48 protein-coding genes, 1 pseudogene and 1 riboswitch (1 of these 50 running past the window's edge) are annotated in these 57,671 nt (G+C 59.6%); of the genes and pseudogenes, 30 read left to right on the plus strand and 19 right to left on the minus strand.

All coding sequences use genetic code 11. The features are described 5' to 3' along the window. The 3 genes and pseudogenes from hisH to hisB all read right to left on the minus strand — a co-directional run. Positions 1 to 530, minus strand: a pseudogene (gene hisH / locus P792_RS21145) (imidazole glycerol phosphate synthase subunit HisH); the annotation flags it as partial. Continuing rightward, complete coding sequence (locus P792_RS21150; protein ID WP_023977241.1) at positions 527 to 874, minus strand: hypothetical protein; 348 nt, start codon at positions 872 to 874, stop codon at positions 527 to 529. The pseudogene hisH and the gene P792_RS21150, both read right to left, overlap by 4 nt. Continuing rightward, the gene (gene hisB / locus P792_RS21155; RefSeq protein ID WP_023977242.1) at positions 871 to 1,467 is read right to left on the minus strand and encodes an imidazoleglycerol-phosphate dehydratase HisB; all 597 of its coding nucleotides are present in this window, start codon (positions 1,465 to 1,467) and stop codon (positions 871 to 873) included. The genes P792_RS21150 and hisB overlap by 4 nt, the downstream gene beginning before the upstream one ends. A 78-nt stretch (positions 1,468 to 1,545) precedes the next feature. Between hisB and P792_RS21160 the strand changes: the two genes are divergently transcribed. Continuing rightward, on the plus strand, positions 1,546 to 2,154 hold the full coding sequence (locus P792_RS21160) for a nitroreductase (RefSeq protein WP_023977243.1): 609 nt from the start codon (positions 1,546 to 1,548) through the stop codon (positions 2,152 to 2,154). Further along, positions 2,151 to 3,389 (plus strand): 5-demethoxyubiquinol-8 5-hydroxylase UbiM, encoded by a 1,239-nt coding sequence (gene ubiM, locus P792_RS21165; RefSeq protein WP_031239846.1) that lies wholly within the window; start codon positions 2,151 to 2,153, stop codon positions 3,387 to 3,389. Before P792_RS21160 ends, ubiM begins: the two co-directional genes overlap by 4 nt. 97 nt (positions 3,390 to 3,486) lie before the next feature. Here the strand turns inward: ubiM and P792_RS21170 are convergent, their stop codons facing one another. Together P792_RS21170 and P792_RS21175 are read right to left on the minus strand one after the other, a co-directional pair. Further along, positions 3,487 to 5,853, minus strand: a complete 2,367-nt coding sequence (locus tag P792_RS21170) for a mechanosensitive ion channel domain-containing protein (RefSeq protein WP_152530100.1) — start codon at positions 5,851 to 5,853, stop codon at positions 3,487 to 3,489. 90 nt (positions 5,854 to 5,943) lie between these two features. Next, positions 5,944 to 7,017 carry a quinone-dependent dihydroorotate dehydrogenase gene (locus P792_RS21175; RefSeq protein ID WP_023977246.1) on the minus strand — a complete coding sequence of 358 codons (1,074 nt, stop codon included), beginning with the start codon at positions 7,015 to 7,017 and terminating at the stop codon, positions 5,944 to 5,946. Between the two features lie 277 nt (positions 7,018 to 7,294). On the opposite strand from P792_RS21175, the gene P792_RS21180 reads away from it, so the two are divergent. The 6 genes from P792_RS21180 to purF all read left to right on the plus strand — a co-directional run bounded on the left by P792_RS21180 (position 7,295) and on the right by purF (position 13,005). Further along, entirely contained in the window at positions 7,295 to 7,543 is a 249-nt protein-coding gene (locus P792_RS21180) for a hypothetical protein (protein ID WP_023977247.1), read from the plus strand. Positions 7,544 to 7,647: 104 nt separating this feature from the next. Beyond that, positions 7,648 to 7,789: riboswitch (TPP riboswitch) on the plus strand. A 72-nt stretch (positions 7,790 to 7,861) separates the two neighbouring features. After that, complete coding sequence (gene thiC, locus P792_RS21185; protein WP_235075357.1) at positions 7,862 to 9,733, plus strand: phosphomethylpyrimidine synthase ThiC; 1,872 nt, start codon at positions 7,862 to 7,864, stop codon at positions 9,731 to 9,733. 283 nt (positions 9,734 to 10,016) lie between these two features. Next, a complete protein-coding gene (locus tag P792_RS21190; RefSeq protein WP_023977249.1) occupies positions 10,017 to 10,346 on the plus strand; it encodes a multidrug efflux SMR transporter in 330 nt (109 codons plus the stop codon). A 90-nt stretch (positions 10,347 to 10,436) separates the two neighbouring features. Beyond that, complete coding sequence (locus P792_RS35715; protein ID WP_023977250.1) at positions 10,437 to 10,919, plus strand: hypothetical protein; 483 nt, start codon at positions 10,437 to 10,439, stop codon at positions 10,917 to 10,919. Positions 10,920 to 10,941: 22 nt separating this feature from the next. Then, complete coding sequence (locus P792_RS21195) at positions 10,942 to 11,469, plus strand: CvpA family protein (RefSeq protein WP_023977251.1); 528 nt, start codon at positions 10,942 to 10,944, stop codon at positions 11,467 to 11,469. A 105-nt stretch (positions 11,470 to 11,574) separates the two neighbouring features. Then, complete coding sequence (gene purF, locus P792_RS21200; protein WP_023977252.1) at positions 11,575 to 13,005, plus strand: amidophosphoribosyltransferase; 1,431 nt, start codon at positions 11,575 to 11,577, stop codon at positions 13,003 to 13,005. 18 nt (positions 13,006 to 13,023) lie between these two features. Here the strand turns inward: purF and P792_RS21205 are convergent, their stop codons facing one another. Then, entirely contained in the window at positions 13,024 to 13,716 is a 693-nt protein-coding gene (locus tag P792_RS21205) for a TetR/AcrR family transcriptional regulator (RefSeq protein ID WP_023977253.1), read from the minus strand. Between the two features lie 170 nt (positions 13,717 to 13,886). Between P792_RS21205 and P792_RS21210 the strand changes: the two genes are divergently transcribed. The 8 genes from P792_RS21210 to P792_RS21240 all read left to right on the plus strand — a co-directional run bounded on the left by P792_RS21210 (position 13,887) and on the right by P792_RS21240 (position 27,229). Continuing rightward, complete coding sequence (locus P792_RS21210; protein WP_031239853.1) at positions 13,887 to 15,122, plus strand: efflux RND transporter periplasmic adaptor subunit; 1,236 nt, start codon at positions 13,887 to 13,889, stop codon at positions 15,120 to 15,122. Between the two features lie 9 nt (positions 15,123 to 15,131). Then, positions 15,132 to 18,287, plus strand: coding sequence for an efflux RND transporter permease subunit (locus tag P792_RS21215; RefSeq protein ID WP_023977255.1), 3,156 nt, complete (start codon positions 15,132 to 15,134; stop codon positions 18,285 to 18,287). Continuing rightward, positions 18,284 to 19,768 (plus strand): efflux transporter outer membrane subunit, encoded by a 1,485-nt coding sequence (locus P792_RS21220; protein ID WP_023977256.1) that lies wholly within the window; start codon positions 18,284 to 18,286, stop codon positions 19,766 to 19,768. The genes P792_RS21215 and P792_RS21220 overlap by 4 nt, the downstream gene beginning before the upstream one ends. A gap of 76 nt (positions 19,769 to 19,844) precedes the next feature. Next, positions 19,845 to 20,126, plus strand: a complete 282-nt coding sequence (locus P792_RS0117580) for a hypothetical protein (protein ID WP_051395777.1) — start codon at positions 19,845 to 19,847, stop codon at positions 20,124 to 20,126. A gap of 185 nt (positions 20,127 to 20,311) precedes the next feature. Next, positions 20,312 to 21,592 carry a TolC family protein gene (locus P792_RS21225; protein ID WP_152530101.1) on the plus strand — a complete coding sequence of 427 codons (1,281 nt, stop codon included), beginning with the start codon at positions 20,312 to 20,314 and terminating at the stop codon, positions 21,590 to 21,592. Further along, on the plus strand, positions 21,589 to 22,878 hold the full coding sequence (locus tag P792_RS21230) for an efflux RND transporter periplasmic adaptor subunit (RefSeq protein WP_023977259.1): 1,290 nt from the start codon (positions 21,589 to 21,591) through the stop codon (positions 22,876 to 22,878). Before P792_RS21225 ends, P792_RS21230 begins: the two co-directional genes overlap by 4 nt. A 2-nt stretch (positions 22,879 to 22,880) precedes the next feature. Then, positions 22,881 to 26,033 carry an efflux RND transporter permease subunit gene (locus P792_RS21235; protein ID WP_023977260.1) on the plus strand — a complete coding sequence of 1,051 codons (3,153 nt, stop codon included), beginning with the start codon at positions 22,881 to 22,883 and terminating at the stop codon, positions 26,031 to 26,033. 143 nt (positions 26,034 to 26,176) lie between these two features. Beyond that, positions 26,177 to 27,229, plus strand: coding sequence for an NAD(P)-dependent alcohol dehydrogenase (locus P792_RS21240; protein WP_023977261.1), 1,053 nt, complete (start codon positions 26,177 to 26,179; stop codon positions 27,227 to 27,229). A gap of 92 nt (positions 27,230 to 27,321) precedes the next feature. On the opposite strand, the gene P792_RS21245 is transcribed toward P792_RS21240, so the two are convergent. Next, on the minus strand, positions 27,322 to 28,137 hold the full coding sequence (locus tag P792_RS21245) for a DeoR/GlpR family DNA-binding transcription regulator (protein WP_051395762.1): 816 nt from the start codon (positions 28,135 to 28,137) through the stop codon (positions 27,322 to 27,324). 294 nt (positions 28,138 to 28,431) lie between these two features. On the opposite strand from P792_RS21245, the gene P792_RS21250 reads away from it, so the two are divergent. The 10 genes from P792_RS21250 (at position 28,432) to P792_RS21290 (ending at position 40,449) form a co-directional block, all read left to right on the plus strand. Beyond that, positions 28,432 to 30,153 (plus strand): FGGY-family carbohydrate kinase, encoded by a 1,722-nt coding sequence (locus P792_RS21250; protein ID WP_023977263.1) that lies wholly within the window; start codon positions 28,432 to 28,434, stop codon positions 30,151 to 30,153. Positions 30,154 to 30,226: 73 nt separating this feature from the next. Further along, positions 30,227 to 31,918 carry a glycerol-3-phosphate dehydrogenase/oxidase gene (locus tag P792_RS21255; RefSeq protein ID WP_023977264.1) on the plus strand — a complete coding sequence of 564 codons (1,692 nt, stop codon included), beginning with the start codon at positions 30,227 to 30,229 and terminating at the stop codon, positions 31,916 to 31,918. A gap of 29 nt (positions 31,919 to 31,947) precedes the next feature. Beyond that, positions 31,948 to 32,904, plus strand: coding sequence for a hypothetical protein (locus P792_RS21260; RefSeq protein ID WP_023977265.1), 957 nt, complete (start codon positions 31,948 to 31,950; stop codon positions 32,902 to 32,904). Positions 32,905 to 33,093: 189 nt separating this feature from the next. Then, positions 33,094 to 33,858, plus strand: a complete 765-nt coding sequence (locus P792_RS0117585; protein ID WP_031239858.1) for a triose-phosphate isomerase — start codon at positions 33,094 to 33,096, stop codon at positions 33,856 to 33,858. Beyond that, positions 33,855 to 34,682 carry a DeoR/GlpR family DNA-binding transcription regulator gene (locus P792_RS21265; RefSeq protein WP_031239859.1) on the plus strand — a complete coding sequence of 276 codons (828 nt, stop codon included), beginning with the start codon at positions 33,855 to 33,857 and terminating at the stop codon, positions 34,680 to 34,682. The genes P792_RS0117585 and P792_RS21265 overlap by 4 nt, the downstream gene beginning before the upstream one ends. Before the next feature lie 22 nt (positions 34,683 to 34,704). Continuing rightward, positions 34,705 to 35,172, plus strand: a complete 468-nt coding sequence (locus P792_RS21270; RefSeq protein ID WP_023977267.1) for an RpiB/LacA/LacB family sugar-phosphate isomerase — start codon at positions 34,705 to 34,707, stop codon at positions 35,170 to 35,172. A 32-nt stretch (positions 35,173 to 35,204) separates the two neighbouring features. Then, complete coding sequence (locus tag P792_RS21275) at positions 35,205 to 36,131, plus strand: substrate-binding domain-containing protein (RefSeq protein ID WP_031239860.1); 927 nt, start codon at positions 35,205 to 35,207, stop codon at positions 36,129 to 36,131. A gap of 17 nt (positions 36,132 to 36,148) precedes the next feature. Beyond that, the gene (locus P792_RS21280) at positions 36,149 to 37,654 is read left to right on the plus strand and encodes a sugar ABC transporter ATP-binding protein (RefSeq protein ID WP_023977269.1); all 1,506 of its coding nucleotides are present in this window, start codon (positions 36,149 to 36,151) and stop codon (positions 37,652 to 37,654) included. Continuing rightward, positions 37,644 to 38,666, plus strand: coding sequence for an ABC transporter permease (locus P792_RS21285; RefSeq protein ID WP_023977270.1), 1,023 nt, complete (start codon positions 37,644 to 37,646; stop codon positions 38,664 to 38,666). The genes P792_RS21280 and P792_RS21285 overlap by 11 nt, the downstream gene beginning before the upstream one ends. Positions 38,667 to 38,727: 61 nt before the next feature. Then, positions 38,728 to 40,449 carry a dihydroxyacetone kinase family protein gene (locus tag P792_RS21290; protein WP_023977271.1) on the plus strand — a complete coding sequence of 574 codons (1,722 nt, stop codon included), beginning with the start codon at positions 38,728 to 38,730 and terminating at the stop codon, positions 40,447 to 40,449. Positions 40,450 to 40,660: 211 nt separating this feature from the next. Here the strand turns inward: P792_RS21290 and P792_RS21295 are convergent, their stop codons facing one another. Further along, entirely contained in the window at positions 40,661 to 42,079 is a 1,419-nt protein-coding gene (locus tag P792_RS21295) for an amino acid permease (protein ID WP_152530102.1), read from the minus strand. Positions 42,080 to 42,278: 199 nt separating this feature from the next. Then, positions 42,279 to 43,124, minus strand: a complete 846-nt coding sequence (locus P792_RS21300) for an undecaprenyl-diphosphate phosphatase (protein WP_023977273.1) — start codon at positions 43,122 to 43,124, stop codon at positions 42,279 to 42,281. A 128-nt stretch (positions 43,125 to 43,252) separates the two neighbouring features. On the opposite strand from P792_RS21300, the gene P792_RS21305 reads away from it, so the two are divergent. Beyond that, positions 43,253 to 43,705 carry an MlaD family protein gene (locus P792_RS21305; protein ID WP_023977274.1) on the plus strand — a complete coding sequence of 151 codons (453 nt, stop codon included), beginning with the start codon at positions 43,253 to 43,255 and terminating at the stop codon, positions 43,703 to 43,705. Between the two features lie 205 nt (positions 43,706 to 43,910). Here P792_RS21305 and P792_RS21310 read toward each other — a convergent pair whose 3' ends face one another. The 10 genes from P792_RS21310 to P792_RS0117590 form a co-directional block, all read right to left on the minus strand. Further along, positions 43,911 to 45,011, minus strand: coding sequence for a hypothetical protein (locus P792_RS21310; protein ID WP_023977275.1), 1,101 nt, complete (start codon positions 45,009 to 45,011; stop codon positions 43,911 to 43,913). Between the two features lie 61 nt (positions 45,012 to 45,072). Next, positions 45,073 to 45,669, minus strand: a complete 597-nt coding sequence (locus P792_RS21315) for a DedA family protein (protein ID WP_023977276.1) — start codon at positions 45,667 to 45,669, stop codon at positions 45,073 to 45,075. A gap of 112 nt (positions 45,670 to 45,781) precedes the next feature. After that, positions 45,782 to 46,543: an SDR family NAD(P)-dependent oxidoreductase gene (locus P792_RS21320; RefSeq protein ID WP_023977277.1), complete on the minus strand. Its 762-nt coding sequence runs from the start codon at positions 46,541 to 46,543 to the stop codon at positions 45,782 to 45,784. A 333-nt stretch (positions 46,544 to 46,876) separates the two neighbouring features. Then, positions 46,877 to 47,866, minus strand: a complete 990-nt coding sequence (locus P792_RS21325; RefSeq protein ID WP_023977278.1) for a sugar phosphate isomerase/epimerase — start codon at positions 47,864 to 47,866, stop codon at positions 46,877 to 46,879. 94 nt (positions 47,867 to 47,960) lie between these two features. After that, the gene (locus tag P792_RS21330) at positions 47,961 to 48,902 is read right to left on the minus strand and encodes a LysR family transcriptional regulator (protein WP_023977279.1); all 942 of its coding nucleotides are present in this window, start codon (positions 48,900 to 48,902) and stop codon (positions 47,961 to 47,963) included. A 50-nt stretch (positions 48,903 to 48,952) separates the two neighbouring features. Then, entirely contained in the window at positions 48,953 to 50,422 is a 1,470-nt protein-coding gene (locus tag P792_RS21335; protein WP_235075359.1) for a carbohydrate porin, read from the minus strand. A 113-nt stretch (positions 50,423 to 50,535) separates the two neighbouring features. Then, on the minus strand, positions 50,536 to 51,516 hold the full coding sequence (locus P792_RS21340; RefSeq protein WP_023977281.1) for a 2-hydroxyacid dehydrogenase: 981 nt from the start codon (positions 51,514 to 51,516) through the stop codon (positions 50,536 to 50,538). 87 nt (positions 51,517 to 51,603) lie between these two features. Next, entirely contained in the window at positions 51,604 to 52,410 is an 807-nt protein-coding gene (locus P792_RS21345; protein WP_235075360.1) for a 2-keto-4-pentenoate hydratase, read from the minus strand. 103 nt (positions 52,411 to 52,513) lie between these two features. After that, positions 52,514 to 53,887, minus strand: a complete 1,374-nt coding sequence (locus tag P792_RS21350; protein WP_023977283.1) for an MFS transporter — start codon at positions 53,885 to 53,887, stop codon at positions 52,514 to 52,516. Between the two features lie 371 nt (positions 53,888 to 54,258). Further along, complete coding sequence (locus tag P792_RS0117590; RefSeq protein WP_031239868.1) at positions 54,259 to 55,281, minus strand: LacI family DNA-binding transcriptional regulator; 1,023 nt, start codon at positions 55,279 to 55,281, stop codon at positions 54,259 to 54,261. Between the two features lie 466 nt (positions 55,282 to 55,747). Between P792_RS0117590 and P792_RS37905 the strand changes: the two genes are divergently transcribed. The 3 genes in view from P792_RS37905 to P792_RS21360 are tightly spaced (at most 43 nt apart) and all read left to right on the plus strand, a layout consistent with a single transcriptional unit that may run on beyond the window. Then, the gene (locus tag P792_RS37905; RefSeq protein WP_023977284.1) at positions 55,748 to 56,203 is read left to right on the plus strand and encodes a hypothetical protein; all 456 of its coding nucleotides are present in this window, start codon (positions 55,748 to 55,750) and stop codon (positions 56,201 to 56,203) included. A gap of 43 nt (positions 56,204 to 56,246) precedes the next feature. Next, complete coding sequence (locus P792_RS21355) at positions 56,247 to 57,284, plus strand: lytic transglycosylase domain-containing protein (protein ID WP_023977285.1); 1,038 nt, start codon at positions 56,247 to 56,249, stop codon at positions 57,282 to 57,284. After that, positions 57,271 to 57,671: the start of an SPOR domain-containing protein gene (locus tag P792_RS21360; protein ID WP_031239871.1), read on the plus strand. 466 nt of this gene lie beyond the right edge of the window; the window shows 401 of its 867 coding nt (coding positions 1-401); the start codon lies at positions 57,271 to 57,273; its stop codon lies off the right edge, out of view. Before P792_RS21355 ends, P792_RS21360 begins: the two co-directional genes overlap by 14 nt.

Below are 57,671 nucleotides of genomic sequence, written 5' to 3' on the forward strand. Positions count from 1 at the left end.
GCCCCGCCGTAGCTTGCAGTGGCGACGATGTCAGTGGGGTTCCACCCTGTCAGGGCGTAGGAGTGCACGAAATAACCGTGATCGCCCTGTTCCAGCCCTGCAGTCAGCCTGTGTGCGCCGGGTTCGAACTCCAGAACGTTCCAGCCCATGTGAGGCAGGCAAAGCCCCGCCTCAAGCGCGAACTCCATCTTGGCGATACTGCCCTCTATCCAGCCGAGCCCCGGCGTGCGTCCGTGCTCGAGGCCCCATTCTGCCATAAGCTGCATGCCCACACAGATGCCCAGGAATGGTGTGCCACGATCCGTCGCCTCAACCAGTGCTTCGCGAAGACCACCCCGCAGCCCGGAGGCGCAATGGGCAAACGCACCCTGTCCGGGAAGGATGATATGGTCAGCCTTCAGAACAGTTTCAGGGTCGGCTGATATCAGCACCTCAGCGTCGAGCCCGCGTTCTGCAACGACGTGGCGCGCCGTTTGTGCCGCTGAGGCCAGATTTCCACCATCATAATCGATGACTACAACGCGTCTCATGAGGCAGCGCGATCCTTGTCCATCAGCCTGAGGCGAGCCTCATCAGCCGAGCGCCCCATCCAGAGCCCGTTGCTGGCATAGCCCTCGAGCCGGGCATCCCAACCAATCACTTCGGCCCCGAATACGGCCAACACGACGTTGAAGGTCCACGAAAGCACCAGCCCGGCGCCCCCGCCACAACGCAGGAGGAGTACGCTAACCAACGCTGTCAGAGCGAACGCAATCCAGCGCCCACTGGCCAGCAATGCGAGCGGACCGAAAACGAGCAGGGACCAGTAAAAACCCAGCTTGACCATAATCGGCTCAACATTGCCGTCGGCGCGATAGGCAAGATAGTCGTTCACAAGACCCCCTTCGTCGATGGAATCATGCCAAGCGCTCGCGGATCATGCGCGACCGCCATTCGCAGGGCGCGGGCAAATGCCTTGAAGCCGCTCTCTGCAATATGATGCGCGTTGCGCCCGGCCTTGCAGGTCACATGAAGCGCAATCGACGATGCCATGGCAAAGGCGCGATAGAATTCCTCGATCAGATCCGTATCCATCTCGCCGATACGCTCGCGCTCGAACGTCACGTTCCAGGCGAGGTAGGGCCGGCCCGAGATATCCACGACCACCTCACACAGCGCCTCATCCAGCGGCACCAGCGCATGCCCGAAGCGGGTGATGCCCTTCTTGTCACCCAGCGCCTGGGCAAAAGCCTTGCCGAGAGCGATACCGATATCCTCGACTGTGTGATGGCCATCCACATGAAGGTCACCGTGACAGCGCACATCGAGATCGAATCCGCCATGCTTGGCAAGCGCGGTCAACATATGGTCGAAAAACCCTATGCCGCTATCGAGTTCGGCCTGCCCGCTGCCATCAAGATTGATCGCAACGGAGATATCGGTCTCACCGGTCTTGCGGTGGATGCGGGACTGTCGGGCGTCTGTCATGTTTCCTTCCATAAACTATTCGTCGCGAATACGCGATGGCCTCTTGGCGAGCACGCGGGAACTTGCCATCTATCCGGCATGAGCAGCTCTCCCGCATCATCCCCCGCCCTCGATGTCCTGCTAACCAGGGCCTCGACCGATCATCTGAGCGCGCCCGCTCCTGACAAGGAGCAGATCGCCCGCATACTCTCTGCCGGGCTGCGAGCGCCGGATCACGGGAAGATGCGGCCCTGGCGATACATCGTGATCAAGGGCAAGCATCGCGCAGAATTTGCCGAGCAGGTCGTCAAGGCCATGAGCGCGGCCGACCCTGAGGTGCCGCAAAAGAAGATCGACAAGCGCCGCCAGCGTTTTGGTGAGATGCCCATGACCATAGCCCTCGTCATGGACATCGACTCCCGAGGCAAGATTCCCGTCTCGGAGCAGGAACTGTCGATCGGTGCGGGGGCCATGAACGTCCTGAATGCGCTTCATGCCGAGGGTTTTGGCGGCTTCTGGGTATCGAGCGACTTCGCGGAGCAGCCTTGTTTCCGTGAGGCTTTGGGGCTTCGGGATTCCCAGCGCCTCGCAGGGTTCCTTTTTGTGGGCACGCCGGACAAACCCGTCCATGGCAGCAAACGCCCCGACATTGCCGAGTATATGGCATTCTGGAAGGGCGAACCTGTCAGCTTCGAGGCCGACAAGTGACGCGCACAGGCTCAACGCTCAGTTTCGATATCACGATTGCCGGGGCAGGGCCGGCAGGGCTGGCCTGCGCGCTTTCTCTTGCCGAGAGTGGATGGCGCGTCGGCGTCATCGATCCGGCACCCGATGCGGCCCTCAGCGCACCTTCGTTCGATGGTCGTGAGATCGCCCTGACCCATCACTCGCGCAGCTGGCTGCAGACGCATGATGTCTGGCGTCACATCCCGTCCGAGTGTGTTTCGCCCCTGAAAACTGCCCGCATTGAAACCGGCCAGGAAGCGCCGGATCATCCCTCGGGGGCTTTGCTGTTTCGGGCACCGGCGGGGCATGAATACGGCGACGCGACTGAGGCGCTGGGTTATCTCGTTCCCAATCACCTGATCCGCACCGCGCTGCATCGCGCGGTTCAGGAGCAGGGCAAGGTATCGATCCTGTCGGGCCGCTCTGTGGCCAGAAGCTCCGGCACCAGCAATGTCGCGACCGTCTTGCTCGATGATGGCAGGCTCGTCGAGAGTGCTCTTCTGGTCGCAGCGGATGGACGGTTCTCACGTATCAGACAGTCTCGCGGAATTGGCGCAATCGTGCATGATTTCGGCAAGGTCATCATGGTCTGCCGCATGCGCCACCCCGAGCCGCATGACGGCGTGGCGCTGCAGTGGTTCGATGAAGGGCAGACAATTGCCCTCCTTCCGGTAGCAGATGACGATCAGCCCGGTCATTTGTCATCACTCGTGCTGACCCTCGACCCTGCCGAGATCGCAGCACTCAAGCAGCTCGATAAAGCTGCCTTCGATGAGGACATCACGCGCAGGACACAGGGGCGACTGGGCCCGATGAGCCTGGAAAGCGCGCGCTGTACCTACCCCCTCAAGACCGTCTTCGCCCATCGCTTTCAGGCCCCGCGCCTTGCCTTGATCGGCGATGCCGCCGTGGGCATGCATCCGATTACAGCTCATGGCTTCAATCTCGGGCTTAAAGGCCAGATTATCCTGAGTGAGGAAATCGCCTTGGGTGATGCCGATCCGGGTGGTGCTGATGTGCTGCGACGCTTTGAGCGCCGTCATCGCCGGGCCACGGCACCCTTGTTTGCCGCGACGAATGGTATTGCCTCGCTTTACACCCATGACGCCAAACCTGTTCTGGCATTGCGCCGGGCGGGGCTGGCGCTTGCCGAGCGTCTGACACCGTTCAAATCCCTGGTTACAGGTTTCCTGATGGACCGTGACCACGCAGCTTGATCCGTTGTTCGGAAAAAGTCAGGGCGAGAGATGAAATAAGGGGGCGGGAGATTAATCTCCCGCCCCCTTATTCATTTCAAGGCCGATCGCTATGACGTCAGGCTGGCTTGCCGAGTTCGACCCCGGCTTCCTGCAACACGCGGTAAGCATCCAGCATGATGGCATTGGTCACACCTCCAACATCGCGCACCGAGGCGACTTTCGCTGAAAGTGCGAGCGTTATACCCGTGTCGGTGATTGCCGAAATGGCCACGCCGGGTGCCGGGTTCTGAAGGATATCCTCTCGCTGGGTCATCATGCCCATCAACGCTGCCTGAGCCTTTGTCGCATCGGCACGCGGAGAAATCGTGACGGTTGCAGAAGCGGCGCTCAGCGCGGTGCCGAGCGTGGCATTGCGAACGGCAGAGGTGATGAACTGCGAGTTCGGGACAATCATGGTCGATCCGTCGCCCAGTCCGATCTCGGTCGAACGAACACTGATGCGTTTGACATCCCCCTTGATGGAACCGAGTTCAATCAGGTCACCGACGCGGATCGGCCGCTCCGCCAACAGGATCACGCCTGAAACGAAGTTCTGCACAATGGCCTGAAGGCCAAAGCCGATACCGACAGACAGGGCGCTCACGACCCAGGTCAAATTCTTGACCGTCACACCGGCTTCCGAGAGCACCATCAGGAAAACCGCGATCCATGCGACATATTTGAAGATGTTGAGGATGGACGTGCGGGCGCCGATATCGAGATTGGTCGTGGGGAAGAGCCGTGCCTCGAGCCACTGACTGAAGGCACCGATGGCGTAATAGGACACGACGAGTATGACCAGACAGAGCACGGCGGTATTCAGTGAGAACTGCACGCCGTTGATGGTCTGACCGACGAAAAGTCCGCGGACGTTATCCGCAATTACCGGCACATCGAGTTTGCCTTGCGACAGGCAGACGGCAACGAAAACGATAATCAGCCCGATATTCACCGCACCGGAAAGGATCACCCCGAACTGGGCCACCCGGTTGGAATGAACCCCAAGGCGTGAGAGACGCCGGGATATAACCGAACCCACAGAAAAGGTGCGAGCCGTGAATTCTTTCACGGCAATCGAGAGGAGAAGCAGGGTCAGCAAGCTGACCGAAAGCGTCAGCGCCCAGATCGCCACGGCGAAGGCGAAAGCCAGATAGCCGAGAGCGATGGCAGCCCAACTGACGAGAAGCACCAACCAGGCCATGCCATAAAACGCAGGCGCCATCCGCGCATCCGTACGCCCCGTGAGCTTACGGCACAGACCGACAAAAAGAAGGCTCACGACGATGGTGAACAGGGCCTCAATCAGGCGCCGGGCCGTGGTCGGGAACGCGTTTTCCTCACCAACGATGAGAAAGAGGGTCTGCAGGAGCACGAGGACTGCAGCACCCCAATCCACACCCCATAAGGCGCGAGTTACGTGCTGCGAGACACCGTCGACTGCTGTAGCGCGGCTGAGTGCGGGCAGACCAGCCCCGAGGATAAAGCCACAGAGGGGCATGATACCAGCAAGACCGGCGACAAAAAGTGGACTCCGCCCGGCCCCCAGAGCGAGAACACCCGAGGTGATCTCCCAAAGCACAAACATAAGAAGTCCGCAGGCCAGCCCGCTCAACGCAACCGGAATGAAGGATTGATGACTCTCTGGAAGCGGCTCGCCGGTAAAGCGCTGGGCGATGTTGCTCTCGACGCCACGAAACAGTCGATAGATCGGGCGCGAAAGCAGGGCCGTCAGGACGAAGACCCCGACCAGGGCGCCCAGCATCCAGGGCCAGTTATATAGCACCCCGGCATAACCGTTATTGAGCGGCGGTGCGAAAGTCAGTTTGAGTTCCGGCCCCTCATCGCGCAGGTCACGCCAGAACGAGAGAGTAAGCGGAGACGCGATACGCTCGGACAGGAGCGCTTGCTGGCTCACACTGCCGCGACGTTGAACCTCCAGCTGCACCTGTTTCGCCTGCAAACCCAGCAGCTTGCCCTGAGTAACGGTGGATTTGATATCCTGCAGCACGGATTGGAGATGCGCGCGCTGCGCAACGATTGCCTGACTCTCACCATCCGCTTTCGCGCCGATGATCTCAAGGTAGCTCTGATAGACTGTCTGATAGGAGGTTGCCTGAGTCTGGATGGACTGGGCGACAGTCGTGATGTCGTCAATCTGGTCGGACAGATCCGAGAGCGTCTCGCTGCCAAGCACGATATCGGTGCGGTTCAGCTGACCGTATATATATTTGAGCCGACCCTGCGCCGTCGTGATTTGCCGGTTGAGCGTAGCGGATACGGTCGTCCAGCCATAGCCATCAGCGGCCGAGGGGACCAGCGGCGACGCAACCGGCACGCTATCCCCCGGTGCAGCCAGAGCTGGAAAAGTCGATACCGAAAGGGCAAAGACAAGGAAGAGCCCGTATAGGAGTTGCAGGGCCGACCGCCTTTTCAAAGCAGACATTTCGATGATCGCCTCCAGTGTTTGTTCGGAATGATGAGGATGCAAACGGTCGGGGGGGCATTACGTTCGCATCCAGAGTTTACCGGCGGCTCAGCCTCGTGATGACTTCAGGTCGCCAACCGACTCAAAGCCCTCACGAGAGAGCTCGCGCAGCAGCTCTTTCTTGATGCGCTGCACCAGATAGGGACCGTGATAGATCAGGGCGCTATATACCTGCACCATATCGGCGCCAGCCCGCAAACGTTCGAAAACGTCAAAACCACTTTCGATGCCGCCGCAGGAGATCACGGCGATACGCCCCTGAACGAGCGGCACGATCCGATGGAGCATCCCCACCGCCAGCTGCGCCAGAGGACGGCCCGACAACCCGCCTGTCTCATGCGCAAGAGCGGAGCGCAGGGAAGGGGGGCGACTGATCGTGGTGTTATTCACGATGATACCCGCAGCCCCGCCCTCAATGGCCGCCTCGACAATTTCTGGCAACGCGTCAGGTTCGAGATCAGGCGCCAGCTTGACAACAAGGGGCGGGTGCTCGGCGTTATGGCGCTTCACGGCATTGAGGATGTCAAGAAGCGCGCCTGCGCTCTGCAGATCACGCAGTCCCGGCGTATTGGGCGATGAAAGATTGATGGTAATGTAATCAGCCAGAGGAGCGACGCGCGAGACGAGATAAGGATAATCTTCCAGAGGGCGGGCACCGAGCTTGTTGATGCCTAGATTGGCCCCGACCGGCACCGCCCGGAGAGCCGCATTGCGCCCAGCCTGAAGGGAGCGGAACCGCTCGAGCCGCTGGACAAAGGCATCGATACCATCGCCGTTGAATCCCATGCGGTTGATGATCGCCCTGTCTTCGGTCAGACGGAAAAGGCGCGGCTTAGGGTTGCCCTCCTGCGGGCGTGGCGTCACGGTCCCGCATTCGACATGACCAAAACCCATGCGGGCCAAAGCAAGCGGGGCGCGTGCATTCTTGTCGAACCCCGCTGCAAGGCCGATCGGATTGGGAAAACGCAGCCCCATACAGCGCGTAGCCAGCGCCGGCTCGTCCTTCGCGGCGCTCGGCCCGAGACCCAGAGCGAGCGCCTCAATGGCGGCCTCGTGTGCTGTCTCCGGGTCAAGGCCATGAAACATCCGGGTTGAAAGTGTGGATAGAAACGCGCGCGCCATGACATATCCTGCAGGTAATTTCTGTCGGCCTCTCTATAACGTGGTGACAGGACGGGTCGACCCCTTTCCAGGTCGATTTGCCCAGCCACTCACAAAACTCGATGTCGCCACCCGACCCGTTTCCTGCTCTGGCACAGTACCCGAACAAGGGTGCCTCTTACTGCCTGAAAACGAGCAAAACGTGACCAGAAGATGCGATGGACCGTGGAAAGGCCGGGCACAACCTGTTATGCGAAGCGCCACGCCACCCAATCGGGCGCAATATGGAGACAGCATTATGTGGGATGAACCCTATCTCGAAACGTGCTGTCGCTCGACGCTGCATCGTGTACTTCTCTGCGAGGGCATAGGCCGTCCGCAGGATCTGCGCGACCAGCCCTGTCTGGAACGCCTGCAGGAAATGGGCTTTGTGACTCTCGGCGATGACGGGCGCTTTCACATCACGCCTGCGGGCATGAATCGCCATGATCAGGAAATAGGGCAGCTCAAGCCAATGAGCGCCCGGGCTTCCCATGTGCGTGCCTGACAGGCCACGCACGGGTTATCAACCCAACCGGGCAATCTTGCAGAGGCCGTGATCCTGCATCGTTAATTCGATTGACAGTACGCGCCTAACCACGCAATGCTCCCGTCCATACCAGGGGGGGCCTCGACAAGAGGCTGAGAGGCTGATCGCGGGATTTCCGTAGCGCAGCGACCCTTTCGCCCCGGCATGTGGGCGAAGAACCTGATCCGGTTCGTACCGGCGTAGGGATTGGTGTGAGCGGCCCGGTCTCTCTGCACGCGACTTCCGTTCACTCTGCTCTTGCGCTGTCGGACATAACTCCACGCCGCAAGGGGAGACATGATGGACGACTCAACGCTTCATTCCACCAAGATCAATACGCTCGATCGCGCGCCCGCGCATGGCACGGTAACAACCGGCCCCATTTCGGGCTCGCGCAAGATCATCTCGAGCCCGGCTGACCGGCCCGATATCACCGTGCCATTTCGCGAGATCGATCTCGAACCTACCGCGAACGAACCCGCGGTAAGGGTTTACGATACATCCGGCCCCTATACCGCCCCTGGCTATCATGCCGATGTATCTCTCGGTCTGCCCCGATTGCGCGACCATTGGCTGTCGCGCCGTGGCCTCACGAAAGTGACCGAGACCCGCGCGATCAAACCTGAGGATAACGGCTTCGCCAAGGGCGATCATGCGGTGCCCCAGTGCCCGGCCCCCCACGGCGTTCTGTCCGGGCAGGATGGGCACCCTGTGACCCAATTCGAGTTCGCCCGTGCAGGGATCATCACGGAAGAGATGATTTTCGTCGCCCATCGTGAAAATCTAGGGCGCGCCGAAATGGTCGAGGGTGCCGAGGCACGCCGTGCCGATGGAGAGGATTTCGGGGCTGAAATCCCGAGCTTCATCACTCCTGAATTCGTACGCTCGGAAATTGCAGCCGGTCGCGCAATCATCCCTGCCAACATCAACCATCCTGAACTTGAGCCCATGATCATCGGGCGCAACTTTCTGGTGAAGATCAACGCCAATATCGGCAATTCGGCAGTGACATCCTCCGCCGCTGAGGAAGTTGAAAAACTTGTCTGGTCTATCCGCTGGGGCGCCGATACGGTAATGGACCTCTCAACCGGTCGTAACATCCACAATATCCGCGACTGGATCCTGCGCAACTCGCCCGTGCCGATCGGCACCGTGCCGCTCTATCAGGCGCTGGAGAAAGTGGGCGGCGTTGCTGAAGACCTGACCTGGGAAATCTATCGCGACACCCTGATCGAACAGGCAGAGCAGGGGGTGGATTACTTCACCATCCATGCAGGCGTCCGCATTGCCCATGTGCCGCTCACGGCGCAACGCACCACAGGTATCGTCTCACGCGGCGGGTCGATCATGGCCGCATGGTGCCTCGCACATCATCGGGAGAATTTCCTGTACGAACATTTCGACGAGATCTGCGACATCATGCGTCGCTACGACATCTCGTTCTCGCTGGGCGACGGGCTACGCCCTGGCTCGATCGCCGATGCAAACGACGCGGCCCAGTTTGCCGAGCTGGAAACGCTTGGCGAACTCGCCCGTATTGCATGGGCGAAGGGATGTCAGGTCATGATCGAAGGGCCGGGCCATGTCCCCATGCACAAGATCAAGATCAACATGACCAAGCAGCTGCGTGAATGTGGTGAAGCCCCTTTTTATACGCTTGGTCCGCTCACCACCGATATTGCCCCCGGCTATGACCACATCACATCAGGCATCGGCGCAGCGATGATTGGCTGGTATGGGTGTGCCATGCTCTGTTATGTCACGCCAAAAGAGCATCTTGGGCTGCCAGACCGATCCGACGTTAAGGTGGGGGTCATCACCTACAAGATCGCCGCCCATGCCGCAGACCTCGCAAAGGGGCATCCTGCCGCACAGGTCCGTGATGATGCCATCTCACGTGCACGTTTCGAATTCCGGTGGCAGGACCAGTTCAATCTGGCACTCGACCCGGATACAGCGCGATCCTATCACGACGAGACCCTGCCGAAAGAGGCGCACAAGACTGCCCATTTCTGCTCGATGTGCGGGCCCAAATTCTGCTCGATGAAGATCAGTCATGACATTCGGCGCAATGCTGAACGTGAGCAGGGCATGGAAGAGATGAAAGAGAGCTTCAAGGCCCATGGCGGGAAGCTTTATCTGAAGACAGATGAGGTCGAGCCGGCCTGACCTATTGTACCCGGCGGCCCCTGAAAGGTCGCCGGTGCCCAGCATTGCTCCCCCAACCTCGCAGGGCAAAGCGGGCATGGGCAGGATATTCCGGATTGGACAAATCGTTCAAGTGCGGGCGACTCACCACGTTGTGACCTTCCTAGTCAGCGCTCGGCCAGCCGCGCAAACGCCTTGTGCCGCAGGAACTCAAGCCAGTCGTCGGTATCCTTGGTCCCCCAGGTAACGTGACACCCCTGCCGGGTTGCGTTAAGAAAACCCCGGTTTCATGGTCCGGGGTCTCATGACATATTTCTATCTTCTGATCGCCATCTGCTCAGAGGTGTTTGCCACCACCATGCTCAAGATGTCGGACAGCTTCACGCGCGCAGTGCCGGGCATGCTGAGCGTTCTAGGCTATGTCATCTCGTTCTACGCGCTATCCTTCACCTTGCGTACCATGCCCACCGGTATCGCCTATGCCATCTGGTCCGGCGTCGGGATCGTGCTCATTTCCGCCATCAGCTGGATCAAGTTCCGGCAGGCCCTCGACACGCCAGCCCTGATCGGGCTCTCTCTCATCATTCTCGGGGTCATTGTCGTTAACGTGTTTTCGCGCTCGGTTGGGCATTGATCGACAAATCGCGTCAAAACATCCGAAGATACACGCATTTAATTGACGATTGCCGTGGCAAATTCATATGCGGATGAGATGAAGGTGCCTATGGACGATCCGCATATTCTTGATGTCTTGCTCGGCCGGCTTGGCCCGGCGACACCTGCCCAGCCCGAAAACCTGCCTGCCCCCCCCAAGCCCAAACGAGGCAAGAAGCGGCAGAGCGCTCCCGTCAAGATGCGTTCCAAGGCTGGCAACAGGAAGGATCCCAAGGGGGGTACGCCGCAGTCTCCGGTTATCGCCGTTCTCTCTGACGACGCGCTGCGACGTAATCTCGCGCATGCCACCGTGCGATGCGTTACCTTCTACTCGCTCGAGCAACCTCAGGATGTGGTTGAGCAAAGCGCCACCTTTCTCGAGGCGCTTCTGCGCCTGTGGGCATTGCGGGGTATTGACGCAAGAGCTGTGTGGCGCGAGATCGATCATCGTGTGCAGCTGGGAAACCTGCTGAACCAGATCAACCGCGACATCCCTGCCAGTACCGATAGCACACGCAAATACTGGCGGCCGTCCTCTACCAAGCTCCCCTGACCGGATCCGCTCCAGAACACCCATGGAAAATTCTGCTGACATCGCAGTCCTCTTCGTTCTTCTCGTTTCAGCGTTGTGGGGCAGCGTACGCGGCTTCGCACGCGAGGTGTTCAGCCTCGTTGCCTGGCTCGGCAGCTTCGTGCTGGCCGCACGGGTCGCCCCCCTCATCCTTCCCTGGATCACGCAGAAGGTTAGTGACCCGCTCGCCGCAACGGCACTTGCCTATATCGTCTCCTTCATCGTGCTGGTCCTCGTTCTGTCGACGGTCGCGCAACGCCTGGCCAGCGGGCTTCGCAGTGTGCTCGTGGGAGGGACGGACAAACTGCTTGGCTGTCTGTTCGGCGTCGCACGCGGCTATATCCTGCTGGTCGTGCTCTATCTCGTCTGCGTCTCTGTGGCAGGCGCAGATATGGCTCATTCGCTTATTGCAGGAAGCAAATCCGGACCCTACATCCTCGACGGCGTGAATTTCGTGCGGAAACTAATGCCATATTTCCCGCAACTTCATCTTGCCATGCCGCCCGCAACAGGTCATGAGGCTGCCTTCTGACAGACCCCGGTCCCGAATGGCCCATTCCAGATCGCCCGATCGCCGCATCACCGATCGCCCCATTTCCGGTCGCCCAAGCGTGACCATGCCCAGGAGCGCCGCCCGATGATTGATCCCGCCACACTCGAAACTGCGAACCGCCCCTATGAGGAATGCGGCGTAGTTGGTATCTGGGGTGCCCCCGATGCCTCCGCTCTGGCAGCGCTTGGCCTTCACGCCCTTCAGCATCGCGGGCAGGAAGCCGCCGGTATCGTCAGCCATGATGGCGAGCGTTTCTGCCAGCACAAGGGCCTTGGCCTCGTGGGCGACGTGTTCAGCGATGCACGTGTCATGAGCACGCTCAAGGGCAGCGGGGCCATTGGGCATAACCGCTATGCCACGACCGGCGGTACGCTGCTGCGCAACGTTCAGCCGCTATACGCCGATTTCGAGTTCGGCGGTCTGGCGGTGGCGCATAACGGCAATCTGACCAACGCAGCGACGTTGCGACAGGCACTCGTCAAGCGTGGCTGTCTGTTCCAGTCGACGACCGACACGGAGGTATTCGTTCATCTTATTGCCATCTCGCTCTATGCCACCGTGCTGGAGCGTCTGGTGGATGCTGCGAAGCAGGTGAAGGGTGCCTACTCGGTGGTGGCGCTGGCGCCCGACTTCCTGATCGGGCTTCGTGATCCGCTGGGCGTACGCCCGCTCATTCTCGGCCGCGTGGCTGATGGCGGCTGGATGCTGGCCAGTGAGACCTGCGCGCTGGATATTGTGGGCGCCGAATTCGTGCGCAATGTCGAACCTGGCGAGATGGTGATCATCGACAATGACGGGATACGCTCCATGCGTCCCTTCGCGCAGACAAGCCCGCGCTTCTGCGTTTTCGAATACATCTATTTCGCCCGCCCTGATTCGATCCTTGAAGATCACTCGGTCTATGAAGCGCGTAAGCAGATTGGCGTTGAGCTTGCCCGCGAGAGCGGCGTGGAAGCCGATGTGATCGTGCCCGTACCCGATTCAGGCGTGCCCTCTGCAATGGGTTTTGCCGCGGAGAGCGGTATCCCGTTCGAGATGGGCATCATCCGCAACCACTATGTCGGGCGCACTTTCATCGAACCGACGGACCAGATCCGCAATCTGGGCGTTCGCATGAAACACTCGGCCAACACGCCTGTGCTCGCGGGCAAGCGTGTCGTGCTGGTGGATGATTCGATCGTACGCGGCACAACTTCACGCAAGATCGTTGATATGGTGCGTGCTGCCGGGGCAACCGAAGTGCATATGCGTATCAGCAGCCCGCCCACGAAGCACCCGTGCTTCTATGGCATCGATACGCCCGAAGAGAGCCAGCTTCTGGCTGCGACCCACAGCATCGAAAAGATGGCCGAGGCCATTGGCGTGGATAGCCTCGCTTTCATCTCGTTCGATGGTCTTTATCGGGCGCTTGGGCATGACGGCCGTACCGGCGCACAGGGACGGTACTGCGACGCCTGTTTTACCGGTGATTACCCCATCGAACTGGTGGACAAGGAAGGCAGGCTGGTTGCCTGACGAATGAAAGGGGCCTCTTCAGGCCCCTTTTTCGTATTCGAGACCGCAGAGAAACATCCTGACGACGCGACGCAGATAACGCGGCGTTTCGTCCCAGTGCTGACGCGGCCGACAATGACTCAGCTCGCACAGCATCGACGTCGCGAGCGAAGCGCCGAAAAGCAGGTCAGACGCTTCCTCGACATCGTCAATCGCCAGGGTTCCTTCATCGACGAAGCGCTCGAGCCACACGCGTAGTGGGAACGGACCAGCCGCGCTGGAGAAGAACTCGCGGACGAAGCGACTGACCTCGGGGTTGCGAGAAACCTCAGCGATCACCACCCGAATCAGACTCAGGCGCTTTTCGGTCATCATCGCGACGGCCAGTTTTTCCAACCCATAAACGAGCTTGTCTTCCACTGTGTCCCCGCGAAGCTCAAGATCACGCAGTCCCGATAGAAGAAGGCGATCCCTGAGCAGTAACTCCACCATTTCCTGCTTGCTTGCAAACATGTGATAGAGCGTCTTCTTGGACATGTTCGAACATTGAGCAATACGATCCATAGATGCGCCGGAGTATCCATACTCCTGCAGCACGATCTCTGCCGCATCGAATATTCTATCCCGCCTCTCGGTCTCGCATAACACTGGCGGTCGGCCACAATGCTTGCGCAGCGCAGCAGGCTCCGGGTCGTGGGCGGGACTTTTGATGGTGAGGGGCACAGTTGACATCGTATTGCGAAAAACCGCTCCAGAGCTTCAAAGGGTCCGTTGACCGAGGTTCGGAAACCGTATAGTTCCCTATGCCAGAGAAACTCAAGGGTTTCCGAAACCTTTTTTGGCGCGAGCGCACGGTTTGCGGTTACCCTTCACAAACATCGGTAATTTTGGATAGCGCCAGCATGCGAGCATTTCAGTCTTACACGCCACGTTTGCCGTGGTCTCTGAAGGCCACTACCAGCCTTTCACTGCGTCTCATCCCTCTGGCTCTGCTGACGCTTGACCTCACGGGCTGCAAACACAAGGCGGACGCTCCCAAACCACCCCCGCAGACGGTAGGGATCTATACGGTCCATCCGCACCCACTCAAGACAGCGACATCGCTGCCTGGCCGTGTCGAGGCGTTCGAGCAGGCGCAGGTCCGCCCGCAGGTCGGCGGCGTGATCCTCAAGCGCGCCTTCGAGCAGGGCACTGACGTCAAGGCCGGTCAGCTCCTTTATGTGATCAACCCGGCTCCCTATAAGGCCACTTACGATCAGGCGAAGGCGCAGCTTCTGCACGCCCAGGCGGCAGCATTGAGCATTCGCGCCCAGCTGGAGCGTTATCGCCCGCTTGCTGCGGCTCATGCCGTCAGCAAACAGGACTACGACAATACCCTTTCATCCTCCCGTCAGGCGGAGGCTGATATCGCGCAGGCAAAAGCCAACGTGGACAGCGCAGCCGTTAATCTGGACTGGACCCAGGTACGCTCGCCCATCGACGGACGTATCGGGCGTATGCTCGTCACCCCCGGCACACTTGTCACCGCTGGCCAGACCACGGCTATTGCTACGGTCACGCGCATGGATCCGATCTACGTGGACGTGAACCTTGCCACCTCGGACATGCTGCGTCTGCGACGCGAATTCGCCAGCGGCAAACTGGAAAAGGTGTCGGGCAATGCTGCAGCGGTTGAGCTCACACTTGAGGATGGCAGCCACTACGACAAGGCCGGCCAGCTGCGCCTGACCGAAGTCACGGTCGACCCCGCGACGGGCACCATGGTCGTCCGCGCCGAATTCCCCAACCCTGATCGCCTGCTGATGCCTGGCATGTATGTTCATGCTGAAGTCGCCGAGGGTGTCGACCCCAAGGCCATCACCATCCCGCAGCCGGCATTGCAGCGTGACTCCAAGGGCGATCCTTTCGTTTATGCGCTCGATGGCGACAACAAGGTGACCATGCGCTTTGTACAGCTCGACCGCGCCCTTGATGGCGACTGGGTTGTGATGGGTGGCCTCAATGACGGCGACCGCATCATCGTCGAGGGATTGCAGAAGGCCCATCCGGGTGCCGTCGTAAAACCGGTCGAGAAATCGGCTGACGACAAGGCCACGGATGGCAAGGCAGCCGACGCCCAGCCCGCGCACGCAGGATAAGAGTAGTCCATGTCTCGTTTCTTCATCGACAGACCGATCTTCGCCTGGGTTATCGGGCTGATCATCATGCTGGTGGGTGGCGTCGCCATCTTCAGCATGCCGATTGCCCAGTACCCCTCCATCGCGCCACCACAGATCGCGATCACGGTTGATTATCCCGGCGCATCGGCCGAGACGGTGAACAACACCACCGTCCGGCCGATCCTGCAGCAGATGTTCGGCCTGGATCACCTCGAATATCTTTCGGCGTCATCCTATGGCAGTGGCCATATGGAAATCGACCTGACCTTCGCACAGGGGACAAACCCTGACATCGCGCAGGTGCAGGTGCAGAACAAACTGCAGCTGGCACAGCCGCGCCTGCCGACAGAAGTTGTCAATCAGGGCCTGAGCGTCACGAAGGCCGTGAAGAACTTCATGCTCGTGCTCGCCTTTATCTCGACCGACAGCAGCATGTCGGGTCAGGACATTGCCGATTACGTGGCCTCGAACGTATCCGATCCTCTGTCGCGCGTTTCCGGTGTGGGTGACCATACGCTGTTCGGTTCCGAATACGCGATGCGCGTTTGGATGGACCCAAACAAGCTATATAAATATTCGCTCAATGTCAGCGATGTTCAGACAGCCATCCAGCAGCAGAACATTCAGGTTTCCTCGGGTGAACTGGGCGGCCTGCCCTCCACCAAGGAGATCGGTTTTGACGCGACCATTATCGGTCCGACCCGACTCAGTGAGCCCGAGCAGTTCAAGAAGATCGTGCTCAAGGTACAGCAGGACGGTTCTCAGGTTCTGCTCAGCGATGTCGCCCGTGTCGAACTGGGTGCGCAGAACTACAATCTGACCTCGTTCTACAACAACCTGCCGACTGTCGGTATGGCGCTCAAGCTCGCGCCGGGTGCGAACCAGCTGACAACCGAGACGGCAGTGCGCGCCAAGGTTGCCGAGCTCGAAAAATTCTATCCGCAGGGCCTCAAGACGGTTTACCCGCTTGATACCGAGCCGTTCATCACTCTGTCGATCAAGGAAGTTGTCATTACGCTGCTCGAAGCCATTGCGCTCGTGTTCGTCGTGATGCTGATCTTCCTGCAGAATTTCCGCGCCACGCTCATTCCGACAATCGCCGTGCCGGTGGTGCTTCTGGGCACATTCGGTGTTCTCTCGGCCCTTGGCTTTTCGATCAACACACTGACCATGCTGGCCATGGTGCTCGCGGTCGGCCTTCTCGTCGATGACGCGATCGTGGTGGTTGAAAACGTCGAGCGCGTGATGAGCGAGAAGGGGCTGTCGCCCAAGGAAGCTTCGCGCCAGTCGATGGACGAAATCACCGGTGCTCTCGTGGGTATCGTGCTTGTTCTTACTGCCGTGTTCCTGCCTATGGCCGCGTTCAGCGGTTCCACCGGCGTGATCTATCGTCAGTTCTCGATCACTATTGTTGCGGCCATGTGGCTTTCGGTGCTGGTGGCCACGATCATGACCCCCGCACTGTGCGGCTCCATGCTCAAGCCGACGCACAAGGAGCACAAGACCGGACCGATTGCCTGGTTCAACCGCAATTTCGATCGCATGACCAATGGCTACCTGAACGGTGTGCGCCGCCTGGTGCGCAGCCGTCTGGTCAGCATGCTCATCTTCGCGGTATTCGCGATCGGCGCTGTGTTCCTGTTCCTTCGTGTTCCGGGCGGCTTCCTGCCGGAAGAAGATCAGGGCATCATCTTCGGTCAGGTCACCATGCGTCCGGGTGCCAATAATGCCCAGACGGCGGCGGTCAACCGCAAGATCACCGATTACGTGATGCACAAATACGGTGATATCGCGCAGTCCGTCTTTGCCATGAACGGCTTCAACTTCGCCGGTCAGGGCCAGAGTGCGGGTGCCTTCTTCATCCGTCTCAAGCCGTGGGATGAACGACCGGGTTACAAGAACACCACCATGTCGGTGGCTGGCGAAATCATGAAGCACTTCTGGATGGACCCGGAAGCGATCATTTTTGCCATCAATCCGCCTGCCGTGATGGAGCTCGGCAACGCAGCGGGCTTCGATCTCGAGCTCGAGGATAACGGGCATCTGGGTCACAAGGCCCTTCTTGCCGCCCGTAACCAGGTTCTGGGCGAAGCAGCCAAAAACCCGCGCCTGATGGCTGTGCGCCCGATGGGCCTTGAAGATCAGCCCCAGTTCCATCTGGATATCGACCGTGAGCGTGCCAACGCGCAGGGCGTGACGAATGCCGAGATCAACACCACCATCCAGGGTGCGTTTGGCTCGATTTACGTCAACCAGTTCATGCGCAGCGACCGTGTCAAACAGGTCTATATTGAAGGTGAAGCCTGGGCGCGCATGACGCCTGAAGACCTCAATAAATGGTATGTACGCAATACCGCCGGCAACATGGTGCCGTTCAACTCCTTTGCCACGGGTAACTGGATTGTCGGTCCGCAGAAGGTGGAGGACTATAACGGTCTGAACTCCTTCGAACTGCAGGGTCAGGGCGCACCTGGCACAAGCTCGGGCGATGCCATGAAGGAGATGGAAAAGATCTTGTCCCATCTGCCCAAGGGTATCGGATACGAGTGGACCGGCATTTCCTACGAACAGGTCGCATCCAGCGGTTCGACTGGCCCGCTCTACGCACTCGCGGCGATCGTCATCCTGCTTTGCCTCGCCGCGCTTTATGAAAGCTGGGCTATCCCGCTTGCAGTGCTGATGGTGCTGCCACTTGGTGTGCTCGGCGCGATTGGTGCCACGCTCTGGCGTGGTCTGGATAACGACGTGTATTTCCAGGTGGGACTGCTGACCACGGTCGGTCTTTCGGTCAAGAACGCCATTCTGATTGTCGAATTCGCCAAAGAATTCTTCGAGCAGGGTGACTCTCTTGAAGATGCCGTTCTCAAGGCGGGTCGCGAGCGTCTTCGCCCGATCCTGATGACCTCCATCGCTTTCGTCTGCGGCGTTTTCCCGCTGGCCATTGCGACGGGGGCCGGGTCGGCGGCACGTGTGGCCATCGGCACCTGCGTGGTCGGCGGCATGTTGTCCGCAACCCTGCTGGCCGTCTATTTCGTCCCGGTCTTCTTCGTGGTGATCCTGCGTCTGTTCAAGGTGACACGCATGAAGGATCGCGTCGATCCATACGAACACCGCAATGAAGCTGCGCGAGGAGAGGGCGCATGAGCCTTTTGACCAAAACCGGATCGGTGGGCGCCCTGCTGGCGTTCACCATGCTCGCCTCATGCGATCTGGCCCCGAAATACCAGCGCCCAACCCAGCCCGTGCAGAATGCCTATCCTGCCGATTCCGGGTCGACGCAGGCCCTCCGCGGTCAGGCAGCCTCGGATATCGGCTGGAAGCACTTCTTTACCGACGCAAGACTGCGCGCATTGATCGAACTTGCCCTGCGCAACAACCGCGACCTGCGTAGTCAGGCAGCAGCGATCATGGAGGCTCAGGGCAGCTACGAGGTCCAGCATGCCTCACTGTTCCCCCCCATTGGGGTCACAGGGCAGGGCCAGTATTTCGCCCCCTCGGAAACGGCAGGCTTTTCCTTCGCCCCTGGTCTGGGGCGCGGCACGTCGATGCTGCGTTATTACGGCGCCAATATCGGATTCTCGTCTTACGAGGTCGATCTGTTCGGTCGTATACGCAACCTTTCCCGCCAGCAGGCGGAAGAGCTTCTGGGCTCACGCATGAACGCGCAATCCGTGCTGATCAGCATGGTAGCGCAGGTGGCCAACACCTATCTGCAATGGCTGGCCGATCGTGAACTCGTGCGCGTGACTGACCAGACCCTGACATCGCAAAGCGACACACTTCGCCTGACGCGCATGAAATACGATCATGGCGAGGCTGACGCCCTGACGCTGGCCCAGACGCAGACCCAGGTCGAGCAGGCGGCCAGCAACAAGGCACAATATGAGCGCCAGATGGCGCAGGACGAGCATCAGCTACAACTGCTCGTTGGTGTGCCTCTGCCTGACACTTTGCCGCCGCCGCAGCGTTTCGGAACCCAGACCCTTATGGCAGATCTGCCTGCGGGCCTGCCTTCCGACCTGATCGGCCAGCGCCCCGATATCCAGTCGGCGGAACACAACCTGATCGGTGCGAACGCCAATATCGGTGCAGCACGCGCGGCGTTCTTCCCCAAGGTCACGCTCACGGCGCAGGAGGGGGTCAGCTCGTTGCAGTTCCGCCATCTCTTCACGCCGGGTGCACAGACATGGTCGGTCTCACCCAACATCACCTTCCCGATCTTCACTTGGGGTCAGAACGAGGGTAACCTCAAGATCAGCAAGGCGCGTCGCCTTGCCCAGATCGCCACCTATGAAAAGACGGTTCAGACGGCCTTCAAGGAAGTGTCTGATGCCCTTACGGCGCGCGAGACCTATCTTGCGCAGGACAGTCACCTCAAGAGCCTCGTCCAGTCGTCGCAGCAGGCCTTCGATCTGGCGATGATGCGCTACAACACGGGTATCGATCCCTACCTTACGACCCTGACGCAGCAGCGCAGCCTGTATGACGCTCAGCAAAACCTCATCAATGTGCAATTGGCCCGTTACCAGAATCTGGTAACGCTCTACCGGGCACTCGGTGGTGGCTGGAGCGCCAGCGATGTCGCAAAGGCCCAGGCCATGCCCGGTGCCGCAAAACAAGGTTGATACAGGAATAGCTTTGATGAAACAGTCAGCGCCGCTTCGTCTCTTCCTCTGCGCCCTCGGCGCAGGGACGGTGCTCATGCCCGCCCTTGCCACGGCGCAGGATGACGATGACGACAAGAAGAAGCCGGATATGCATCAGCTGGCCCGCTCCTCTGCCTTGCCCAAGGCGGAGGCCGATTTCAGCATGTTCAAATACCGCCCGCCAGGCGACAAGGTCATCGAGCAGGCCGACGCCCACCGTATGCTGTTCAAACGCCCGGACGGCACGCCAGACGGCTATGCCCAGCGCCGAGGCAATGCGATCATCTATTACGATCGCGCCGGCAAGGTTTCGCACGTGCAGCCCATTGACGAGTGAGCGGGGCTGAACCGTTGAGCGGGTAATGAGCTAAAGCCTGTACGGCGTGATGCCTGCCCATGACGGCAACATGATGGTCGGGATTACCTGATCCTTTCCATCATGTTGCCTATTTATTATTTATTTTATCGTTTAGCCAAGTTTTGTCGTGGAGCGATGCTCATATCCGCCTAAGATCACCCATCATGTCAGTGATTCTTCGGCAAAAACGGGCTCTCAGGCGCCGTCAGCTTCCCCTCGGCCCAATGCGGGCCAGATGCTTTCTCGCATCCTCCCTCGTTGCTGTCGCAGCGCTTGCGCCCGGCGCAAGAGCCGAGAGCTTTCACGAGGCCATCCAGCTTGCATGGGACCGTGACCCGGCCAACCAGTCATTTTCCGTCGATGCCACGGCGTCACACGAGAACGCTCGTGCCGCGCAGTCATGGTTTCCGGATGGGCCGATCGTTGCCGGGCAATATCTCGATGACCATTTCATCGGCACCAATCTTGGCTACACGACCTATCAGGGCAGTATCAGCGTTCCCCTCTGGCTCCCCGGTCAGGGTACGGCCACCGTGCGCAACGCGCTGGCCGATGAGGCAGTCGCCAAGGCCCGGATCAAGGTGCAGCATCTTCTCAGCGCTGTGCGTATCCTCGACCTCGCCAGCGCCGCCACATTGCTCGAAAAAAAGATCGGTAATCTGCGCGCGACCAGCGATCTCCTCGAACGCGTGGTGCAGAGCTCCCATCAGGGTCTGCGCGCCGGTGAAATTGCGGCGGCTGATTTTGATGCTGTGGTGGGCGAGAAGGGTGACTTCGATGCGCAGATTGCCCAGTCAGAGCAGGCTCTTGAAAACAATCGCGCCGAGCTTGAGGCCCTCACCGGGACTGACGAGATCCCCGATATCCTGTCGCTCGACGGTCGTATCCTGGGCACGCAGAACCTGACACTCGACCCCACTCGCGACCCGCGTATCGAGATGGCTGCGGCAGTCTCGCGCAGCGCTAAGGCAGCGTATTCGCTGGCGCGCCACTCATACATGCCCAACCCGCAACTTGGCGTACAGGTGGTCAAGCAGGGCCAGTACGGCAGCCCGTGGGACACTCAGGTAGGCGTCCAGTTCTCAATGGCGTTACCGAGCGAGGCACGTAATACGCCAATGGTCATGAAAGAGGTCAAGGCCATGGGTGCGGCCGAACGCGATGCCATACTGGCGCAGCGCAAGGTCAAGACCGAATACCGTCAGACACGCGCCAGCCTCAGTTCAGCGCTGGCCATGCTGCGCAATGCCTCATCGGCGCGGCAGGCACTCGATGCCCGCGCCCATGACCTTGAACATGCGTGGAGCGTCGGTGAAACGCCGGTCATCGAATATCTTCGCGCGCGCCGTGCGGCGCTCGAAGCCGGACAGAGAAACGCCGAAGCCGATGTCATCTGGCACGCCGCAATGATCAGAATGAGCCTGATGGCCGGAAACTACCCATGATAATCAACCCCACGCGCCGCCTGTCTGCGCGTTATCGCTGCGCTCTCCTTGCCCTTACCAGCCTGTCTTTCGCGCTCGTACCCGAGATCGGGCTCGCACAGGCCGGGCCAGTCTCGACGCCTCCCGGCACAGTCAGCGCGCCGGTAGCGCCGAGTGTCCCGAGTGCGGAGCGCGGGCCACAGAGCCCTGCTGATTGGCCGAATGCACCCATTGCGATTTCGCGGGAGGCACTCAGGCAGGAAGGTATTCATACCGCCGTAACGCGTCAGGGGGCTTTGCCACCGCATGTCGACGTGCCTGCCTATATCGATCAGGATGACCGGCGCAGCGCCCGGATTCACCCGGTGGGGCAGGGACGTGTGCAGAGCGTACTGGTGACGCCGGGCGAGATCGTCAAAAAGGGGCAGGTGCTGTTCACCTATGACGATTTCAGTCTGAGCGATGCGCATCAGCGCCTCCTTTCGGCTGAAGCTGCCGTCCAGCAGGCCCGCGCCCTGCGCGACGATGCCCGCCTGTCCTATGATCGGGCACGCGCCCTTCAGGGCGGCGCCATATCGCAGGGTGAGGCCCAGCGTCGCCGGTCGCGCCTGCAGGACGCTGAGGGCACGGTCAAACGCAGCGAGGCCATTGCGCAGAATGAACGCGAAAGGCTGGCCCGGTTCTCCTCATCGTCTGAAAAGACCGAGGGGCTCCATTCATCCGTCATCTCCCCGATCGATGGCATCGTGAACAAGATTGTGGTGGGCGTGGGGGAGGAAGTGTCGGGCCGTGCCGCACCAGCCGTCGAAATTGACGATCTCTCCCGGGTCTGGGTGGTCTCGCAGGTTGGTGAGCAGCAAGCGACGCATCTGAGCCGGGGTGGAAGACAACTGACCTGGCCGGCTCCTGACGCCAAACCCATCGAATCACGCATCGACCTGATTGAGGGCAGTGTGGACCCGATGACCCGCCATGTGCTCGTGCGCAGCCTCGTGGATAACAGTAAAAGGCAGCTCCGGCCCGACATGCTCGTGAAAACACGGCTCTTCTCGACCGAAACCGTGCATGGCATCGTGATCCCGGCCAGCGCCATACAGAAAATTGGCTCGCAGCCCTGCGTGTTTGTCCGTCTGGATGACACGCATTATCAGGCGCGCAAGGTAACGACCGGCCCTGATCTCGATGGGCGGATTGTCGTCACACAGGGACTCAAACCCGGCGAAACTGTCGTGACGGATGGCAGCTTCGTTCTGAAGTCGCAGGCGCTCCTGGCCCCCGAACCCAATCACGGCGAGGGCGGTCAGTAACCATGAAATTCATGCTCGCCCTCCTCAAGGGGCGCGCCGCCATACTCGGTGCGGTCGTCCTTCTCATGATCGCCGGGATCGCGGATCTGCGTTCGCTCTCTGTCGAGCCGGTGCCGGATATCTCGCCCCGGCAGGTGCTCATCTCGGTGCGCGCACCCGGCCTGCCGACAGAGGAGGTCGAGCGTCTGGTGACTTTCCCCATAGAGACCGTCATGTCCGGTATCGTCGGGGTGGATTCCATGCGCTCGGTCTCACGTACCGGCGTTTCCGTACTCTATTTGCAGTTCAATGACGGCACCGACATCTACAGGGCGCGCGAGCTGGTGGCGCAGCGTCTCGATCAGGCCCGCGCTGCCGTGTCTGTACGCAATCTCGCCATCACGATGGGGCCGATGGCCACCGGTATGGGCGAGATCCTGCAGCTCCAGATTCACGGCGAGGGTCGCTCACTGGCCGCGTTGAACCGGATCATGACGTGGAACGTCGTGCCCAAGCTGCGCCTGATCCCCGGTGTGATCGATGTCAACATCAATGGTGGCGCGTCACAGACCTATCAGGTCGCGCTCAACCCCATGGCGCTGCGTCAGTTCCAGGTTTCGGTGTCGGATGTGTTCAACGCGGTGGATCGTGACAACGAGGCCGCCGGGGGCGCGTGGATCGAACATAACGACGAGCAGAACATCATCGTTGGGCGCTCGCTGATCGACAGCCTGCATGAGCTGGGCGAGGTGCAGGTACGCAGCATGCCCAATGGCGGCGTGGTCCATGTGCGCGATGTCGGCACAGTGCGTGAGGGGCGTCTCCCGAGGCTCGGTGGTGTCACGCGCGACGGAGAGGGCGAAATCGTCAATGCCGTGGTCCTGTTGCAGCAGGGGGCCAATGCCAAGGCCACGCTGTCACGCATCAAGGCCGCCCTGCCTCAGATCATCGCCTCACTCCCTGAAGGCGTGACGCTCGAGCCCTATTACAGCCGCGCCACCCTGACAGATGTGACCATTCACACCGTCAAGGAAAACCTTGTCCTTGGCGCAATCCTCGTACTGGTCGTGCTTCTGGTCGTGATCGGTGACTGGCGTGCTTCGCTCGTGATCATTTCGGTCATTCCGTTTTCTCTGGTGGCCGCAATGGTGGGTATGCGTCACCTCGGCATTTCCGCCAATCTGCTGAGCCTTGGGGCCATTGATTTCGGGATGGTGGTCGATAGCGCCCTCGTGATTGTCGAGAGCGTTCTTTCCAGTCAGGCTGGTGACGACGTACCGCTCACACGGCGTATTGCCGAGACGGTGCGCTCGGTGGCGCGACCGGTCATATTCGCCATTCTGATCATCATCATGGTCTATCTGCCGGTGCTCACGCTGGAGGGCGTTGAGGGCCGTATGTTCCGCCCCATGGCGCAGACGGTCATCCTCGCGCTTATTGCGTCGCTGATCTATGCGCTGATCGCCGTGCCTGCTTTTGCGGCGCTGATCATGAAGATCAAGCCTCATCACGCGTCCGCGCACGAAACCCGCAACGAGGCGCATCCTTCTGATACGGAAGCGCTGACAGGGACCGAGCACGATACCTATTTCATCCGCTTTCTGCGCCGCGGTTTCGCCCCGGCCTCGCGCTGGTGCATCGATCATGGGCGTATGGTGGTAGGCATCGCCCTGCTGGTACTGGTGGTTTCGCTTGGCCTGACCACACGGCTTGGCGGCGAATTCATCCCGCAATTGCAGGAAGGTGATCTGATCGTCACCTCGACACGTCTGCCTGGCATCTCGCTCGACGCCTCGCTGCGTGCCATCACCCAGATCGAGAAAACACTCAGGCAATTCCCCGATATCCGGATGCTGGTCAGCAATAGCGGCACCTCCGCCATCCCGACCGATCCTCAGGGCGGCGAGCAGTCTGATACCTATGTTCTGCTCAAGCCGCGCAGCGAGTGGAAAACCGCCACAACACAGGAAGGGCTGATACGCGCCTTCGATGCCGCCTTGCGCAAAAACAACCCCGGCTCGCTCTATTCATGGAGCCAGCCTATCCAGATGCGCATGGATGACCTGCAATCGGGTGTGCGCTCCCAGATTGCCATAGGCATCTATGGTCCGGACATCGATACGCTGATGAAGCTCGCCAGCCAGACGGCCCGTGTGGTGGATTCAGTCAATGGTGCTGCCGATGTCGCCCCGCAGGATGTCGGCACGATCCCGTATCTGCACATCGATGTGGATCGTACCGCCGCAGCGCGGTTGAACGTCGATACGTCTGAAGTGCTCGATGTCGTGGAATCAATCGGCGGCCATGTAGGCCCTCCAGTCTCGCTACAGGATGCGCTGATCCCCACTGAAGTGCGCATCATGGCAGAATCACGTGATGATCTGAATGATATCCGCCTGCTGCCCGTGCTGACCCGCGACGATCACTCGGTAAGGCTCGATCAGGTGGCCGACATCACCTTGCGTGATGGTCCGGCGGCGATCCGGCGCAACCAGGGAGAGCGTCGGATGATGGTACAGGCCAATGTGCGTGGCCGCGACCTCAGCTCCTTCGTTCAGGAAGCCCAGAGCGCGGTCAAAAACCAGATCAAGCTCCCGCCGGGTTACAGGATCGAATGGAGCGGCCAGTTTCGCAATCTGCAAACCGCGGTGGCACGTCTGGAAATTGTCGTGCCGATCACACTGGTCCTGATTTTCTGCCTGCTTATCCTTGCCCTTGGCGATATCTGGCTGGCGGCTCTGGTGTTCGTCAACCTGCCTTTCGCTGCGACCGGCGGCATCATTGCCCTCTGGGTTCGTGGCATGCCATTCAGCATCTCGGCTGGTATCGGGTTCATCGCTCTGTTCGGTGTCGCGACGCTTAATGGCGTGGTGCTGATTTCCTATATCCGTGACAAGCGGCTTGCGGAGTTCGACGCTGTTACCGCAGCCGTCACCTCGGCGCGGGAGCGTTTCCGCCCTGTCATGGCAACAGCCACGGTGGCGTGTCTCGGCTTCTTCCCGATGGCCTTTTCCATGAGCGAGGGCGCCGAGGTGGAGAAGCCGCTGGCGAGTGTGGTGATTGGCGGGCTGATTTCCTGCACCGCTCTGACGCTTCTTGTTCTGCCAACTCTTTATATAAGGCTCTCGGCCTGGCGTGAGCGCCGGACACAGGACAGTTCGGCCCCGGCTGGATAGACAATCTGCGCAGTCGCAGGAAATGAACTCGCGAGCCTGATGAGACGTTAACACCGAAGGCTTATTGGCAGACACCCCAGAGACGGCGATCGTCTTTGGGGTGTTTGACGTTCCTCTGCCCAGGGCCAGGATGGAGAATCTCGATGCTTTCCTGTATCGGTTACGGGGCACAAGGTGCCTCTGAGCGCCTCGCTCCCTTCAAGTTTGATCGTCGCGACACCGGTCCTGACGATGTCCGCATAGACATTCTCTATTGCGGCGTTTGCCATTCCGACATTCATCAGGCCCGTAATGAATGGCACAACACCATCTACCCCTGCGTGCCCGGCCATGAAATTGTTGGTCGCGTCAGCGAGGCTGGCGCGTCTGTCAGCAAGTTCAAAGTTGGCGATCTTGTCGGCGTAGGCTGCATGGTTGATTCATGCCGCGAATGTGCCAGCTGCAAGGAAGGTCTCGAGCAATATTGCGAGGTCGGCTTTGTCGGCACCTATAACGGTGAAGACCGTCAGGGACGTGGTATCACCTTCGGCGGCTACTCCAAGGCCGTAGTGGTCGACCAGGGATTTGTTCTCAAGGTTCCGGAAAATCTCGAACTCGCGGCTGTCGCGCCTCTGCTTTGCGCGGGTATCACAACCTACTCACCGCTTAAGCACTGGAAAGTTGGCCCAGGCCAGCGCGTGGGTATTGTTGGCCTTGGCGGGCTCGGCCACATGGCCGTGAAATTCGCGCGGGCATTTGGTGCCGAGGTGGTTCTTTTCACGACATCGCAAAGCAAGGTCGAGGATGGCCTGCGTCTTGGCGCACATGAAGTCGTGCTCTCCAAGGACCCCGAAGCGATGGCGAAGGAAACGGGTCGCTTCGACTTTATCCTCGATGCAGTGGCGGCCGATCATGACATCAACGCCTATCTCAATCTGCTCAAACGCGAGGGAACGCTCGTCCAGGTGGGCGCTCCCGAAAACCCACTTCCCGTCAGCGTATTCAGCCTGATCATGAAGCGCCGCAACTTTGCCGGCTCGCTGATCGGCGGCATTGCCGAGACACAGGAAATGCTGGATTTCTGCGGCGAGCATGGCATCACCTCGGATATCGAGATGATCGCGATGGATGAGATCGAAAACGCCTATTCGCGCATGCTCAAATCGGATGTAAAGTACCGCTTCGTCATCGATATGGCGACGCTCGAAAACGCCTGATTGTGGTAAGGGCCCGGGCAGGAGACGCTACCCGCCCGGCTTCATCACTGGTTCAAGCTGGAACGACCAGACACGCTGCCTGACGAGGCGCTTCAGCAGATCTCGACGGGAATACCGGCGGCTTCAAGATCTGACAGCGTGTCGGATCTGATCTGACTATCCGTCAGGATACGGTCGAATTCCTGAAGCGATGTAAGGCGATGCAGACCGCCCTGCCTGAATTTGGTGCTGTCGACCAGAAGCACGCACTGATCGGCAATATCCATCAGGGCACGCTTGACCTTCACGACATCCTGATCGTTCTGAAAGGCCGTGTCACCCGAGATCACGGAGGTAGACATGAACATGATATTGCCGCGCAGTGAGCGCGCTGCCTGCTCGCAAACCAGCCCGAAAAACGCATTACGTGAATTGCTGTAATCACCTCCCAGACAGATGATCTTGATGCCGGGGAAAGGGGCCAAGGCCTGAACGACCCCGACCGCATTGGTAATGACGGTCAGCGGTGCCCGGGCAGGCAGCAGGGGCAACATCTCGGCAACAGTGGTCGAATCATCAAGAATAATGACCTGACCGGGCTCAATCATCGACACGGCACGCTGGATGATCGCCTTTTTCAGATTGGCAGCGCGATGCTGACGATAGGCAACGTTTTTCTCGGTCCGGGCACGGTTCTTGAGTGTGATGCCGCCATGAATCTTGTCAATCAGCCCCTGACTCGCCAGCGCATGGGCATCACGATGAATGGTCATACGGCTGACATCGAAATGCTCTGCCAGAAACTCTATGCTCGCATTACCCTGCTCGAACAGCAGATCGAGAATCTGCTGCTGACGTGATTTCAGGTTCTGGCGCTTGATCCCGGAAAAACCGTCGAGCGCGGCTGCTGGCTTGGGGTCATCACTCATCTTGAAGAACTGCCTTTGACAGATTTTGCTTTGCTCCGATGGACCAAGCAGACCAATCGATAGATAACAAAAATATCACAAATATCTCATGCCAGCAAGAGAGGGCTGTGCCTTTGCGCGTGGCTTCCTCAATTAGGGCAACAACTTGTCATCGCGCTCAACAGGCAGTGATCGGCTGCGCAATGACACAAATTGTATCATATATCGCACTGAATTGTGATTATCGAAACATTTAAGGACGGTTTAAGTCATGTAGTCAGATCACCACCCCTCTTGCCAGAACGGAGCCTGGTCATGAGCACAGGATATCTGATCGGGATCGATTGCGGTTCGTCGAGCGCCAAATCTGTGATTTTCGCAACAGATGGCAGGATCGTCGGTCTCGGACAGGCGCGCGTCGCGCAGATCACCGATACGCCGCGCCATGTCGAGCGTGATATGCCTGCAACCTGGCGCATTGTCGCTTCTACCATACGTGACGCGCTGGCCGATGCCGGGCTGACGGGCACCGATATCGCGGGCGTAGGGGTCACGGCGCATGGTGACGGGCTCTTCCTGCTCGACCGTGACAGGCAGCCGCTCGGTCACGGCATCATGTCGCTTGATAGCCGCGCCTACGGTATTCATGACGGGTGGAAGCGCGAAGGGCTGCTCGATCGCCTGATGCCGGTGGCCGGGCAGCGCCCCTATCCGTACTCCGCTACCACATTGCTTTCCTGGATCAAGCGCCATGAACCCGAGCGTTTTGCCTCGATTGGAACGGTGTTTTTTGCAAAGGACTGGTTGCGTTACTGCCTGACCGGAGAGATTGCCACCGATCTCACGGAGGCCAGCACGGCCTTTACTGATCTGCACAGCCAGACTTACAGCCCTGATATCCTCTCTGCGCTCGGTCTGTCGGAAATCTCCGCCGCCCTGCCGCCCATGCTCGATTCATGCGCCTTGGCAGGCACGGTAAGCGCAGAGGCCGCGGCCCTGACAGGCCTTGCTGAAGGCACGCCCGTTTCTGCTGGCCTGCATGATGTAATCGCGGCCGCTGTCGGGCTGGGTCAGGTTCGCCCTGGTGATATGACCGTCACGGCAGGAACATTCTCCATCAACGAGGTCCTGCGTGACCGCCCGGTGATCGGGACCGAATGGGCCTGCCGCGCCGGCTACCGCAAGGGCTTGTGGAACTGCATGGCGATTTCGCCTGCTTCGGCCAGCAATCTGGAATGGATGGCACGTTACGTGGCACCTGACGACCCCGAGGCTGCTGCGAGGCTCATTGAGGCGACTATCGCCAAATTTGCGACAGGCCGCACCGAGCGTCAGATACCGCTCTACCATCCCTACCTGTTTGGCTCCCCCTTCGAGACGCCCGCCACTGCCTCCTTCCTTGGCGTCCAGTCCTGGCACGACAGGGCCGATCTCTTCCGCGCGATGATCGAGGGCACGATATTCAACCACCGCCATCACGTGGAGGATCTGCTGCAAACAGGAGCCGTGCGTCAGATCGGTATTTCGGGAGGAGGCAGCCGCCGCCCCGAAATTGGGCAGCTCTTTGCCGATATCCTGGGCCGCCATGTCATGACGTCTCCCGTGAGAGAAGCCGGCGCCCTCGGCGCGGCCCTGACAGCTGCCGTCGCCTGTGGTCTCGCTCCTTCACTGGAAGGGGCAGTGGACGCGCTGCATATGCAGCCGCGTCATTTCGAGCCCGATGCCGCGCTCGCGCGATACTATGACGCCGTTTATGGCCGCTATCTGGCCATAGCCCGCGTGCTCGAGCCCTTCTGGCCATCCCTGCACAGCGATCAGGGCGATGATTATCCGAAGGCCGAGCCCCAGCACGAAAAGCTGCCTGAAAATCTGGCCGCTGAAGCCATGCCCTCACTAGCAATGCCCGGGAGTGGAAAGGTTGCGCCTCCGCCCTCGGAGGCCGCAACAGCCCCGACCATCACACAGACCATGACCGCGGCAATCGCCACGACTCAAGCGCCTGCCGTCCCGATCGGTTCGATCCCTTTGCAACACTGAGACGCCCGATCACAAACGCCCGCCTTCACTCAACCATGAAAATGCTCAAGACAATACTGGACCCGGACACCCCATGACCCATTCTGCCGAACATCTCGACTCAGCCCATTTCGATGTGACGATCATCGGTGCTGGCATCAACGGGGTCGGCCTCTTTCGTGAACTGGCCCTTCAGGGCGTGAATGTCCTGCTCATCGAACGCGAGGATATCTGTGCGGGAGCCTCTGCGTCTCCTTCGCGCCTCATTCATGGTGGAATCAAATATCTCGAGACAGGGGAATTCCGTCTCGTGGCACAGTCCACGCTCGAGAGAAACCTGCTGCTTCGCAATGCCCCGCATCTAGTAACGGCGTTACCAACGGTGATCCCGATCCACTCATGGTTCGGCGGCATTGTCCCTTCCGTCAAAAGGTTTTTCCACCTCAAGAGCAAACTTGCGGATCGTGGGGTCCTGATTACCGAGATCGGTATGCAGATCTACGATTTCCTTGGGCGACGAGCCAGGGTGATGCCCCGCCATTCGCTCACGCTTGGCAGGAAAGTCCGGCAGAACTGGCCACACATGACCCGCAAGATCATCGCGACCGGGCGCTATTACGATGCGGCTATCTCCCAGCCCGAGCGGCTCGGGTTTGAATGTGTGGAAGACGCGCTCAAACTGAATCTCGGCTGCGCCATCAAGACCTATAGCGAGGTTGAGGCATTCAGTGAGGGCACCCTGACCTTGCGTGACCGCCTGACCGGCAGCAAGGAGCAGGTACGAACCGACCTCATCGTAAATGCTGGCGGCGCGTGGATCGACAGCGTCAATGCCGCGCTGGGGCTGACGACACGCTATATCGGTGGCACCAAGGGGTCCCACCTTGTCATCCGTCACGAGGGCCTGCTGCGCGAGCTCAACGGGCAAATGGTCTATTTCGGCACGGCCGACGGGCGTATCTGCCTGGCTTATCCCTTCCTCGGGCACGTTCTGGTCGGATCGACTGACATCCCTGTGAAAGATCCCGATACGGCGCAGTGCTCGCAGGACGAGCAAGCCTACATGCTGCGCATGCTGTCCGAACTATTCCCCGGTTTCGCCATCGGTGAGAGCGATGTGATCTATCGCTATTGCGGGGTCAGACCGCTCCCGGCCAGCGATGCTGATGATCCTGGTGCAATCAGCCGCGATCACATCATTCACACGGATTACGCAGGCATTACCCCTGTTCTGTCGCTCGTTGGCGGGAAATGGACGACTTTTCGAGGGTTGGCGGAAGAAGTGGCCGACAAGACGCTCTGCATGCTGCACAAAAAGAGAGTGTGCTCTTCGCGTCAACGTCCAATCGGAGGGGGAACGAATTATCCGTCCCCGCGCAAAAAATCTGCCTATCTGCGCCAGCTCGCCAGCAGACATGGCCTAACCGAGGCCCGTGCAGCGCTGCTGTTCGAGCGCTATGGCACCATAGCCGAACGGGTGGCGGAATATTGTGCGCGAAGGCCCGATGCGCCGCTCGCGAGCCTTCCCGAATACACACGCAACGAAATTCTCTATGTGGCAAACGAAGAACTCGTGCGCGGCGTCAACGATATTATTTACCGACGCACGCCAATTGCCCTGCGCGGTGCGCTCAATCGAGCTGTCATCGACGAGATATGCGCACTCATCGCCACCTCACTCGGCTGGTCGGAGGCTGAACGCAGCACCCAGGCTGAAACATGCTGGCATATTGCGCGCGAACAGCATGGGGTGACCGATAACAACGCCGTCGCACAGGCTGCTTGAGGGAGAATGCGCGGCTTGAGAGGACATTCATGAACCGGTTCCGCCAAAAGCTTGCCCGTATGAGCGCCCAATGTGACACACGCGACGACTTTATTTTGGTGGATGCACGAGACGCGGATATGGCCGGCGGCATGTCGGCCTTCTGCCGCCCCGGTCAGGGGATGATGACCAAGGCCGAGTTTCTGGCGGACATCCAGAATGTCGTGTCGCATGACCTGGTGGACATGGTTCTGGTGTCGGTTTCAACCCATGAGGATCTTCTGGCGTCGCACGTCACAACGCTGCGCGACATACAGCTTGCCGTGCGTGCCAATGATAGTTCGGATCTTTGGCGCATCCGCGCCGGCACCTATGAAAGTCAGAAATCGCTGCCCTTCAGAACCGCCACGCTCGATCAGGCGCTCTGCCATTTCGGCCTGTATTCGCTGACCTTCAATGGCGAGGCCAGCCACGATGTCATGGTTCTGGACCAGTTCCGGGCTTTTCGTAGGGAAGCACGCGAAACGGGTTTCGAGTATTTTCTGGAGGTCTTTAATCCCAACCAGACGGATATCGATCCCGGCGATTTCGGCGATTTCCTCAACGATATGATCACACGCTGTCTGGCAGGAATGCGTCGCGATGAAATGCCGCATCTGCTGAAAATTCCGTTCAACACGACGGAGAGCCTGTCGTCCCTATGCCGCTTCGACCCACGTATTGTGATTGGCATCATGGGGGGCGGAAGCGGCACCACACGCGACTGCCTGGAGTTGCTCGGACAGGCGCAGCAGGCAGGGGCAAGGGCCGCACTTTTCGGTCGCAAGATCCTGCATGCCGAAGACCCGGTATTGATGCTTGGCATGATGAGAAGCGTGACCGATGGTGTTCTAACGCCTGCTCAGGCCGTGGAATTCTACCATCAGGGTCTCGCGGAACAGGGGATGACACCGCGTCTTTGTGTCCGTGACGATTGTGAGATCACAGAATCACGGCTTTCAACATAACATCAGGCATAAATCGTCAAACCGCTGAAACAATACAATATACTCTCTAAATCTGCCTTTTCGGCCAACCCGTTCATATCAATGTGAACGATCATAGTGATATTTTCTCTATAAATATGTTAGAGCCTCCCATAGAGTAACATCAAGACGTTACGAACCGGCCGTCGCGCTGTGCAGAAAGAGGAAGCAATGCCCCAAAAGTCGCTCTGGGTCGGAACAAGCTGGAAGATGAACAAGGGGCCAGGGGCTGCCCGCGACGCGGCCGCCCGGATTGCCGACATGGTGGTGCCTGACACGATTACCCCTTTCGTCATTCCCCCGTTCACCTCACTCGAAACCGTCGCTGCCCGTCTTGAAAACACGGCCTGGCATGTCGGTGCGCAGAACATGCACTGGGAGGAAGAGGGCGCCTGGACGGGTGAAATCTCCCCTCGCATGGTACGCGAGTGTGGGGCAGACCTGATTGAGCTTGGCCATTCCGAACGACGGGAGCATTTCGGCGAGACCGACATCACGGTCAACCTGAAGGTGCGCGCTGCCATCCGTCACGGCCTGCGGCCGCTCATCTGCATCGGCGACAGCGCCGAGGAATATGATTTCAACGTGACGCACGAGACTTTGGCACGTCAGGCCAAGATGGCGCTACACGGTCTCACATCGAATGAAATCACTACGGTGCTTCTTGCCTATGAGCCAGTCTGGGCAATCGGCGCGAAGGGCAGGGCGGCCGAGCCGGAATTTGTCGATATTGCCCATAAGCGCCTGCGCCATGTGTTGATCGAACTCGTCGGAGAAAAGCAGGCGCGACGTGTGCCCCTTCTCTATGGCGGGAGTGTCTCGCTCGACAACGCCGCCCGTTACACGGCACTGAGCGATGTGGATGGTGTCTTCATCGGTCGTTCGGCCTGGGATCCCTCGGGGCTTGAGGCCATCATCAGGTCTGTTGCGTCATGAGCGGCGCGACCGGGGTCGAGAGCAAGGCCGTCTCGGCCAGACGACGCGAGATTCTGGACTACGTGCTCGAAAACGGTGGCGCGCAGATCGAGGAACTGGTGGATCGTTTCTCGACCAGCCGCATGACCATCCATCGCGACCTCCATGCCCTGTCCGAGCAGGGGCTGGTGCGCAAGGTGCATGGCGGTGTGACCATGCTGGCCAGCGGCGTAATGGAAACGAGCGTCGTCCATCGCATGCGCCGTGCCTCGCGCGAGAAACAGGCCATTGCCCGCCTCGCAGCAGGATTTATCAAGGCTGGCGATATCATCGCACTCGATGATTCCACCACTTCGCGCATCCTGTCTGAAAACCTGCCCTCAGGCATGCCGCTCACTGTGCTGACAAACAGCATGGGAATTGCAACGCAGATTGCAGGTGCACGCGATATCAGCCTGATATCGCTGGGCGGCAAATATCACCCCCGCTTCGATGCCTTTCTCGGCATCCTGTGCGAGCAGGGGACCAAATCACTCAGGGCCAATACACTCTTCATGTCCGTCTCTGCCGTGCGCGATCTCGGCGCGTTCCATCAGGAGCAGGAGATCGTCAAGTGCAAGATGGCCCTCATGGAAATTGTCGATCGTCGCATCCTGATGATCGACAGCCAGAAATTCGATGTTACCGCATTGAACCGTCTGGCCAGCCTTTCTGACTTTGATGTCGTGATCACCGATTCAGGTGTGTCCGAAAGCCAGAAGAGCCGAATGCTTGATGCTGGCATCAACCTGCATGTCGCCCATCTGGATGACGCAGCGCCCACCTCGCATTCTCCATCCCCCTGAAACACGATCAAGGAAAACGATCATGAAAATTGCAGTTGGTGGCGACAGCGCCGGTGAAGGTCTGGCCCAGCAGATCGTGGCCCATCTCAAGGCCAAAGGTGTCGATGCGGTCGATCTCTCGCGCCCCGTCGATGCGAAGAGCGAACTCTATTCCGAACTGAGCGAGCGCGTGGGTCACGCCATTCTCTCAGGCGAATATGAGCGCGGCATCCTGTGCTGCGGCACCGGTATCGGGGTTGCGATTTCGGCCAACAAGATCCCTGGTATCCGCGCAGCTCAGGCTCATGATGCGTATTCGGCCGAGCGCGCCGCCCTGTCGAATAATGCCCACATCATCACATTGGGCTCACGCGTCGTCGGGGCCGAACTGGCCAAGACGATTGTCGATTCCTTCCTGGCGAAAGAATTCGACCCGGCAAGCGCTTCCAAGAAGAATGTCGATGGCATCGACGCTCTTGATAAGAAGTATTCGCCAAACGCCTGCAAGTAATGGATTAACACGACCACATAAGGTCTGATTTCATGAAAAAAGTCCTGCTCGCTACCGCATCCCTCCTTCTCGCTCCGTTGGCCGCTCATGCGGCCCCGGAGAACGGGCCGATGCGTTTCGTCATGATACCGAAAGCCGTGCATCCCTGGTTCGACAAGGCCAATAATGGTGCCCAATCGGCTGCCCAACTGCTCAGCAAGGCAACCGGGCGCACCATCACGGTGGAATATCGTGCACCGCAAACGGCCGATGTCTCGACCCAGAACGACATCATCGAAAGGGCCATTGCGACACATCCCGATGGTCTGATCCTCGATCTTCTCGATGAGAAGGGCAATCGCTCGACCATGCAGGAAGCGGTTGACGAAAAGATCCCGATGACGGTGTTCGACTCCCTCCCTCCCGAAGGCATGGATATCACGGCAGTCGGGGCGGATTTCTGCGAGCAGGGCACTCTGGCAGCCGAGCGGCTTGCCAAGCTGATCGATCACAAGGGCGAGGTCGCCATCATGATGGGTGTACCAACCGCCCCCAATCATGCATTGCGCGCCCGTTGTGAACTCAAGGTGTTTGCCAAATATCCCGATATCAAGGTTGTTGCCACAGGCATCGACAATGACAGCATCGAGACGGCTCAAAAGCAGGCTTCGGCCATCATGCAGGCCCACCCCAATCTTGGCGGCTGGGTCGCCTGTGATGCGGCCGGCCCCGTGGGTATCGGCCAGGCCATTCGCGAGAGCGACAAGGTGGGCAAGGTCAAGGAAGTCGGGCTCGATAACCTGAGTGACATGCTCCAGCTCATCAAGGATGGCGTGGTGGATTCCTCCGCATCGAGCCGCCCTGAAATGCAGGGCTACTGGGCCGTAATCGCTGCCTGGCAGAAGGCGATGGGCCAGCAGACGCCCAAGAACATCGATACGGGCATCGACATCATCACCAAAGCGACTCTCTCCAAGTAAGCGATGGGAGCAGGGCCATGGTCCTTCTCAAGGCAACAGGCATACGAAAGACCTATCCGGGTGTCGTAGCGCTTGACCATATCGACCTGACCCTGGAACCCGGCAAGGTGCATATCTTTGCCGGGGAAAACGGGGCGGGCAAATCCACCCTCATCAAGACTCTTTCCGGCCTGGTCAGACCCGATGAAGGGACATTGGTGATTGACGATGCCGATACCCTTCGCGACCACAGGCTTTTCCGGCGGGTGGCCTATGTTCCCCAGGAACTCAATCTCTTCCCCTACCTGACCGTTGCGGAAAACATGTTCATGCCGTTCGCCCGCTCGGGCTTCGGCACAGTCACCGTTTCCGAAAAGGCCATGGAGGCCAAGGCCGCCCAGTATATCGCGCGTTTTGGCATTCATGCGCGCCCCGATCAGAAGGTCGCCGAAATCAGCGTGCCCGATCAGCAGCTCTTGCAGATTGCCCGCGCGGCCACACAGGAAGATTTCGGGGTCATGATCCTCGATGAGCCGACCTCATCGCTGACAGCCCGTGAGACAGAACAGCTTTTCCGTATCGTCTGTGATCTGCGCGACCGGGGCGTGGCCATCGTGTTCGTCTCGCACAAGATGGAGGAAATCTTCTCGCTGGGCGATACGGTCACCGTGCTGCGCAATGGTCGCAGTGTTGGCAGCTTCCCGATGGAGGGCATGACCGAAAACGAACTGATCCGCCTGATGTCGGGCAGTACGGTCAAACTGGACGAACAGTTCCAGTCCAATCCGGCCTCTCGCACGGGCGAGACGATCCTCAAGGTGGATAATCTGTGCGGGCCCGGGTTCGAAGATATCTCCTTTGAATTGAAAAGGGGCGAAATCCTCGGCTTCGCGGGTCTGGTTGGCGCGGGCCGTTCCGAGATCATGCAAGCCATGTTCGGTTTCCGCAAAGTCCGGAGCGGGCAGGTGACGCTGGATGGAAAGGTCATCGCCCCCAACAGGTCCGATAAAGCCGTCAAGGCAGGGATGATCTACCTCTCCGAAGAGCGTAAGCATCACGGTATCTTCCCGATGCTCAGTGTGCGCGAAAATATCGCGCTCGCCGTCACCGATGACATCTCCACAGGCGGGCTGATCTCCCCCAGGCGGGAGAAAGAGATCGTCCGTGAGATCATCCAGCGTTTCGATGTCCGCACCTCGTCGGCGGCGAAGAAGATCATGTTTCTTTCAGGCGGTAACCAGCAGAAAGCGATCATCGGCCGTGCCATGGCACGCAAGCCTCGCCTGCTCATATTCGATGAGCCGACGAAGGGCATCGATATCGGCACCAAGTTCCAGATCTACCGTATCATGCAACGCCTTGCGGAAGAGGGCGTCGGGATCATTCTCGTCTCGTCCGAAATGAACGAATTGCAGCGTTGCGCCACGCGCATCATCACCCTCTATTCCGGCCGTATCAACGGTTCCTTCGAGCACGACAAGACGGATGTCAGCACGCTGGTCGCCTCGATCATCGGCTCACCGGAGACCAGACATGTCGCATGAACCCTCAACGCTTCCTCAGGCCGACAGCACGGCGGTCGTGGCGGCCCCCGGCGCGGGCGCCCGCATCAAGGCTCTGGCGGCCAACCCGCTCTGCGGTGTGATCGTGGCGCTGATAGTCATCTTTGTCCTGTCCTGCTCGCTGTCATCGCACTTCCTGACCGCGTTCAACATGAAGATCATCGCGCGCTCGCTGGCTTTCGTGGGGCTCGTCACGATCGGTCAGGCCATATTGATGATCCTCGGTGAGCTCGATCTTTCCGTCGGTGCCATAGGCGGCCTCGCCGGGGTGGCGGGTGGCCTGCTCATGGTTCAGGCAGGCCTCAACCCGTGGCTTTCCCTAATTCTCTGCCTCGCGCTCGGCACGGGGTGCGGGCTGCTCAATGGCCTGCTCATCACAAGGCTGCGCCTGCACTCGCTGGTGCTGACCATCGGCATGGCCGGTGTCTATGGGGGCGCCAATCTGGTGCTCACCAAGGGCGTCGCCATTACCGGGATCCCGAGTGATATTGCTTTCCTTGGCCGTGGCATGATGTTCGGTCTGCCCGTGCCCTTCGTGATCCTGCTTGTCTGCCTTGCGATCGTTTCCTTTGTCATGATCCGCACCCCGCTGGGGCGCTATGTCTATGCCATTGGCAGCAATAATGCCGCTGCACGGATGCTTGGCATCAGGGTGGACGCCATTCGCGTCTGCGCTTTCGCAACGGCAGGCTTCCTTTCCGCACTGGCAGGTATCGTGATGGTCGCCCGCCTCGGAACAGCCCAGCCTTCCATCGGCGATACATGGGTGCTTGCCCCCATCGCAGCGGCCGTCATCGGCGGTGTCGCCACGACAGGCGGCCTTGGCAGCCCATTCGGCGCCGTGCTGGGTGCGGTCATCATCGGTATTATCGAGAACGTTATCGTGCTGTTCGGCATCTCGCCCTACTGGCAATCGATCGTCAGCGGCGGGATCGTCGTTGCCGCCATTTCCTTCGACTCAATCGCAAGACGCTATTTCAACCGCGAGGCCTGACATGGGGGCCCCTGCAGGGGCCCCCAGTGCCTTCATTGCGGACCCTATCGAGGATATTTTCATGACCAAGATCTGTGGTGACGCCGAAAATTTCGCGACATCGGCCCTGCGTGGCTTTGCCAGCCTCTATCGCGACATCGTCCAGCCGCTCCGTGGCGGCGTGCTGCGCAGTCAGCCCGGCGCCAAGGGCAAGGTGGCTCTGGTGGTCGGCGGCGGGTCCGGGCATTTCCCGGCATTCAACGGCTATGTCGGCACCGGCTTTGCCGATGCTGCTGTAGCGGGCGACGTCTTTGCTTCGCCCTCTACCCAGGCCATTTTGCGCATCGCCCGGCAGGCCAATCTGGGTGGCGGCGTTATCCTCGGTTACGGCAATTACGCCGGCGATGTGCTGAATTTCAGCATCGCCGCTGAGCGCCTTCGCGCCGAGGGGATCGATACCCGGATGATCGCCACGACAGACGACATTGCGAGCGCCCCCGCCGAGGAGGCCAGCAGACGTCGTGGCACGGCAGGCGATGTGCCTGTTTTCAAGATCACGGGGGCTGCGGCCGAAGCGGGTCTCACCCTCGACGAGGTCGAGGCGGTGGGCCAGCGCGCCAATCAGCGCACACGTTCTTTCGGTGTTGCCTTCGACGGGTGCACCCTGCCCGGTGAAACCGAGAAGCTGTTCCACGTTCCAAATGGTCGGGTTGCGCTCGGCCTTGGCGTTCACGGAGAGCAGGGCATTGATGAGCAGGATCTCATGCGCCCCGAAGCACTGGCTGCCATCCTGTGCGAGCGTCTTCTGAAGGAAGCGCCCCCCAAGGCGGGATCGCGCATCACGGCGCTCCTGAATGGCTTGGGCGGGACGAAATATGAAGAGCTTTTCGTGCTCTGGGAAGCGATCATCCCCTATCTCGAAAATGCCGGATATACCCTGGTCGCGCCCATCGCCGGGGAATACATCACCAGCCTCGATATGGCCGGATGCTCACTGACCATTACATGGCTCGATGAAGAGCTCGAGCGTTTCTGGTGTGCCCCGGTGGATAGCGCGGCATTTCGCCGCAACGCGGTGACCCGCGTGCAGGACCATGCCCTGTCGGTGCTGACAGATGCCCCGGCCGTTTACATGAAATCCCTTACCAATGCCGGACGCGATGGCGGTCGCTGTGTGGCCTCCATCATGGTCAAGCTCTCACACGCCCTGACAGAGGCCGAGGCCGAGCTTGGGCAGATCGACGCCCATGCGGGCGATGGCGACCACGGACAAGGAATGGCCCGTGGGGCGGCTGCTTCGGCCAAGGCCGCACTGGCCGCTGTTGAGGCCGCGGCGGGCCCTGCGACAGTGCTCGCAGCGGCAGCAGATGCCTGGGCGGATCGTGCAGGCGGCACATCGGGCGCCTTGTGGGGGGCAGGGTTGTTCGCCTTCAGCACAGCCTTCGATGACTCTGCCGTGCCCGATGCCCAGAGCCTTTCAACCGGCCTGCGGCGCGCAATGGAAAAGATTACAGCCCTTGGCAAGGCGAAGCCGGGTGACAAGACCCTTATGGATGCACTGGTCCCCCTCGTGGAACGCTTCGAGCAGGGTCTGCGCCAGGGAGAAAATGTCTCGAAAGCTTGGAACGAAGCCGCCAAGGCATCAACCACCGCAGCCGAGGCAACAAAAGACCTCCTCCCGCGATTGGGTCGCGCACGCACCCATGGCGAGCGCAGCAAGGGCTATCCTGACGCCGGCGCGATTTCCATGGCGCTCAGCGCCCGTGTCGTGGGTGAGGCGCTTGCCTCGCTCTCTGTGAAGTAACATCGCAAGGTGAAACACGGTGGCTCACAAGGCCCCCGCCTGTACGATTAACTGAAGCAAGCTGGAAAGGGGGGGCTCTCATGCCCCCCTTATTCACGTTCTGTGCCCAACTTATCCACAAGCTTGCCCACGAACGCATCCACCAAATCTGTGGGTAACGTGATAAGCGGCGGAAGAACGCCCCTTCGACGGATACCCGGCGCGTCACGCCTTAGGGGGAAGAGGATCCTTCTGTGGCAAAACGGGAGTTGTGCCGGGAGTAGAACCAGTAGGTCGCAAATCCAAGCCCAGCATAAGCGATCAGCAATAGGGCCGGGACCGGATTGCCGTGCATCAGGGCGCGGGCCATGTCGGCAAAAAGCGGAGCAATCATCACGAGGCAGAACAGGATACCCAGTGTCGGGGTGACGCCAATCCACCATCCCCTGATGGTGACGCCCCCCAGCGGAACACTGAAGCTTCTTGGCATATCGGGGTGCTTGTTGCGCTGCCAGATAACCGTGAAGCACACAATACCGAAGGCGGCTGCCGTCCCGATGCTGACAAGATCGCTGATCACGTCAATCGGCAATGTCGCCGTGGCAAGAGCTACCAGAATACCCAGCAGGATCGTCCCGGTCCAAGGCGTATGGTAGCGCTTGTGCACATACGCAAAGATCGGGGGGAGCAGCCCGTCACGGCTCATGGCGAAGAAGATGCGTGTCTGCCCGTAGAGCAGTCCCAGCAATACCGAGCAAAGCCCGATCGTGGCGCCGAGATTGACGAACAGGGCGAGCCAGGGCCGATGCATGGCGCGCACGGCAATTGCGAGCGGGTCGGCCACATTAAGCTGCTGATAGGGCACAATACCGATCAGGATGGACGCCACACACACGTAAACGATCGTGCAGATCACAAGGCTGCCGATAATCCCGATCGGAACATCCCGGCGTGGGTTGCGCGCCTCGGCTGATGCTGTCGAGACAGCCTCAAACCCGACATAGGCAAAGAAGATGATCGAAGCCGCACGAAACATGCCGGGGATGCCGTACTGGAACCCGCCGCGATATTCAGGAATGAACGGGTGCCAATAGGAGGGATGCAACGCAAAAAGACCGCATACGACAAACAGGAAAAGCACCCCGACCTTGATGAATACGATCACCGTGTTGACGCGTGCTGATTCCTGTACGCCGCGCACGAGACAGGCCGTCACCACCGCAATGGCCAGCGTTGCGACAAGGTCGAACCGCCAGCCCGAGGTGATGGCCATACCTCCGCTTCCCGGCACGGTCTGGAACGTCGCCTGACTGAGTGCTGCCGGGACATGCATGTTGAAGCTTGAAAGCAGGCTCGTGGCGTAACCCGACAGGCCGGACGCAACAGCGGCACAGGAGATGCCGTATTCAAGCAGCAGCAGCCACCCGACCGTCCAGGCCGCTTTCTCACCCATCGACACATAGGCGTAGGAGTAGGCCGATCCCGACACAGGCAGGCTGGAGGACAGTTCGCCGTAGGAGAAGGCCGTAAAGAGACAGGCCAGCGCCGCAATGATGAACGAGACAAGAATGGACGGCCCCGCATACTCGGCGGCAGCGGTGCCGGTCATGACATAGATGCCGGCGCCGATTGTGGAGCCGACACCGAGCATCACAAGCTGCGTGGCCGTCAGCGAGCGCTTGAGCCCATTGGTTTCGTAATCAGCCGTGACCTGTTCGAGCGTCTTGCGTCGGCTTGCGGAGTTCGATGCGGAGGGTGGAGGTTCGGCCAGGTCAGGAATGATACTAATCGCCCATAGTGGAAAAGCCGATCATGCCGGATCGGCTGTCAAAGTGGAAATTATTTCGTTATCAAAAGAGAACGAGTGCGACGAGGGAGACGGCACCGGCTCCCATGCAATAGAAGGCGAAGGGCGACAAAGCCCATCGCTCATGATTGCGGAAATAACGCAGCAGAACGGCCGTGCTGATGAGCGCCGTCACACCCGCCGCGATAGCCGCAATGATGGAAATGCGGATCATGTCTGGGCTGACACTCATATGACGGAGCTGCCACGCCTCATGCACTGTCGCCGCCAGAACCGCAGGCTGCGCCATGAGCAGCGAGAACCGGGCAGCCGTCTCATGATTGAGCCCACAGACAAGCCCCGCATTGATGGTCGAACCCGAACGCGAGATGCCGGGGAAGAGTGCCAGACACTGCCACAGCCCGATGACCACCGCATCGCGGGCCGACATATCGGCAATGGCACGCTGGGGCATACGCCCCTTGTAAGACCGCATCCACTCGGTAACGAGCAGGATCACACCGTTCAGGATCAGGAAGATCGCCACAGCAGCAGGCGTACCGAAAATGACCTTCAGCTTGTGCTCGAACGCCGCACCGAAGATGACCACCGGAATGGTGGCCACAACCAGAAGCACCAGAATACGGATAGCTTCCTCTCGACGAGCCGCACCATGCATGCCGATTGCACCGGTAAAAATGGCCAGCCAGTCACGCCAGAAGAAGCAGAAAAGCGCAACCAGTGTGCCAAAATGCAGCATCGTCAGAAATGGCAGAAACAGCTCGCTCCGCTCGTCCAGATTCCAGTGAAGCAGGGCGGGAAGGAGGACTGCATGGCCGAGACTGCTCACGGGGAAGAGTTCGGTCAGTCCCTGGACGATGGCCAGAACCAGTGCTTGAAGCAGCGTCATGTCAGCTCAGTATGAAATAAATGTTTCCATCTCCTGCCTCACTGCGGCACGGATCGCAAGCCCGCGCTTGACCGTCACCGCAACTCGGGCGAAGAGTTCCGCTGATATAACAGGCAGGTGACGCAGATATGGCAGCAAAAAACCGGGGCGGCGCGATTCTGGCCAGCACAATGGTGCTGGCTATCGCAGCGGGCTTTGCTGTCTTTGCCGTGGCGCAGCGACACGGCCCGTCAGGAGACACACAGAAGCTTCATGCCCGCTTCGTTTCTGCCAATGGACTGGACGCGGGCGCTGCCGTCGTGCTGGCGGGTGTTCGCGTCGGCACAGTCCAAAAAATCAGCCTCGACCCGGCTACACAGATGGCACAGGTCGATTTCTCCATCGACCGCCATCTGTCCCTGCCTTCAGACACGATCCTGACCATCGCGGCCCCGACGATGACCTCGGAAAACGCCCTGGCCATCGAGCCTGGCACGTCCCGCGAGCGTTTGCCCTCTGATGGCACCATCACCAATACCCAGGCACCCACTTCGCTTGAGCAGCAGGTCAGCAACTATATCTTCGGGTCCGGCATCCAGTAGGCCGCATCGCCCCTGAATGAGGGTGATCCAACAAGGCGGGCAGGGGGGGCTTGGGCATCCTGCGCGGGCTTGTGCGCGTATCCACGACATCCGCAAAGGTTGTCCGGCCTGACAACCAAGGCGGTATCATCAAAACGCCACGAAGCAGAAGCGCGGGCGCTCAGGACGACTGCCGTCGATCTGCACCCGATACTGTCGAATACCCTTAGTCATTAAGGGGGTAGAGTGCGAGAAGGCGTCTTTGCTTGCGCCAGTAGCGCAGCATCGTATAGGCCCCGCAGGTTTTCCAGCCTTGTGCCCTATTCATCGCCCCGACACGAAACGCCATGCGATAGTGATAGAATTGCGCGCGATACGCCTCCCACAGCGTCGTGCGTGAATCCCATATATGTGTGGCCTCGGATCCGACGCCGTTGAGTTCGATGATCTCGAAATCCTCACCGTGTCGCAGAGCCTCGATCGAGGCCGCCTTGACGTCGATACGACCGAAATGGAATTCGCGGATATCGCCGATGATCTCGTCAAGGCGACGTGTGAGCGCGGGGGTGGCATCGGCGCAACCGTTGCGGAAGATAGAGCCCTTGCAGTGGTTGCCGGTAAAGACAAGCTGCACCGGCTCCCCCTTGGCGGGAACCGTGTCGAGACGATCCTTCAGGCGCGGCAGATAGATGTCGGGCAGCAGATTGGTTCGCGTATCGCGCGCAATGAGCTCGCGTATGGTTGCAACTCCGTCTCCCTCAAGGATCGGCGCTTCCTTGTAGGTGATCGAGGTGACGCGCCCTGAGGAAGCGCCCGGCTCACAGATATAGAACAGTCCGGCCTCGACAGGCCCGGTGGCGAGTGCCTGCGCCATGATACGCACATTGGAAGGGAACGTCTCGAGCACCCCGAGCAGCGCGTCCTCACTCTGGACGAGCTTCACCCCGGTTCCGTTGCACCCGATATCCGGCTTGATCACGGCTGGGAAATCGATGCCCTTCGTCCTCATGGCGGCGACCAAGTCACGCGCATCGTCATTGCGGCGTCCCTTGCGCAGCATCTGCGTGACATAGGGCGCGATCCAGCGTGTAGCGACCGGACCGGCCAGATCGAGAATACCGCTCTTGCTTTCGCCACAGAGCCCGCCCGTTTCGATCAGGGGGTTCGCCGCACTGGGTACGCTGAAATCGCCATAACGCAGGCCGAGACCGATCCAGTACAGAACGATCGGCGTATAGAAGATCGACCCGGGCCAGAACTCGAACAACGAGAGTGGATGCGGCTCCTTCTTTGTTTCTCCCTGTCGGGTTGCGGTCTCTGCGTCCATGCCAGTGTCATCGCAATCGGAAGAGTCGGGCAATCTGTAAGTCGTCTGAAGCATCTGCCACTCAGTCACTGAAAGTCTGGAACCGGGCAATCAGGCGCCCGACGAAAAGGATGGTCAGTATGAACCCCGCGATGCCAAACCAGCGCCAGCTCGCCATATGGACGGACATCCAGCCACCCACATGCAACGACACACTGAAAAGGAGCGAGGTCCAGATCAATGTAGCGACTACCGCGCTGGCCGCAAACGCGCCGAATGGTGCCCGGAAAAACCCGCAAGCCGTATAGAGCGGCAGACGGGCCCCGGGGATGAAACGGCTTATCACGACGGTGCGTACGACGTTGCGGTGAAACCAGCTGCGCCCCTTGTCGTGACGCGGCATGGTCAGCCAACGCCGGGCAGGGGGCCATTTCGCGCCCACAGCACCCAGGCCGTAGAGCCCGAGATCGCCCACAGCCACGCCGATATAGAGGGAGACAAGCGCCAGCGCGACGCTGATACGACCATCATCCACCGCCATGGCCGCGATCATGGTCGTGGCATCCTCGAGGATGAATGTGCCGATGATGACAGCCATCCCCTTGGACCACCATGCCGCACCGGCGATCGAGAGAAGGTGGTAGAGTGAACTGGTATGAAGAGGGGTGCCGTCGGACATGGCGCATCATGTGCCACGGCAACCCCCAAAACGCCAACAGGGCAATTGCGAATTGCTCCCGACTTGCAGCGTTCGATTGTAACGCCCGGCGGCGGAACGTCGATGCCGTAACCTATTGAAGATTTACAAAGCAGCCGCCATCGACCAGCAGGGCGGCACCCGTGACATAGCTGGCGAGTGACGAGCCTAGAAAGACGATTGGCCCTGCCAGGTCTTCCGGCTCGCCCAGCCTGCCGAGAGGGATGCGCGCGATCATCGCGCTGGCCTTCCCCTCAACGGCTAGATCCTCCTGATTGATTGGCGTCCTGATGGTACCGGGCAACACTGAGTTGCAGCGAATGTTATGTGGCCCCAGAGCAATGGCTGTTGACTGCATCAGCGAGTGAACGCCGGCTTTGGTGGGCGTGTAATGTGTCTGGAATTCCCCTCCAACCAGAGCCGAGATGGACGACACCGCAATGATCGCCCCACCGCGCCCCTGTCTGACCATCTGATTGGCCGCAGCCTGCACCATGAAATAGGCCCCGAGCAGATTAACGCCGATCGTCTTCTTCAACACGTCCGGCGGAAGGTCGAGAAAGGCGTGGAACGGGCAGATCCCGGCATTGCTAACAAAAACGTCCAGACCGCCCAGTTGTGACTCGATAGCGCTCATGAAACGGACTGCCGTTTCCGGCTCGGCCACATCGCCCTGCAGGTACAAGGCGCGCCGCCCGGTTAGCTCGATCTCATCGAGAAGACTGCGAACAGTCTCGGGGGCCACGATATCGGTTATGGCGACGTCAGCGCCCTGCCGCGCTGCTTCCAGGGCCGCCGCCTTGCCGATGCCTGAAGCGCCACCAGTAATTGCGAATACCTTGCCTTCGAGCAGCATCGTCTCGTCTCCTTCTATCCGGTCGCGTGTCGGGCCTGCGCATCCTGGCCTTGACGGAAGCAAGTCGCGTTGCAGCCCAGTCATACCTCAATGCCCCCCCCTGAACCCTGACTTCCGTTTGATGGACCAGGTTCAGGATTGGCCCTTGCGAGCCAGCCGGGGGTGCTCCCTCAAATCGCGTTGTAGCGGCGGCGGAGCACCATGCTCAATTCAGCTCTGCGCGAGCCCCGAAGGCGATGGACATGATACTCCTGAGGGAAAAGCAATGCTGATCATTAGCTACTCCGGCGCGTAAGCATTCCGCCCGACCGGCCCAGTTCCCCTGTGCCAAACCTAGAGCGGCAGGATCTGGCGCAGATAGTCGCGATTACGGGCCGCAACACTCAGGCCGTCGCCACCATAATGCTCGACCAGGAACGGGCTTGAATACCCGTACTCGAGCGCCATCGCGATGGCGGCTCGGTAGCTGATCACACCCTGCTCCATCGGCGCTGGCGCGGTAACGATCCTCCCGGTCGTCGCATCTTCGGTGCGCAAGTAGTTCTTCACATGCCAGTAGCGCAGATAGGGTGCGAGCTTCACCATCATGCTGTGCCAGTGCTCGACCGGACGATGCAGCCGCACAAGGTTGCCAATATCGGCATTGATCCCGCAGGCCGGGTGATCGACATCCTGGATGAAGCGAACGCTGGACTCAGCCGTCCCGAGATAGGTGTCCTCATACATTTCGAGCGAGAGCGTCACGCCCACGCTTGCTGCATGGTCGGCAAGTTCGCGGATACGTGAAACTGCCTTTTGCCACACAGCCTTATCCTCCGGGTCGCGATGACCCTGAGCGGTCCAGAACCAGAGTGCCTTCTTCTGGGCATCGTTCAGCGCTGTTGCGAAGCCTACCGCGATTTCACTTGCGCCCATCTCCGGCGCCACATCGATCACCCGATGGATATAGGCCAGATAGGCATCGGCCTTCGCCGGGTCAGGATCAATCACGGAGCGTCGCGAGGTCGAGATTGCAGGGATGGTCAGGCCGGCATTGGTGCAGAGCGCCAAAAACTCGCGTCGGCGTGCTGGCGTCAGGTCTGCCACACGCAGCCAGCTATCTGTCGGGTCGATTTCCGTGAATCCTGCACGGGACACTTCTGATATCGCCTTGGCCCACCCCTCGGTGGGTTGATCCTGCACCGAACTGCCGTCTGCCAGAACGGCGGGATACTGGATCATGGCCGCAGCAATCGGCCAGTTTTTCGCGTTGTAGCGGTGTTCTGATTTATTGTCTGTTGCTGTGGATTGGGGGGTGGGGGCGTTCTCAACCGGGGCGGACATGATCACATTCCTTGCAACGATGCGTCCGGCACATTGAGAGTCGGCACCAGACGCGGCCAAGCAAAGACGGTGCAGATGGTCTTGTCGATCAGAGTTATCCGATGCCGCTATCGGCTTTTCCGATAGCCCGCTCCCGTAAAGCGTCCCACACGAACTGTGCTGCGGGTGACAGGGCACGGTCTCGCATCCGGATGAGATGATAGGGCCCGATGATATCAGGCAGCGAAACCGGCAATTCGCCAATCATGCCCGTCTTTTCGAACATCCTGAAAAGTGAGCGGGGCAGTACCGAGACCATGTCGGATTGCGTAAGCAGGTCGATCGTCGCGAGAACGGAGGACAGTTCGGTCAGGCGCTGGGGCATGGGCAATCGCGCCATCGTGAATATTCCCTCGAATGCACGGCGGAGCGGGCTGGGCTGCATCTGTACGATCCATCGCTGGTGTATCAGCGCATTAAGGTCAAGCGCCTCCGCCTGAAACAGAATATTGTCGCACCCTGCAACTACCAGGAGCGGCTCATCGGATATCTCCTCAATGGTGAGGAGATCATGGCCAATACCCTCCATTGGGCGGCCTAATGCGATATCAATCCGCCCCGATTGCAGAAGGGCCATGAGATCATCGCTGGTGGTCACCCTGAGGGTAAGACTGATTTCGGGGTGGCTGCGCGTTGTTGACGCCAGAACCGGGGTCACAATTTCATGGAGTGCGGCGCCAATCGCGCCAATACTGACAGTCCCTGTCAGCCCGCGTTTGACGGCCTGGAGATCCTCACGCAGGCGCCCGAGATCAGCCAAAATTTTTTCGGCGTGACGTATCGCAACCCGTCCGGCGTCAGTCGGAGTCAGACCGTGGGAATGCCGCTCAAAGAGCTGTGCGCCGAGGTCATCCTCCATATCCTGCAGCAGCTTGGATGCGGTAGGCTGCGACAGGTTGAGTGAGCGCGCCGCACGGTTGAGCGACGGCTCAAGGCTGATCTGCTGCAGAAGCAGGAGCTGCCTGAATTTCAGCCGGAAGATAAGCGCGTCCATCATAAGCAGAAGGTGACGGCTTTGCTGCCCTCTGTCACCTCACAACCGTACCGTCAGAGCACGGCATGAATCTTGAAGCCGATTGCATCGACCTGCGGTTTGTCCGCCTGCAGATTGGTGCGCCAGATATGCTGATAGTCAGGCTGGATCGAAAACCCACGGAAAGCATGGATGCTGTAGGTCGCCTCGAACGTCATCAGATGGCTCTGCGGGTAGGTGGCAGAACCCGGCAGGGGAAGTCCGCGCCGGTATCGTATCCATTGTGACGCCACAAGCTGGCGACTGGCGAAGGTCTCTGACCACTCGAGGCCAAACGTATCTTTCGGACGTGACGGAATGATCCCGCGATCGACAATCCCGGCATAGACCTGCCAGTCATACACACTGTTCTGGCCCTCGCTTTTCGTCGCACCCGCGAGCGCATAGAGCCCCTGCAACGGGCCATGGCCATTGCGTATGAGCATCTGGTCACCTTGCAACCATATCTGCGTCTTGCCATTGGTCCAGCGATAGGGCTGACCCGATGCGGCAGCGGGATTCATATTGCTGTCGTAATAGAGATCCCGATAATTCGATGAATCATAGGCAACGCCAAACTTGTAATGCCCGACAAGCTGGTTTTTGCCAAAAGACGGGATCAGACCGATCTCTGTTGGCACGTAAACGCCGGTATAGAGCTCTGTACCCATCCGGAAACCCGTGCGGTCATACTGGTTGGAATTGAGATACGGATTGACGCCGTATAATCCCGACTGGACATAAATGCCGTGCAGCGGCCAGTAACGCACACGCGTTCCCCAGGTCGAGCCCGGATAGGTGCCATAGCCCGCGGCTGTGCGCGTCAGCGATTTCGGGATGCCGCAATTGGATTTGTTCATGAAGGTGCAGAACAGGGGCGAATTGGCGAAGTCGATATTGACGGGCATCTTGCCCAGCGCGATCTGCATGCGATTATGCAGCAAATCCTGCGTGCCATACACATAGACAAGATGCACCCCGACATTGCCGCCGCCGCCATAGATTTCCTGAAAACCGTTCAACGAGCGTTCACCCAGATCGGACGCCAGATTATGCCCGGCACGATTGACGATGACTGCATGGGTAATGAACCCTTGCCACCCCACAAGTCTGGACCAGTCGAGATCAAGCTCAACGCCAATCTGATGGGCGTAGCCCGCGTCGCCTGCATGTCCGGCATTGAGCACCATGGCACTTTCACTGGTATAGTCAGCCACAATGCCAATGCCTGTGCGATTGAGGCGCTTAATCAGCCGTTCCCACGGCAGAACCATGCTTTCAACCGGGGGCGTGAACGCCGTATTGGCATAGGACGTCGGTGTATCAAGGGCAAAAAGCGGCGCGGTTTCAGAGATCGGCCCGCGATACTGCGCCCAGGCATTCTGGGTCAGGGCGAGGCATAAGAGGCCGCACCCCAGGCCCGCCGGGAGGAGCCCCGCGCGACGGACGAGCGGGTTCATTGACCGCGCGACTGGCGCGGTCCTTAGCAAGAAACTCGTTTTCATGAGCGTCTATCCTTGCCTGCGCCTCAACGTGCGCAGATCACGGTCACACAGCCTGCTGCCCAACCCCACGCAGGCTTTTCACCTCGTGGTTGCAGGCGCTGGTCTGGCGCTGCCTAGCTTGCCGGTTCCGCTTCGCGTGCCGCTACAGGCGCCGATGACGCAGGAACTGTTGCAGGGAACACAGGCGTCAATAACGGGGTACCTGCGAAATGAGCCACCAGATTATCCAGCACGAGCCGCCCCATAGCGGTACGCGTCTCGATGGTGGCGCTGGCGCGGTGCGGTTGCAGCACGACGTTACCCATGGTCGTGAGCGCCTGCGGCACGCGCGGCTCATCAGCAAACACATCGAGCGCGGCGCGGCCAAGCCGCCCGTCCTGAAGCGCCCTGACAAGGGCCTCCTCATCGACCACGCTGCCACGCGCCACGTTCACCAGAAGCCCCTCCGGCCCGACAGCCTCGATAATGGCCTCACTGATCAGATGGCGGGACTGCGCCCCGCCTGAGGCCGCAACAACCAGAACGTCGCTGGCTTCAGCAAGCGCCTTAAGGTCTGCCACGAACGGAATCCCCGGCAGGGAGAGGTCCCTGCGGCTGAAATACGAAACCGGCATGGAGAAGGCCTGCGCCCGCCGCGCGATGGCCTGCCCGACCTGACCCATGCCCACAATGCCGAGTTTCGCCCCGCTGACCTTGCGCGATAGCGGCAATCCCTTGCTACCCCATAGCCCTTGTCGCACCAGCGCATCGCCGGGCAACAGGTCCCGCAGGGCTGACAGTATAAGGGTCATCGCGAGATCGGCCACATCGTCGGTCAGAACATCACGCGTGACGGTCACGGCGATATTGCGGCGCGTAGCCTCGACCAGATCCACCGCATCCGTACCGATGCCGTTAATGGTGATGATCTCCAGATCGGGCAGCGCGTCCATCAGCTTGCGAGGCAGCCCCGTACCGCCGCCGGTCACCACCCCGCGTATCGATACGCCCGAAGGAAGCGTCTCACCATTCCAGCGATGAAGCACGTAGCCTTGCTCAAGCTCGGCTTCCACAAATGGCATCATGGGTTCGATAAGAAGGATATGAGGTTTCACGGGAATGTCCTATCTCTGGAAGAAAGTCTGGGTCCGACCCGATTGACGGGTTAATTTGTGCCTGGTGAGCCGATGTCAGCACGTCGTTCAGGGTAACTCGACCGTAACGGGGGGAAGATGGGCGATCCTTGCCGTGGCCGTCATGCCCGGTGGGACGAAAATGGTGTCGGTCATCGATCCCGTTGTGATCATGCAGCCCGCCATAAGGGGGATACCTCTGTCCATTGCGTGATTGGCCAGCCAGACCAGCAAACGACGCGGATCGCCCGCCGAATTGCCCCCGATATGCTCGATCACACGACCATCACTGAAGGCGAGGCGAACCGTATCGCAAAAAGGGCTGAGACGTTGCCACGCCTTCGCGCCTTGGCCGATAACAAGTGCGCCGTGGCTCGCCTGATCAGCCAGATGCACGAGCCGTGGCTGGGAGCCGGGCCGCACAAAACGTGTGTCGATGATCTCGATGGCGGTATGGACACTGTCGATGGCGTCCATCACCTCGCCAAGCGACCAGGGCTGGTCGCGCCATGGCAGGTCACGGCCGAGACGATAGACGATTTCCGCTTCCACCCCGCGATGACGACACAGACCCGGTGCCAGCGTCGTATCGCCGTTAAAGAGGGTCGCTTCATGCAAAGGCGCTGCGAACGGAAGCCCGGTGGGCGAGGGCGCGCCAACTTTCCAGCCCATGATGTTGCCCTGATCAACAATCAGAGCAGCAGCAACAGCGTCCTGTATGCGATAGGCGTCGTCCTCTGTCCGTGGAACCTCGCTGTCGTCCAGCGCCTGCAGCGGGGCGCGTGTATGGCGACCACTCAACAGACGCACAGCAGCTGACGCCGTATCGCAGACAAGGGAGATCTCACCGGGAGGTGCGAGGTCGAGCGTGATCATGCGGAAACTCCCGATCGATCATGAAGGTAAACACTATGCGGTGCGATGAGGCACGGACTCACAACAGCCCATGCGAAGGCCATAATCGCGTATCTGAGGCTCTTCACAGCGCATCTTCCTGCGCCATCAGATCGCGTCCTCTGGTTTCCGGCACATAGAAAGTCGCGAGGATGGCAAGGCATGCCAGAAAGACGACATAGACGGACAGCGGGATCCAGGCGTATTTGCCACTCCCGACGCCGCCAATATGAAACCTTGCGAACATCGCGATGAGAAATTGCCCGACCATTGGCGACACGCCACCCGCGATGACGGAAGAGAATTCGCGTGTGAACGAGACAGCCGTGTAGCGATGGCGCAGCCCGAACATTTCGGGCAGCAGGGCCCCTTGCGTGCCGAACATTCCCCAGGTTGCTACCCCGAGCGCGAAGGACAGGGCGATCGCCGAGGGTATAGGGTGGCCCTGACTGAATACATACCAGACAGGCAGGGCGCTGACGGCCTGAAGCAGCGCGAAACCACGATAGACACGCACACGCCCCAAGCGATCACTCAACCACCCTGCAACGGGGATGGTCACTCCGCCCACAAGTGCTGCGCCAATCAGGACCAGGGTGCCCCACTGGCTGTTCATGCCTATTGTGTGCACGAGATAGCTGATCGCGAGCACCTGATAGATCGACGAGCCCCCGTTTTCGGCCATGCGTAAACCCATTCCCGCCAAAATCGGCCGCCATGAGGCCGTCAGCGTCTCACGCAGCGAGCCGGTCTCGTCATGACGCTCATCTTCCTTGATCTTGGCGAAAGTCGGTGACTCCTTGAGCCTCATGCGCATGTAAAGCGCGATGAGAAGCAGGACAGCACTGCCGACAAAGGGAACACGCCAGAGCATGGTCTGGGTGATATCCGGGACACCGGTCAGCATGGCATAATAGATGAGCCCGGCCGCGACCGTCCCGATCTGGATGCCTAGAAAGGGCAGGGCCGCGTAGTAGCCACGACGCTTGCGCGGGGCACACTCGGTCATCATGACGGCAGCCCCTGCCTGCTCCGCGCCCGCGCCGAAGCCCTGCGCCATACGCAGGAAAACGAGCAGAAGGGGCGCCATGATGCCGATGCTCTTGTAAGTCGGGATAAGGCCGATAAAGGCGCTGGCAAGCCCCATCAGCGTGACAGTGAGCAGCAATACGCGCTTGCGACCGTAGCGATCGCCCAGACGACCAAAGAAGATCCCGCCTAGAGGACGCACCGCAAAACCGATAAAATAGGTGGCGAAGCTCGCCACCAGACCGAGGCCGGGAATATTGCTCGGGAAAAAGAGCGGGGCGAAGATCAGGGCAGAGGCGAGGCTATAGAGCGCAAAGTCATAGTACTCCATCGCGCTGCCAATCGAGCATGTCCAGGCGGCACGGCGTAGTTCCTGCGGCGACATCTCGGGGCGAAGCGCGTCGTTGGCCTCGGTTTGGGGAGAACGCATGGCGACCGTTGCGCTGTTTCGCTGAAGAGCCAGACTCACCATCAGACTTTCTCCGCATTGTGAGGAGACACAATGTGGAGGTCATCGCCGGGGCGCTGAACGAGGCTCGACGTAAGATGGAATAAAATCATCACATACCGCCTTGCTTCACTCCATCGACCGCCGCGATACCATTTAGATCGATCCAAAAGAAAATCATCAGACGATCTCGGAGGCTTAACCGCGGGGATGGAGGAGACTTTTGTGGAACTTACAATTCTGTAATGACTGTTGAACGCTTTTTCGAAACAAAAGTCACACCTTAAATGTGACACATCTATCAATGATCTGTGATGCGGCGTTAAATCGCTGACACGATCGGACCTGGCTGATCACGCGCTTTCACGCAAAATCAGCTCCGGCGCGATGACTTGCTTTTCCTCGCGCCGCGCAGGTCGTGTCATCCGCTTTTGAAGGAGGCGCGCCGCAGCAGCCCCGACCAGCCGTGGCATCGTGGCGATCGTGGTCAGCGCGGGATAAGAGGCAGAAGCTGCGGGAAGATCATCCATGCCGATCACGGCAAAACCGCTTCCTACATGGTTGCCCACCACGACACCGCGCCGACGGAGCTGATTTATCAGCGCGAGCGCCATGATGTCATTGTAGCAGATGGCAGCTTCTGGCGGTCCAGGAGAGTCCAGAAGAGCATCAACCTTACGCTCATCGTAACGGCTGTCACGCGTGCCATCGATGATCGCCACATCCAACAGACCCAGGCGCGCCGCCGCCTCATGGAATCCCTGTACGCGCGCCAGAGCTGCGGAATGCGTTTCCATATTCCCCACATAAACCACCCGCCTCCGCCCTGTGTCGACGAGATAGGCGAGGGCCGCATCGATCCCGGCAGCATAATCGACTGTCACGTAGTCACGCTGGGCGCCAGGCACCTCACGCAATACCTGAACAAAGGGCAGGCCGAGCCGGTCCAGCTCCGCTATCAATGCGGAATCACTGCCGATCGCCGGGCAGATGATCAGGCCGTCGATGTTGTGTTCACGCAAGCGCTGGATCTGCTTCGCCTGTCGTTCCGGCGACTCACCGCTATTGGCGATGAATGACACGATCTCTTGCGCGTCATTTACCTCCTCCACGCCTGCAGTCAGCGTGCTGAAGAATGGATTGGCGATATTTGACAGCACAAGGCCGATGGTTCCCGTGCGGTTCTGCCTCAGATTGGCTGCGCCACGATTGTAGATGTAGCCAAGGCTATGCATGGCGGCCTGGACCTTTTCGCGCGTCGCCGCGGCAACCAGTGGGCTGTTGCGCAGCACGAGTGAGGCCGTCGCGCGTGAGACACCGGCCTCGCGCGCGACATCGAGCAGATTGACGGACACACCGCTCTGTTCAGACTTCATGCGTTAAAGACCTCACGGCTCGATAATGATCGGTTAACAGAAAAGACGATATAACGGAGAAGTATCTGCTGGATCTCAAGAGAATCACCGCGAATCCCGTGTCAAAATTCAGGACTTGTGCGGTCAACATACTGACAATCCACGGGCAATATTTTGCAAACATATTGAATTTCATCATTATCGTTTTGTAATACTCTGCAAACCTATGATTTCTATGCAGTTTGTCACTGGACCACAGGATAACCGCGTCATAGAAGCTGCCTCATGTTTTGACTGTCCCGGTGCGAAATCATCCAGAATGGTTACGAAACGGTAAACAGGAAACGATCATTAACGATCACTCCGGCGATGAGCCAATACTAGGCTGATATCCGGACCATGTTGCAAGGCATTGGCGGGAAATACGCCTCCCGCCATCAAAAGCGCTCAACGCGCGTAGCGATATTTTATTTTGGGGGATTCTCTCTTGGCAAAAGCAGCCCGGTCCCGGACGACCACCACCCGTAAGAAGAATCAGACAGACACCTCTGCTTCTGCCCAGGCAGGCGTCAAGACGCCCTCTACCGCGACTGACCTGCTCGATCAGGTTTCCGAGGTCGCTGCACCGGTGGCGGACGAAGCTCCGGTAACGTCGCCAGCCCCGGTAGCCGAGCCAGCCGAACCTTCAGGTTGCGGGTATCCTGCCGAGGCTCTTTACTTCGATGCCAACTGGTATCTCGCCGCGTATCCCGATGTCGGAGCCTGCGGTCTGGACGCGGTCGAGCACTTCATGACGCATGGCTATCTCGAGGGCCGCGACCCCAATGGCCATTTCAGCGTCGCTGAATATATTGCTGCGAACCCGGACATTCCCTTGACGATCAATCCATTCCTGCACTTCATCATGCATGGTGCTGCCGAGGGTCGAAAGCTTCATCCCTGAGCTGAACCGGGGGTGGCACCCTCTGGAAAATAAATAGGCAAGGATGACACTGGTGCTTACCCGACGCTCTATACTGGCCGCGACAGCGGCCGCCCCCTGCCTGTACGGGACCAGCCTTGCCGGAACGCTTGGGCACAAAGGGAGTGCCCATGTTCATAAGCAGGCTACTTCCGCTGCATCGGGCAGCAGTTATGCCGCGTTTCTCGACACTCTGCGCAGCGAGGCCATCGGTAAGGGAATCGCCGCCTCGACTCTGTCGCGTGCCTTCGCCCTGACACGCGAGCCCAATGCGCGCGTTATCAAGCTTGACCGGCATCAACCGGAATTTACCCTGACCTGGGCGCAGTATCGCGAACGTGTGATCAGCACGACACGCATCAGCCAGGGGCAGGCCGCTTATCAGCAGCGTGCGCAGATGCTTGAAGCCACAGGCAAGATGTACGGGGTCGATCCACGGGTCATCGTCGGCATCTGGGGGCTGGAATCAGGTTTCGGTCGCAAGATCGGTACATTCTCGGTCATCGATGCGCTCGCGACACTCGCTTATGACGGCAGGCGCGCCAGCTTCTTCCGTGGCGAGCTGTTCAAGGCGCTCCAGATTCTCGATCATGGCGACATTCAGCCAGAAGCGATGCTCGGCTCTTACGCAGGGGCAATGGGGCAGCCGCAATTCATGCCTAGCGCCTATCTGCACTACGCCGTTGATGCCGACCATGATGGCAGACGCAATATCTGGACCAGCGAGCAGGATGTATTCGCCTCTGTTGCCAATTATCTGCATGGCAGCGGCTGGGAGCCCGACGCCCCCTGGGGACAGGCCGTGACGCTCACAAAGGATATCCCGCAGGGGCAGCTTGGACGAGGCAACAAGCAGACGCTTGCCTCATGGATGGCGCTTGGTGTGCGCCGCGAAGATGGGTCCGCCTTCTCGCGCAGTGATGTAACGGGCGCTGTCATTCGCCCTGATGGTCCCGGCACGGACGCCTTCATGGTCTATCGCAATTTCGATGTGATCCGGCGCTATAACCCGTCCGATTTCTATGCTCTCGGCGTTGGATTGCTCGGCTATGCGGTCGCTTAAGGGCCGCGCGGCGTTTCTGGTCGCGACAATCGGGCTCGCAGGGTGCCACCATCATGAAACGCCAAGACAGGCCGCACCGCATTACATGGTGGGCACTGCTTGGCAGGGGAGTGACAGCTGGTTTTATCCTGCCGAGCATTTCAATCTCAACGAGACAGGCCTTGCAGTAATTGCCACTGCGCCCAAAGGGGGCGTTACGGCAGATGGCGAAATCTGGTCAGCCAATGCCATGACGGGCGCGCATCAGACGCTTCAGCTTCCGTCTGTGGTCACGGTGCGCAATCTTGCCAATGGCCGCATGGTCAGGATCAGGCTGAATGATCGCGGGCCATCAAGCGCGGCACGGGTGCTCGCCGTCACGCCGCGCGTGGCGACCCTTCTTGGCAT

Origin of the sequence: Asaia sp. SF2.1 (assembly GCF_000505765.1) — a bacterium.
In the GTDB taxonomy this organism is placed as follows: domain Bacteria; phylum Pseudomonadota; class Alphaproteobacteria; order Acetobacterales; family Acetobacteraceae; genus Asaia; species Asaia bogorensis.

Excerpts from the sequence above, each read along its gene's own strand:
- hisB (WP_023977242.1), bottom strand. The coding sequence starts at position 1,467 with ATGACAGACGCCCGACAGTCCCGCATCCACCGCAAGACCGGTGAGACC.
- P792_RS21160 (WP_023977243.1), top strand. The coding sequence starts at position 1,546 with ATGAGCAGCTCTCCCGCATCATCCCCCGCCCTCGATGTCCTGCTAACC.
- P792_RS21170 (WP_152530100.1), bottom strand. The coding sequence starts at position 5,853 with ATGTCTGCTTTGAAAAGGCGGTCGGCCCTGCAACTCCTATACGGGCTC.
- P792_RS21175 (WP_023977246.1), bottom strand. The coding sequence starts at position 7,017 with ATGGCGCGCGCGTTTCTATCCACACTTTCAACCCGGATGTTTCATGGC.
- P792_RS21180 (WP_023977247.1), top strand. The coding sequence starts at position 7,295 with ATGTGGGATGAACCCTATCTCGAAACGTGCTGTCGCTCGACGCTGCAT.
- thiC (WP_235075357.1), top strand. The coding sequence starts at position 7,862 with ATGATGGACGACTCAACGCTTCATTCCACCAAGATCAATACGCTCGAT.
- P792_RS21190 (WP_023977249.1), top strand. The coding sequence starts at position 10,017 with ATGACATATTTCTATCTTCTGATCGCCATCTGCTCAGAGGTGTTTGCC.
- P792_RS35715 (WP_023977250.1), top strand. The coding sequence starts at position 10,437 with ATGGACGATCCGCATATTCTTGATGTCTTGCTCGGCCGGCTTGGCCCG.
- P792_RS21195 (WP_023977251.1), top strand. The coding sequence starts at position 10,942 with ATGGAAAATTCTGCTGACATCGCAGTCCTCTTCGTTCTTCTCGTTTCA.
- purF (WP_023977252.1), top strand. The coding sequence starts at position 11,575 with ATGATTGATCCCGCCACACTCGAAACTGCGAACCGCCCCTATGAGGAA.
- P792_RS21205 (WP_023977253.1), bottom strand. The coding sequence starts at position 13,716 with ATGTCAACTGTGCCCCTCACCATCAAAAGTCCCGCCCACGACCCGGAG.
- P792_RS21210 (WP_031239853.1), top strand. The coding sequence starts at position 13,887 with ATGCGAGCATTTCAGTCTTACACGCCACGTTTGCCGTGGTCTCTGAAG.
- P792_RS21215 (WP_023977255.1), top strand. The coding sequence starts at position 15,132 with ATGTCTCGTTTCTTCATCGACAGACCGATCTTCGCCTGGGTTATCGGG.
- P792_RS21220 (WP_023977256.1), top strand. The coding sequence starts at position 18,284 with ATGAGCCTTTTGACCAAAACCGGATCGGTGGGCGCCCTGCTGGCGTTC.
- P792_RS0117580 (WP_051395777.1), top strand. The coding sequence starts at position 19,845 with ATGCCCGCCCTTGCCACGGCGCAGGATGACGATGACGACAAGAAGAAG.
- P792_RS21225 (WP_152530101.1), top strand. The coding sequence starts at position 20,312 with ATGTCAGTGATTCTTCGGCAAAAACGGGCTCTCAGGCGCCGTCAGCTT.
- P792_RS21230 (WP_023977259.1), top strand. The coding sequence starts at position 21,589 with ATGATAATCAACCCCACGCGCCGCCTGTCTGCGCGTTATCGCTGCGCT.
- P792_RS21235 (WP_023977260.1), top strand. The coding sequence starts at position 22,881 with ATGAAATTCATGCTCGCCCTCCTCAAGGGGCGCGCCGCCATACTCGGT.
- P792_RS21240 (WP_023977261.1), top strand. The coding sequence starts at position 26,177 with ATGCTTTCCTGTATCGGTTACGGGGCACAAGGTGCCTCTGAGCGCCTC.
- P792_RS21245 (WP_051395762.1), bottom strand. The coding sequence starts at position 28,137 with ATGAGTGATGACCCCAAGCCAGCAGCCGCGCTCGACGGTTTTTCCGGG.
- P792_RS21250 (WP_023977263.1), top strand. The coding sequence starts at position 28,432 with ATGAGCACAGGATATCTGATCGGGATCGATTGCGGTTCGTCGAGCGCC.
- P792_RS21255 (WP_023977264.1), top strand. The coding sequence starts at position 30,227 with ATGACCCATTCTGCCGAACATCTCGACTCAGCCCATTTCGATGTGACG.
- P792_RS21260 (WP_023977265.1), top strand. The coding sequence starts at position 31,948 with ATGAACCGGTTCCGCCAAAAGCTTGCCCGTATGAGCGCCCAATGTGAC.
- P792_RS0117585 (WP_031239858.1), top strand. The coding sequence starts at position 33,094 with ATGCCCCAAAAGTCGCTCTGGGTCGGAACAAGCTGGAAGATGAACAAG.
- P792_RS21265 (WP_031239859.1), top strand. The coding sequence starts at position 33,855 with ATGAGCGGCGCGACCGGGGTCGAGAGCAAGGCCGTCTCGGCCAGACGA.
- P792_RS21270 (WP_023977267.1), top strand. The coding sequence starts at position 34,705 with ATGAAAATTGCAGTTGGTGGCGACAGCGCCGGTGAAGGTCTGGCCCAG.
- P792_RS21275 (WP_031239860.1), top strand. The coding sequence starts at position 35,205 with ATGAAAAAAGTCCTGCTCGCTACCGCATCCCTCCTTCTCGCTCCGTTG.
- P792_RS21280 (WP_023977269.1), top strand. The coding sequence starts at position 36,149 with ATGGTCCTTCTCAAGGCAACAGGCATACGAAAGACCTATCCGGGTGTC.
- P792_RS21285 (WP_023977270.1), top strand. The coding sequence starts at position 37,644 with ATGTCGCATGAACCCTCAACGCTTCCTCAGGCCGACAGCACGGCGGTC.
- P792_RS21290 (WP_023977271.1), top strand. The coding sequence starts at position 38,728 with ATGACCAAGATCTGTGGTGACGCCGAAAATTTCGCGACATCGGCCCTG.
- P792_RS21295 (WP_152530102.1), bottom strand. The coding sequence starts at position 42,079 with ATGCTCGGTGTCGGCTCCACAATCGGCGCCGGCATCTATGTCATGACC.
- P792_RS21300 (WP_023977273.1), bottom strand. The coding sequence starts at position 43,124 with ATGACGCTGCTTCAAGCACTGGTTCTGGCCATCGTCCAGGGACTGACC.
- P792_RS21305 (WP_023977274.1), top strand. The coding sequence starts at position 43,253 with ATGGCAGCAAAAAACCGGGGCGGCGCGATTCTGGCCAGCACAATGGTG.
- P792_RS21310 (WP_023977275.1), bottom strand. The coding sequence starts at position 45,011 with ATGGACGCAGAGACCGCAACCCGACAGGGAGAAACAAAGAAGGAGCCG.
- P792_RS21315 (WP_023977276.1), bottom strand. The coding sequence starts at position 45,669 with ATGTCCGACGGCACCCCTCTTCATACCAGTTCACTCTACCACCTTCTC.
- P792_RS21320 (WP_023977277.1), bottom strand. The coding sequence starts at position 46,543 with ATGCTGCTCGAAGGCAAGGTATTCGCAATTACTGGTGGCGCTTCAGGC.
- P792_RS21325 (WP_023977278.1), bottom strand. The coding sequence starts at position 47,866 with ATGTCCGCCCCGGTTGAGAACGCCCCCACCCCCCAATCCACAGCAACA.
- P792_RS21330 (WP_023977279.1), bottom strand. The coding sequence starts at position 48,902 with ATGATGGACGCGCTTATCTTCCGGCTGAAATTCAGGCAGCTCCTGCTT.
- P792_RS21335 (WP_235075359.1), bottom strand. The coding sequence starts at position 50,422 with ATGAAAACGAGTTTCTTGCTAAGGACCGCGCCAGTCGCGCGGTCAATG.
- P792_RS21345 (WP_235075360.1), bottom strand. The coding sequence starts at position 52,410 with ATGATCACGCTCGACCTCGCACCTCCCGGTGAGATCTCCCTTGTCTGC.
- P792_RS21350 (WP_023977283.1), bottom strand. The coding sequence starts at position 53,887 with ATGCGTTCTCCCCAAACCGAGGCCAACGACGCGCTTCGCCCCGAGATG.
- P792_RS0117590 (WP_031239868.1), bottom strand. The coding sequence starts at position 55,281 with ATGAAGTCTGAACAGAGCGGTGTGTCCGTCAATCTGCTCGATGTCGCG.
- P792_RS21355 (WP_023977285.1), top strand. The coding sequence starts at position 56,247 with ATGACACTGGTGCTTACCCGACGCTCTATACTGGCCGCGACAGCGGCC.